This is a genomic window from Nocardia sp. NPDC058176 (assembly GCF_042883805.1).
Classification (GTDB): Bacteria; Actinomycetota; Actinomycetes; order Mycobacteriales; family Mycobacteriaceae; genus Nocardia.
Genome location: NZ_JBHVVA010000002.1, coordinates 377,019 through 432,792, shown reverse-complemented (window position 1 = coordinate 432,792; position 55,774 = coordinate 377,019). Strand labels below are relative to the sequence as shown.

The window sequence follows — 55,774 nt, the reverse complement described above, 5'->3', positions numbered from 1 at the left end:
CAGCGCCCGAACCCAACTCACCACCATCGCAACCCTCCTGCACCGCACCATCCCCCTCACCGAAATCACCCGAGCCCAGGCCCGCCCCACCACCGCCGCCCTCTTCGGCGAAGAAGCCGCCGACGCCGTCCTCGACGTCACCGGAGGCGACCTCAACCCCGAGATCCAGCAGGTTCGCGACACGGTCCCAGACGTCACCGGCAAACCGGGCCGAACCTTTCGGCAGTGGGTGATCGAGAACGCCGACGCCTTCCGGTGATGCCATCGTCGGGCTTGCTGCTGCACCCTGGTCTGTGCGTCAGCGTCGGTGGGTTCGCTTACCGGCTCGGCGGGCGAAGTCGTCGAGGGCGTCGAGAACCTCTCTGGCCTGCCACAGGCGGTTGCGGCGCAGACCGGTGAATTCGGTGAGGACGCCGACCTCGACCAGGGCGCTGATGGTGCGCACCGCGTTGGAGTCGGTGATCCCCAAAGCGTCGGCCGCGGTCGGGGCATCCAGGACCGGTTGGCGCAGGGCGATGTCGATCAAACGCCACGGGGTGGATCCGCGTCTGCTGCGGATCACCGATTCCCATCGTTCGCGGATGGTGTGGATGTCCTCGACGAGCATTCGCGCGTTGCCGAGAGCGGTGAAGGTGGCTTCGGCGACTTGGTGCACGATCGGGGCCGGGTCACCGGCGCGGTAGGCGGTGAGGGCGGCGAAGTAGTCGTCGACACGGGTCAGCAGGCCGGCGGCGATGGGGACCGTCGCCTGCTCGGTGACACCTTTGGACCGCAGCATCGCGTGCATAAGCGCCCGGCCGGTGCGCCCGTTACCGTCGACGAAAGGGTGGATCGTCTCGAACTGGGCATGCGCGATGGCGGTGTGGGCGAGCGCCGGAATGTTGTCGCGCCGGATGAACGCGAGGAGGTCGTCGATCGAACCCTGGACCCGGGTGTGGTGTGGTGCGACGAAAGCTGCCCCGTGGGGGCCGACGGTGTCACCGCCGATCCACACCTGCTCCGATCGCCAACGTCCTGCCGTTTCGGGATCGTGGACCATCAGGGCGGTGTGCATGTCGAGCAGCAGTCGCTCGTCGATGTCGCCATCCAGATTCATCGCGGTCCGCATGGCTCGAACATTGCCGACGATCTCGACCGCATTGCGTTGATCACCACCGCCGATCTCGGCCAGCGCGATGGCCTTCGCCCCCGAGGTCAGGTGTTCGATCTGGGACGAGGACGCGGATTCGGTCCGCAGCAGGATCGCGCCGAACGGCGTGAGGTCGGCGCCGACCATGGTGTCGAATCGAGTGATCTCGAAAGTTGCCTCGTCCGCGATCGCCAAGACGTCGGTGGGTAACCGGACGGCCCGATCAGCGATCGACGGTGCGATCGCTGCCTCGTATGCCCCTCGATGGCGCTCTCGTATCCGACGTGAGAGCAGCTCTGCCGGAATGGTCGAGATCCAGTCGTGGGATTCCCTCGTGACCGCAGGCCACGCGGTATCTGATGACATCCTCTCATTTTATCATCAGATATCACCTAAATGATTACTGCCGGTGATTGGATCCTCGGCTATCGCTGGTGGTCGGCGGCCGGTTGGGTCGTCGCTGGTGGTTCCTCGGTGGCAGCGGGTGTTTCCGGATCGCCGATCGGGATCGGGGTGGGTTCGCCTAGGCGGACGGTGATCACGCCGATGAGGATGAGGGTGCCGCCGAGGAGTTGGATGGGGCGGGGGGCTTCGGCGAGGAGGGCCCAGGCGAACAGGAGGGCGGCGAGGACTTCGGTGAGGGCCACGAAGGAGGCGAGGCGGGCGCCGAGGCGGCGGGTGGCGGCGATGCCGGTGGCGTAGGCGATGGCGGCGGTGACGATGCCGATGGTGAGGATGGGGATCCACCAGGGGGTGGTGAAGTCGGCGAAGACGACCTGTTCGGTGGTGGCGCGCAGGGGGACGATGCCGACGATGCCCGCGAGCAGCAGGGTGATGCCGCCGATCAGCAGTCCGCCCGCGGCGAGCACGGTGCCGGGCAGGTCGACGCCGTGGGCGGACAGGACGAAATAGGCCGCGGCGCCGACCATGGAGCCCAGCGCCCAGGCGATGCCGATCGGGTCGGCGGACAGGCCCGAGACCACGTCGAGGACCAGCAGCAGCCCGGCGATGCCGAGTACGGCGCCCGCGACGGTCGCCGCGCCGGGCCGCTGCCGGTGGCGCACCCACAGCCAGCCGACGACGGCGATCGGCGCGGTGAACTCGATCAGCAGCGCGGAGCCGACCTCCATGTGCGCGACGGCGTTGAAGTAGGCGAGCTGTGTGCCCGCCACGGCGACCAGGCCGTAGGCGATGATGAGAGGTGCGTTGGCGCGCAACAGATTCCAGTTGCCGCGCAGCTGGGAGAGTGCCAGCGGGAGCAGGACCGCAGCGGCGAGCAGGACCCGCACGGCGACGACCGCGGCGGCGCTCCAGCCCGCGTTCATCAGGCCGCGCGCCAGCGGGCCGGACAGGCCGAACGACGAGGCCGAGACCATCGCGAACAGCAGTCCGGCGCGGAGCCGGTTGCCCGCCACCCCGTCATGAGTCAAAGTCGCCATGACTAATGACGGTAGGGAGGGTGCGGTAATATGTCAACGTGGTTTTTGCTCATGACACCGAGGCATCGCTGCTGTCCGCGGTCGAACTGGTCAACTCCGCCGAAGACCCCGACACGTTGACCGGGACCGCCCAGCTCGCCGAGTTCTTCGTCCGGCACGTCTACACCGGCGCGCACGCCGGTGACGCCGCCGAACTCGCCGCCGTGCGAGCTCTGCGCGCGCCCCTGCGCCGCCTGCTCACCAGCGACCGCGACACGGCCGTCACGCTGGTCAACGCCACCCTCGCCGAGCACAACGCCCTTCCGCAGCTCGTGCGCCACGGCGAGGTCGACTACCACGTGCACGCCGTCGCGGCGGACGCCCCGCTGCCGGTCCGCATCGCCGTGGAGACCGCGATGGCCATGATCGACCTGATCCGCGCCGATGACCTGAGCAGGCTCTCGATCTGCGCCGACGACAACTGCGCGGGACTGGTGCTCGACCTGTCGCGCAACCGGTCGCGTCGCTATTGCAGCACCGCGTGCGGCAACCGCAATGCTGTCGCGGCGTACCGCGCGCGGCAGCGCTAGACGGGGAGTCGAGGCCCTCCGCGCGCGGCAGTGCTAGGCGCGGAGTGGAGGCCCTCCGCGCGCGGCAGCGCTAGGCGCGAAGTGGAGGTGCGCCGCGATGGTGAGCGCACACCAGCGGTGTGGGCAGTACACGGCTGCCTCGGAGTCGGGCACCGGGGCGGCACCGTCGGTGCACCTCAGCCGAGCTTGCGCACTTTCGGGCACTTCTTGCCCGCGAGATGGCACTTGTCCTCGAACCCGGCGGGCAGCCAGGTGCCGTTCTGCAGCAGCGGATGATGCGGGAAATGCCGCAACGCGGCGGTGACGAAAAGTAGTGGTGCCCAGGGACTCTGGATGAGCAGTTGCTGCATGGTCCCGTGCTTGTCGGGGAAGCGGCAGCCCACGCGATCCGGCGCGGTGAGATCGATACCCTCCAGCGCCGACCAGTACAGCGAGAACGCGCGGTCCGGCGCGGTCAGGTGCATCCGCCGATCCGAGATCATCGCCGTCCCGGCCCGTTCGGCCACCCAGCGCGGTTGCGCGGCCGCCTCGGCACGCAGGCGCCGGGCTTCGTTGCGTACCGCGTTGGTCAGATGGTGGGCGGCGCCGATGGCCGTTCGACCGTCCGCGCGAACCTGGCCGCGCGTCCAGTGCCCGTCCCCGGCGGCGCGCCAGGTGAACCAGTTGACCGGCCCGTCGGCCAGGCAGACCTCGCCCGGCTCGACCCGCACCCGCGTCGCCTTCGGCGGGATCTGGGCGGTGCGCCCGGTCGAGATCAGTTCGGCGACACCGCAGGTGTAGAGCAGATAGTCGTCGAACCACGTCCACCCGGCCTGTTCGGCCAGGGCGCGGTCGATGTCGGCCAGCGGGTCGAACACGTCTCTCACCACCCACTCACACGTGCGGAGTTCCTCCGTCAAAAATAGCGGAGCGTGGCGACAATGCCGCGGCGGTCAGGGCGCCCCGGTGACGTAGGCGAGCGCGGTGTCGATCGCGGGCTGTCCACCGGCCAGCGCGTACCCGGCGAGCGCGCCGATCGCCGCACCGGCGACGGTGGCGACCGGCACGGTGATGAAGTCGAGCACGAACAGGCCGAGCGGGAAACCGAGCACGAAGCCGATGGCCGCGCCGATCACCGCGCCCTCGATGATCTGCGGCTGCAGTCGCTGGGTCTCGGCGAAGAAGCGCTCCTGGGCGCTGATGTCGCGCAGCGGGGTCTCGGATTCGCCGACCGGGGTGAGGGTGAGCCGGGTGCCGGTCTCGTCGATCTCCGGCGCGAGCGGCACCGCGTGCTCGCCGGCGCGCACGACCATCGGCAGCGCCGCGATCACCGTGCCGTCGCGATCGGCGACGGTGACGACCTTTCCGTCGTGTACGAGCTCGAAGCGGCCCGCGTCGATCGTGGTGACCACCGCGCGCCGGTCCTCGGTCGCGCTCACCTCGTAGGCGAGGTCCTTGTCGATCCCGCGCAGCGACGGCGGCGCGTCGACGGCTTGCTGGGCGAGTACCGGTGTGGGTTCGGCGTGCCCGATCCCCGTCGTCGTCAGGGCGACGCCCACCGCCACCAGCGCCGCGGTCACCACAGTGCCGATCCTCATCCCGCCAAGCCTCCTGCTGTCACGCCCCGGATCGGATTCGCCCGGTCATCGCGGCAAACCTAGCCGCTGCGCGCCGTTTCGGAAAGTCCTGCGCCGTGCGGGAAGTCGTGTGGCGGGGCGTACCGGGTCGGGGCGGTGGGGCTATGAGGTGGTGGCCGGTGCGCGGCGGGCGAAGTCCGGTGCGTGTTCGGGGCGGATGCCCATGCCGCCGAGGTAGGCGGTGAGTCCGGCCAGTGGCGGTAGCGCGTCGACGATGCGGAGCGGCAGGGGAGCGGTGTCGAGGTCGCCGCGCAGGGCGGGCGCGATGAGCATGTCGTGTTCGCCGCGCTGGGAGCGCTGGGTGAAACTCGCGGGCAGCATCCGTCGGCGCTGGACTTTCTCCAGGTCGGCGGTGCGCACGGTGCCGTCGAGCAGGGGCTGTGCCAGGATCCGCGCTGCCGCCACGGCGTCCTGTACGGCCAGATTGACGCCGACCCCGCCGACCGGCGACATCGTGTGCGCGGCATCGCCGATGCACAGCAGCCCCGGCACGTACCAGCGCTCCAGCATGCCCGCGGTGACCTCGAGCAGCTTGACGTCGTCCCAGGTTTGGATCGCGGCCAAGTGCTCGGCGGGCCAGCCGAACAGTTCGCCCACCCGCTCGCGCAGCCAGCTCACCTCGTGGGCCGCCCGCAGTGCCGCGTCGCCGCCCTTCTCGATGATGTAGCCGGTCTGGTAGTAGTCGCCGCGGTCGAGCGCCACGGCGGAGTTTCCACTGGTGAAGCGGGCTTGCACGGCGCCGCCGTCGACGTCGTCCGGCGATTTGGGGATGCGCAGGAACCACATGTCCATCGGCACCTCCTCCATCCGCTGGCGCAGTCCCGCCGACTCGCGCGCCACGGAATCCCGGCCGTCGCAGGCGATTACGAGATCGGCGGCGAGGGTGTGTTCGACGCCGTCGGCATCGCGGTAGCGGACCCCGTTGACGGTGCCCGACTCGGTGGTCACGTCGGTGACGGTGGCCCGCATGCGGAGATCGAACGTCGGTTCCTCGGCCGCGGCGCTGGTCAGCAGGTCGAGGAAGTCCCACTGGGCCACCATGGCGATGTGCCGGTACCGCCCGGGGATCCGGGTCAGATCGGCGGCGACCACCATCCGATCGCCCGCGTACAGGCACATGCGGGTGAGCTCCGACCGCGGCAGCCGGGCGAACTCGGCACCCAGTCCCAGCTCGTCGATCAACCGGACCGTCGACGGATGCACCGTGTCGCCGCGGAAGTCCCGGATGAAGTCGGCGTGCTTCTCCAGTACGACGACCTCGACTCCCGCTCTGGCCAGCAACAGTCCCACCATCGCCCCGGCCGGCCCGCCGCCCACCACGCAGCATGTCGTCTTGTCCATGAGTCCCCCTCGTCGCTCGTGTCTACGACGAAGCGTAGTAGGCAAGACCGGGTCGCGTCCACGGATTCCCGAAAGGTTCTTGACCCGATGGCGATGGCGCGCAATACTGAACTAGATGGTTCAGTATGACTTCCTAGACGCCTCGTTCGGGGCGCTCGCGGACCCCACCAGGCGGGGCATCCTCGAGCGGCTCGGTCGTGGGCCCGCGAGTGTCAGTGAGCTGGCCGAGCAATTCGAGATGACCCTGACCGGCATCAAGAAGCACATCGGACTGCTCGAGGACGCGGGCATGGTGGTCACCGAGAAGCGTGGCCGGGTCCGGTACTGCCGGATCGGCGAGCACGTCTTCGATCGGGAGGTGGCCTGGATGCAGGGGTATCGGCAGATGCTCGAAGCCCGGATGGACCGTCTCGGTGAATTCCTGCAACGAACGGAGCCAGAGCGATGAGTACCAATACCAAGGACGCGGTCGTCACCTCGACCTCGGACCGCGAACTGCACATCGAACGCGAATTCGACGCACCACTGGACCGGGTGTGGGACGCCTACAGCCGGATCGAGCAGCTCTCGCGCTGGTGGGGCCGCGGCCACACGGTCGACATCGAGCGCTGGGAGTTCCGCAAGGGCGGGCACTGGCGTTTCGTCGAGCACGACGGCGACGAGTCCTACGGTTTCGAGGGCCGATTCCGCGAGATCACGCCGAAGGAACGCATCGTGCAGTCCTTCGAATGGGACGGCATGCCCGCCCACATCTCGATCGACGCGACCACCTTCGTCGACCTCGGCGACGGGCGGACCAGGGTCGTCACCGACAGTGTCTTCCACACTGCCGAGGAGTGCGCGGGCATGGTCGGCTCCGGCATGGAGACCGGCCTCAACGACAGCTACCGCGCCCTCGACGCCCTGCTGGCCGCGGGCCGCTGACCGTCACCGGTCCGGCGTCGCCCCGGATGCCGGATCGGTGCGCTCGCCGTGGCTGCAGCCCGTGGCGCGCTTGCGGGGCTTCAACCGCAGCGGCGGCAGCGGTGGTGCGGGGATCCGTTCGTCGGGGCCGTGTCCGGCGACCGAGCCGAACCGGTCGGTATCGCGGGCTTCCCACGCTTCGCGGGCCGCGACGATCTCGTCGTGACTGCGCCCGACGAAGTTCCACCACATCACCAGTTCCTCGGCGAACGGCTCGCCCCCGATCAGCGCGAAGTGCGCGCCCTCGGCACTGGTCAGCCGCAGCTCGGATCGGCTCGTGCCCAGGTAGAGCAGTGGTCCCGCGGACAGGTCGACACCGTCGACCTCGACCGTCCCGCCGATCACCAGGATCGCGTGCTCGAAAGCCCGTTCCAGGGGCAGGCGCACCTCGGCGCCCGCGTCGAGCACGACATCGGCGCCGACGATCGGGGTGTAGGCCCGCGCGGGGGAGACGGCACCGCCGAGCGACCCGATCAGCACGGTGGCCCGCAGGCCGGGCTCCTCGTAGACGGGCAGCTCCCGGTGCTGTTCGAAATGCGGATCGACCCCGGTCGCCTCGCCGGGCAACGCGATCCACAGCTGCAGCCCATTGCCCGCGTTCGCGCCCGGCACGCCGAATTCCGAGTGCACTATGCCGCGACCGGAGGTCATCAGGTTCAGCTGTCCCGGCTCGATCTCCACATCCGAGCCCACCGAATCGCGGTGCCGGATGCGGCCGTCGAACGGCCAGGTCACCGTCTGCAGGCCGATGTGCGGGTGCGGCAGGATGTCGGGGGAGGCGCCGGTCGTCGTCACCGTGGGCGAACCGAACCGGTCGAGGAAGCACCACGCGCCGACGGTCGGCAGATCACGTTGCGGCAGCGTGCGTTCCACGAACACCCCGCGGACGCCCCCGAGCGGCACCTCCCTGGCGGGATACAGCTCGGTGATCGGCCCCGGACTCGGCGAGGGCTCACACAGCGCCTCGACGGGGTCGGCCTCCAGATCGCTCATCGCGGGATGCCCTTGCCCACCACATGCGCGTCGTATTCGGGGTGCTTGTCGAGCCAGCCGCGGATGAACGGGCAGTGCGCGGTGATGGTGCGCCCGCGCGCGATCACGTCTTCGATGGCCTGCTTGGCCAGCACGCTGCCCAGACCCTTGCCCCCGAAGGCGTCGTCGATCTCGGTGTGCACGAAGTCGCTGTCGTTGCCGCGTTCCACGTACTCGGTGAACCCGGCGAGTTCGCCGCCGAAGAACACGTCGTAGCGGTTCTTCTCCTCGTTGCGGACCACCCGGCGCTCGGGCTCGGTCGACGCGGACTGTGCTGGGGTGACCTCGGACATTCCACACGCTCCTTCCGCACCGGAACCGGTGCGCTCCTCGGACCAATGCTCACGTGCGATCGCGTATTCCCGCCGGAACGTTCGCCGCCGGCGGGGTGGTGGCCGCCCTCGCGATGCTAGTGCCGTGCGCCGCGGCCCGCCCGGACCGCGGCGCACGGTGTCTACTCGCGTCCGGCCGAGGTGAACGACATGTCGGCGTACCGGTTGCCCGCCACCTGACCGGCGATCGGTTCCAGCGTGGCCAGCTCGTCGGCGGTGAGCCGCACCGTCGCCGCGGCGACGTTCTCGGCGAGCCTGGTGCGCTTACGGGTGCCCGGGATCGGCACCACCGGCAGGTTGTGCACCGCGGCCCTGGCGTGCACCCAGGCCAGCGCGGCCTGGGCCTGGGTGATGCCGTGCGCCTGCGCGATCGCGGCCAGCGGGGCGAGCAGTTCGGCGTTGTGCTCGGCGTTGCCACCGGTGAAACGCGGCTGGAAGTTGCGGAAGTCCTTGTCGCCCAGCTCGTTCGCGGAGCGGAACGAACCGGTGAGGAAACCGCGGCCCAGCGGCGAGTACGGCACGAACGCCACGCCGAGTTCGGCCGCGGCGGGCACCGCGGTGCGCTCCACATCGCGCGAGAACAGCGACCACTCCGACTGCACGGCCGCGATCGGATGCACCGCGTGCGCGGCGCGCAGTTCCGCGCCGGTCACCTCGGACAGGCCCAGCGCGCGCACCTTGCCCGCGGCGACGAGTTCGGCCAGCGTGCCGACGGTGTCCTCGATCGGGACGCTGGTGTCGCGGCGATGCACGTAGTACAGGTCGACGGTGTCGATGCCGAGCCTGCGCAGGCTGGCGTCGATCGCGGCGCGGATGTAGGCGGGGGAGTTGTCGAAGCCGCGGTAGGACGGGTCCTCGGCCTTGCGCACGATGCCGAACTTGGTGGCGATCACCAGCTCGTCGCGATTGGCCCGGACGAAGTCGGACAGGAATTCCTCGTTGTGGCCGGAGCCGTAGATGTCGGCGGTGTCGAACAGGGTGACGCCGAGTTCGAGCGCGTGGTCGAGGGTGGCGCGCGATTCGGCCGGATCGGTCTCGCCGTAGAACTCGCTGATGCCCATGCAGCCGAGGCCCTGCACGCCGACCAGCGGGCCGTCGGCGCCGAGGGTGGTGGTCGGCAACGTCGCGGTGGTGCTCATGTGTGTCCGGTTCCTTCGCTCGTGTGCGCGGTGGCGGGCCGCACGACCTCGGATCTGCCCTCGTAGACGGCGATCTTGTAGTCGAGTACGGCCACGGTCTTCTGCAGTTCCGCGATCTTGTCGAGCACATCGGCCCTGGTCTGGCGAAACATCGCCAGCCGGGCCGGGTAGGTCTGTTCGCCCGCCCGCACCAGTTCGGCGTAGCGGATCATGTCGGCCACCGGCATGCCGGTCAGCCGCAGGCGGGCGATCAGCTCCAGCCATTCCAGGTCACGGTCGCTGAACCGGCGCTTGCCCGCGTGGTCGCGGCCGATGTAGTTCATCAGCCCGATCCGCTCGTACCAGCGCAGCGTGTCGCGGCTGAGGCCGGAACGGTCGGCGGCCTCGCCGATCGAGTACTTCGGCAGCTCCCTGTCGTCGTAGCTCGATGCGGCCGGTTCGACCTGTGGATCCATGTGTGCTCGTCCCTTCCCGTGGAACCCCGTCGACGCTATCCACCTGGAGTGCACTCCAAGCAAGACTTATTCTCCGGGACGAGCCGAATTCAGTTGTAGTTCGGCAGTTCCTGCACGGCCCACTTGTTGCCGTCGGGGTCTTTGAAGAACGTGAAAAGCCCCCAGCCCATGTCCTGCACCGGGGTAGCCTCGACACCGGCCGCGACGAGCTGTTCGTAGGCCTTCTGGGCGCTCTCGACGACCACCTGCATGCCCTCGACGCTGCCCGGCGCGGCCTCGGTGATGCCGCGCCCGATACAGATCGAACACCCCGAGCCCGGCGGGGTGAGCTGCACGAACCGGATGTCCGGGCTCGGGGTGTGGTCGTGATCGGCGTTGAAGCCGATACTGGTGTAGAAGTCCTTGGCCCGATCGACATCGGTGACCGGGATGGCAACGAGTTCGATTTTCCAATCCATGCCCGACAGCATGGCACCGGGGACCGACAGAAACGTAGTGTGGATCACATGGCTGGTAAGGACATCGACCGCATCAGGGCCCGCTCGGCTTGGGAAACGGTCAAGGAGAGTCCCGTGATCACCGCGATCGCGGTGGCTCCGGTGGTACTCGTACTCGCGGTGGTGTGGTGGCTGACGAACGGATTCGTCGCCTTCCTGCTGCTCGCGCTGCTGGGGGTCGGCATCGTCGTCGGCGGCAAGCTGCTCAAGTAGGCCGCCCCCGCGCTCAGCGCGGGACGTGGAAATACGTGAGTTCGCCCGTTCCCGGGTCGAGCTGTGCCCAAGGCCGGTCGAACTCGAGCACGGCCAGCGCCGAGGTGGGGAACTTGCGGCTCAGTTCGGTCGCCTGATCGGAGTCCCGATTGGCGGCCAGTTCCCAAGCGGTCCACGGGATCCCGGGCACATGGCCGACGACGAGCAGGGTGTCGATCGCGTCGTCGGTGAGCTGGATCAGCTCGATCAGCGTGTGCGGATTCGCCTCGTAGATGTCGTCGGTGTACTCCACCGGCGCGGTGATGCCGGTGGCGGCGAGGGTCTGTCTGGTGCGCTCGGCGGTCGAGCAGCGCACCGCGTCGACCGGCGGCATCGTGGCCCGCAACCAGGCACCGGCCAGGCCGGCTTCGCGCTCGCCACGCGGGGCGAGCGGGCGGGCGTGATCGCCCACGCCGTCGGGGTAGGCCGATTTTCCGTGCCGCATCAGGATCAGGGTCGCCGCCATGAGAACACCGTAATCCCGGGCGCGGGTGAGGTCGCGGTCACACTCGAGGCACACTGAAAGCTACGTCACCATAGATGTGTTCGTGGCCTACCCGCCGCGGGCCCGCTGCGGTGCACGTCTCGAGCCACCGACCACATATTTCGAGGATCTGCACCTATGGCCTACGTCATCACGCAGCGTTGTTGCAACGACGCCAGCTGCGTCACCGAGTGTCCAGTCGACTGCATCCGTCCGACCCCGGATCAGCCGGAGTTCGCCACGGCCGAGATGCTGCACATCGACCCCGACACCTGCATCGACTGCGGAGCCTGTGTCGACGCCTGTCCGGTGGACGCCATCTTCCCCGAGGACGATCTGCTCGCCTCGCTGGCCAGGTATCGCGAGATCAACGCCGCCTACTTCCAGCGCCACCCGCTGGAGTCCAACTTCGACCCGCTGGCCACCCCCACGCGCCCGCCCAAGACCCTCGGCACCCTGCGGGTCGCGATCGTCGGCGCCGGTCCGGCGGCCTGCTACGCCGCCGACGAACTGCTCCGGCGCAGCGATGTCGAGGTCGAGATGTTCGACCGGCTGCCGACCCCGTGGGGCCTGATCCGCGCGGGCGTCGCCCCCGATCACGCGGGCACCAAGGGCGTGGCGAACATGTTCGACTCCGCGTTCCGCCGCGACACCCTGCAGTACTACCTCAACGTCGAGGTGGGCGAGCACATCGATCACCAGGAACTGCTCGACCATCACCACGCGGTGATCTACGCCGTCGGCGCCTCCGCCGACCGCAGGCTCGGCGTGCCCGGCGAGGACCTGCCGGGCAGCCATTCGGCCACCGAGTTCGTCGCCTGGTACAACGGGCACCCCGATTTCGCCGACCGCGAATTCGACCTGTCCGGCGAGCGCGCGGTGATCGTCGGCAACGGCAATGTGGCGCTCGATGTCGCCCGCGTGCTCACCGTCGACCCGGACGAGCTCGCCAAGACCGACATCGCCGACCACGCGCTCGACGCCCTGCGGCGCAGTAGCATCCGCGAGGTCGTCGTCCTCGGCAGGCGCGGCCCGTTGCAGGCGGCCTACTCCTCGCCGGAGTTCCTGGCGCTGACGCACCTGAAGGGCGTCGACGTGATCATCGATCCGGCCGAGCTCGAGCTCGATCCGCACAGTCGCGCGGTCTACGACGACCCGGACACCGAGCCCGCGTTGCGCCTGAAGTACCAGCTCGCGCAGGAGTATTCGACCGCGCCGCGCGATCCGGCCAACAAGCGCATCATCTTCCGCTATCTGGCCACGCCGACCGCGGTGCACGGCACCGAGCGCGCCACCGCGCTCGAGTTCGCGCACAACGAATTGACCGAGGAGAACGGGCAATTGGTGGCCACCGCCACCGACCGCACCGAGACCCTCGACACCGGACTGGTCCTGCGCTCGATCGGCTACCGCGGCGTGCCCGTCGCCGGGCTGCCCTTCGACGAGCGGCGCGGCACGGTGCCCAGCGAGCACGGGCGGGTCATCGACGCGACTGAGCCGGTGCCGGGGGTGTACGTGTCGGGCTGGATCAAGCGCGGCCCGCGCGGGGTGATCGGCTCCAACCGGGTCGACGCCGAGGAGACCGTGGAGGCGGTGATCGCCGACTTCATCGCGGGCAAGCTCACCGCGCCCAGCGGTGACCGGGCCGCGCTGCAGGCACTGCTCGCGCAGCGTCAGCCCGATCTGGTCGACCGGAAGGGCTGGAAGACCATCGACCAGGCCGAGAAGACCGCGGGCAAGGCGGCGGGCAGGCCGCGGGTCAAGTTCGCCACCCGCGCCGACCTGCTCAAAGCCGCGAAGGGATAGCGGGAGGTCCCGGTCTCCGCGGATCCGAAGCGGGGGCCGGGGCTATTCCGGCAGCGGCATGATCCGCACGACGGTCGTGGTGATCCCGCCGACCACGAACCACAGTCGCAGCACCGGGCGCCCGGTCGGGTCGCCCGGTTCGTAGCGGGCGCGCACGGTGATGTGCTCGCGGGCGAGCACCGGGGCCACGTACTCGATCACCGCGCGGTGCGGTCCGGCGACCAGCTTCGGGAAGTCGACCAGATACTGCTCGACCGCCTGCCAGTAGCAGGTGTTGTTGACGTGGTTGAACTGGTCGATATCGGTCGCGCGGACCGGGAACGGCAGGTCGGTGTCGGATTCGCGCGGGGCCGGATCGGTGAGATAGGGCCGCCAGCGCAGTCGGTGCTCGTCGGTGGATCGGGCCAGGTAGGCCAGGCCCTCGTCGCTGATCCGGGAGGGCAGATTGCTCGACTCGCTGAGGTTGATCCAGAAACCCTCGGTCTCGATCAGCCCGCCGCCCTCGCTGGTGATCCGCACCCGCATGTTCGTCCAGCGGGTGGACATCGACGAGCACCAGCGGGTCAGGTGCACCTGGTCGGGCCAGATGACCGGGCGGATCACGTCGATGACGGTGCGGCGCACGATCCAGGTGGGGTCGCTGCGGTGCAGCGCGGTCTGGTGCAGTTCGTCCCAGGCGATGTCTTGCAGGTAGCGCGCCACGGCATCGAAGCGCAGCCGGTGATACGGATCCACGTCGCCAGCCCGGACGGGCCACGCCGTGGCGAAACCCGTGCCCTCCTGGGGAAGCGGGGCCAGTGGCTGATCGAGTGACACTTGTGCTCCTTGCGCGGCTCACCAGGTGTGCCACGACTTCTTGCGTAGTTCCGCACACGACTTTACGGGGCGCAGATCACACCCTCGCGCCGAGTGCGGACCAAGCGGTACCAGGTGCGGGTGACAGCTGGGGCCCCGGCGTCGTTGTCACACATGACAGACCCCACCGGCGGCCGGTAGCCTGCAGGAATGGGCGCCGGGTCGATGGCAGGCTCGATGTTCGGGCGCTATGAATTGCGCAGGCTCCTCGGAGTCGGCGGTATGGGGGAGGTCTACGAGGCCTACGACACCTCCAAGAGTCGTACCGTCGCGCTCAAGATGCTCAATCGGGAGCTGGCCAGGGACCCCGTCTACGTCCAGCGGTTCCGCCGGGAATCGCACGCGATGGCGAGTGTGCAGGAGCCGCACGTCATTCCGGTGCACGACTGGGGCGAGGTCGACGGTGTGCTCTACATCGACATGCGCCTGGTCAAGGGCTCCGATCTCAAGGAGCGACTGCAGCGCCACGGCAGCCTGACCCCCGGTGAGTCGGTGCAGGTCGTCGAGCAGATCGCCGCCGCGCTCGACGCCGCGCACGAGGCCGGGCTGGTCCATCGCGACGTGAAACCGGCCAACATCCTGCTCACCGGCAACCTGTTCGCCTATCTCGTCGATTTCGGCATCGCGCACACCGCCACCGATCCGCAGCTCACCAACACCGGCAGCGCGGTCGGATCGATGGCCTACATGGCGCCCGAGCGATTCGAGAACGCCCCGCTGACCCCGGCGGTGGACACCTACGCGCTCAGCTGCGTGCTCTACGAGAGCCTGGTCGGCCGGGTCCCCTTCCCGGTCAACAGCCTCGCCGGCGCGATCGGCTCCCACCAGATGGCCCCGCCACCCCGGCCGAGCACCGTCGACCCCGCCCTCGCCCCCTTCGACCCGATCATCGAACGCGGCATGGCCAAGCGCCCCGAACAGCGCTACGCCACCCCCGGCGACCTGTCCCGCGCGGCCCGCGGCGCCCTGATCCAGATCGAACGCAACGCCCCCGCCACCGAGCCGGGCCCCCAGATCGACCGCGCGATGATCGCCGCCCGGGGTACTGGTGACCAGCCGCATGGGGTGAGTCAGCCGCATGGCATGAATCGGCCGGACGGCACGAGTCAGCCACATGGGAGAAGTCAGCCGCTCGGCACAAGCCAGGACCACGTCACGGGTCAGCCGTATGGGGCCGTCCAGCCGCACGGGACGGGCGAGCCGATGCCGGGGATCGGTCAGCAGCCGCCGGGTGCGAGCCAGTCTTTGATGAAGGGCCAGCCGCCGACAACAGTGCGGCAGTCAGGCGCGGGTCAGCCGTTGGGTCATGGGCGGACGGGGGACGTGCCGGCTCTGGGTACGGTGCCGCAGACGGGGTTTGGGGGGACCGGGGTGCAGGCCGGTGGGTATTCGAATCCGTCGGTGCCGCTGCCGGTTCCCCCGCAACGTAATTCGTCGACGCCGATTTTGGCGGGGGCGCTCGGGGCGTTGATCGTGGTCGCGGTGGTCGGGGTGGCCGTGTGGATCATGTTGAGCATCAACGGCAGCGAGCAGACCGTGGCCGAACCGCCGTCGACCACGGACGTCGCGCCGCCGTCGCCGGTGATCGAGACGGTCAGTCAGACCGTGCCGACTCCGGACGGCACCGCCGCGCCGCCGCCGTCACCGCCGAAAACTACGGTGCCACCGCTGAACTCGAGCGTCTCCGATGCCGACGACCAGGGCTTCCTCTACGGCGGTCCGCGCTGCAACGACAACGATGCCGCGATGACGATCGCGCGCACGTCCGCTTCCCGCCTCGTCATCTGCCGCACCGGCGCCGGCCGGTACTACTACAAGGGCGCCAGGGACAGCGACGGTGACGGACTCGAACTCGACGATCCGGTGCCCACCGGCGGCGGCGGTTTCACCGCGACCAATCCGGTCGACGGCACCCGGTACCAGATCACCTCGGCCGGGCTGACGATCGTCAGGGACGGCACGGTGCTGGCCAGCGAATCGATGGCCGAATTCGCCTATCGCTGACCCGGCCGCCGGGTTATGTTAACGGGCATGCGCGCAGCACAGGTCGGCAAGTTGGATGGTCCGTCGGCGATCGAGATCGTCGACCTGCCCGAACCCGCGATCTACCCCGGTGGGGTGCTGATCGATGTGCACGCCGCGGGGATCGCCTTCCCCGACGTGCTGATGACGCGCGGCCTCTATCAGATGAAGCCGGGCCTGCCCTTCGTCGTCGGCGGCGAGGTCGCCGGTGTGGTGCGCGAGGTGCCGGAGGGCTCGTCCCTGCGCCCCGGTGCGAGGGTGGCCGCGCTGACCATGCTCGGCAACGGTGTCGCCGAGACGGCTGTCGCGCCCGAGCACGCCGTGTTCGAGCTGCCGGACAATGTCTCGCTCGAGGCGGGCGCGGGCGTGCTGTTCAACGATCTCACCGTGCACTTCTGCCTCACCAAGCGCGGCAGGCTCGCCGAGGGCGAGACGGTGCTGGTCCACGGCGCCGCGGGCGGTATCGGTACCTCCACCCTGCGCATGGCCAAGGCGCTGGGCGCGGGCCGGGTGATCGCGGTGGTGAGCACCGAGTCGAAGGCCCAGGTCGCCAAGGCCAACGGCGCCACCGATGTGGTGCTCACCGAAGGCTGGCTGGCCGCGGTGAAGGAGCTCACCGGCGGTCGCGGCGTCGACATCGTCCTCGATCCGGTCGGCGGTGACCGGTTCACCGACAGCATCCGCTCCCTGGCCGGTGGCGGCAGGCTCCTGGTCGTCGGTTTCACCGCGGGCGAGATCCCGACCGTGAAGGTGAACCGCCTGCTGCTCAAGAACGTCGAGGTCGTCGGCGCCGCCTGGGGCGAATGGGTGATGAGTCACCCCACCTACCTGGCCGAACAGTGGGCCGAGGTCGCGCCCCTGCTGGCCTCGGGTGCGATCCCCGCCCCGGACCCCGTCCTCTACCCCCTCGACCGGACCGCCGACGCCGTCGCGGCGCTGGACGAGCGGACCGCCACCGGCAAGGTGGTGGTACAGCTCCGGTGACGGCGTCCGTGAAGGGGAGCCGCATGCCGCTGTCGAACCGGGTGCTGAACCGGACTCTGCTCGCGCGCCAGCACCTGCTCGAGCGCTCGACGCTGACCACCGCGCAGATGTGCGAGCACCTGATCGGCCTGCAGGCCCAGGACGTGCCACCGCCGTTCGTCGGCCTGTGGAGCCGCATCGAGAACTTCGACCCGGCCACGGTCACGACCGGTCTCGACGACCGCACCCTGGTCCGAATCACCCTGATGCGCGGCACGATTCATCTGGTCACCCCACCCGACGCGCTGCGCATCGCCCCGCACATCCAGCCGGAACTGGAGAAGGTGCCCTTCCGCAAGGGCTTCAACTACGGCGCGATGGTCGGCCTCGACCCCGACGAGGTGCGCGCGCACGGGGAGGCCGTCCTCGGCGACGAGCCGATGTCGACCGCCGACCTGCGCGTCGAGGCCGAAAAGCGCTACCCCGACCGCGATCCCGGCCATGTCGTGTCGACCTGGCTGTACCTGCTCCCGGTCCTGCAGACCCCACCGCGCGGCCGCTGGCGTGACAACAGCAGGCCGGTCTGGTCCCGGGTGGAGCCGTGGTTGGGCGCCCCACTCGACCCGACCTACCCGGTCGCGGAACTCATCCTGCGCTACCTGCGTGCCTTCGGCCCGGCCTCCACCATGGACATGCAGACCTGGTCGCGCCTGCCCGCGATGAAGAAGGCCGTCGCCGAGCTGGGTGATCGCGTCCGCACCTACACCGACGAGCGCGGCCGCACCCTCTACGACGCCGCCGACCTGGAACTCGCCGACCCCGATCGGCCCGCGCCCGTGCGCCTGCTCGGCTGGTACGACAACGCCCTGCTCTCCCACCAGGACCGCTCGCGCATCGTCGCCGAGCTCGACACACCCCCGCCGCGCGCCGCGACCACCATGACCTCGCCGGTGCTCATCGACGGATTCGTCGCCGGTCTGTACAAGGTCTTCGTGAAGTCCGGCGCCGCCCGGCTGCGCATCAGCCCCGGCCGTGCCTGGACGAAAACCGAAGCCGCGCAAGTGGAATCGGAAGCCTCCGCCCTGCTGACCTTCCTGGAACCGGAGTCCGAGCCCCGCGTCGAGATCCTCGCCCCGGGCGCCGACCTGCGCCCGTGACCCGGCGTTCCGTATCGCGCCGAGACCGGCTTTCCGGCGCTGACCTCCCCGTGACACGGCTTTAACGTCGAAGCAACACCGGCTTCCTATCGTCGATCCCACGACGTTCATGGCTGCAACGGACGACGTGCCGCGCTGAATCCGGCGGGCGAACCAGCCGCATCCCGAAAGAGGTGCGCGCATGGGAACCCCCGCGTCCGTCGTCATCACCGATGTCACCATCTACACCGAGCAGGGCTGGGCGCCCGGCGAGGTCGTCGTCCGCGACGGTGTGGTCGTCGCCCTGTCAGCCGGTCCCGAACACGCTGATCTGCCGCGGTTCGACGGCGGCAGCGGCTATCTGCTGCCCGGCTTCGTCAACACCCACACCCACCTGCAGCAGGCCGTGCTGCGGGGCATCGGCGAGGGCCTGCCGCTGCTGGAGTGGTTGCGCTGCGTCGGCGAGCGCACGGTGGCCGCCACCCCGGAGCAGACCTATCTCTCGGCGCTGGCCGGTGGTCTCGAGCTGTTGCGCAGCGGCGTCACCACGGTGGTCGAGCACATGTGGCCCAGCCCGTCCGACGAGGTCCACCAGGCGATGATCCGTGCCCTGGACGAACTCGGCATTCGCGTCGTGCTCGGCCGCGGCATCGCCGACCGCGCCGACATCACCCGCAAATGGGGGCTCGATCCACGCCTCATGCAGCCCCTGGGCGAGGCGCTGGCCCACGTCGACGAGCTCGACAAGCAACTGCTCGGCACCCGCATCACGACCGCCCTCGCGGTTCCGAACCCGCGCTGCCTCACCCCTGAGGGCATGGCGACCACCCGCGAGTACGCGAAGGCCACCGGCAAGACGGTATCGATACATGTACTCGAGACCACCACCGACGACGACATGTGCCGATTGCATGCAGGCGCCTCGGCCGTCGACTACCTCGACGCCAGCGGCTTCCTCTGGGACCGCACCCTGGCGGTGCACTGCGTGAACCTCGACGCACACGGCCGCAAGGTCTTCGCCGAGCGCGGTGTCGCCGTCTCCTACAACCCGGTCTCCAACATGCGCCTCGGCAGCGGCGTCGCCCCGATCCCGGAGATGCTCGCCGCCGGCATCGACGTCACCCTCGGCGTCGACGGCGCGGCCAGCAACGACACCCAGGACATGCTGCTGGCCTTGCGCTTCGGCGCATACCTGCAGCGTGCGGCCAACAAGCAGGCCGACCTGCTCGGCTTCGACGCCATGTTGCGCATGGCCACCGGCGCCGCAGGCCGGGTCCTTGGCCGCCCCGCGCACACCGGCATCGCGATCGGCGACCGCGCCGACCTCACCCTGGTCCGCTTCGACCGCGACTTCGCCTGCCTGCCCGTCCTCGACCCCAGCGCCACCCTGCTCACCGCCGCGTCGCCGCGCGTCATCGACACCGTGTGGGTCGACGGCGAGGCCGTGATCCGTGACGGCGCCAGCACCCGAGTCGACGCCCACGATCTCGCGCAACGCCTGATCCGCATGCGCTGATTGTTAATGCGCCAGAAACGAACAACACATTGCATGTAATCCACTCAGTACAGACTGAACGCAATCAGAAGTTGCACGCAACATCGACATACCGCAGGAGAAGGTGATCACGGTGACGCTCTACGACACGGTGAACGACGCCGACGCGCGGACGCTGCTCTCCGGCCTGGAGGTCTCCTTCGCCGGGGTGAGCAAGCGCTTCGGCGGTCACGGCGATGCCGAGGGCACGCTGGCCCTGACCGACATCGACCTCGACATCCGCGAAGGCGAGTTCGTCGCGGTGGTCGGCCCGTCCGGCTGCGGCAAGTCCACGCTGCTGCGCCTGGCCGCCGGACTCGAGCCGGTGACCGACGGGGCCGTCGCGGTGCGCACGAACTCGATCGGCTTCATCTTCCAGGAGGCCACCCTGCTGCCCTGGCGCAAGGTGCGCCGCAATGTGGAACTCTCGGCCGAACTGGCCGGGGTCGACCGGGCGGTGCGCCGCGCGCGGGTCGACCGGGCCATCGAGGCCGTCGGCCTGGCCGATTTCGCGAACAAACTGCCCAACCAGCTCTCCGGCGGCATGCGCATGCGCGTCTCGCTGGCCAGGGCGCTGTCGCTGGAACCGCGGCTGATGCTGCTCGACGAGCCGTTCGGCGCGCTCGACGAGATGACCAGGCTGAACATGCAGGAAGAGCTGCTTCGCCTCTACCGCGACAACGCCTTCACCGCGCTGTTCATCACCCACTCGGTGTCGGAGGCGGTGTTCCTCGCCTCCCGCGTGGTGGTGATGTCGGCGCGTCCGGGCCGCATCCACGAGGTGATCGACGTCGACCTGCCCTACCCGCGGGAACGGGAGCTGCGCTTCGAACCCGCCTTCACCGAACTCGTCTCGCGAACCTCGCGCTCGTTGAAAGAGGCTGCCTGATGGTCAGTATCGTGGCCCGCCCCGCCGCCCCTGCCTCCGCTCCCGCCGAACCCCGGCCGAAGGCGCCGCTGCCCGTCGCCCAGTTGCGCAAGTTCGGCAGTTCCCTTGTCGCGCCGATTGTTTCGATCACCCTGGCCCTCGCGGCCTGGTACGCGGTGTCGATGCTGGTGCTCAGCGAGAGCCGCCGGTTCCTGTTGCCGCCGCCGCACGTGGTGTTCAGCGAATCGCTGGCCGACCCCGCCAAACTCGGGGTGATGCTCGAAGCGCTCGGCGTCACCGCCAGGGTCGCGATCACCGGCCTGCTGCTCTCGGCCGTGCTCGGTGTCGCCATCGCGGTGCTGATGAGCCAGGCCAAGCCGATCGAGAACGTCGTCTACCCGTATGCCGTGGTGCTGCAGGCGATTCCGGTGCTCGCGGTGGTACCACTCATCGGCCTGTGGCTCGGCTACGGCTTCGCCGCCCGCACCACCGTGTGCGTGCTGATCGCCATCCACCCGATCATCGCGATGACGCTGTTCGGCATCAAATCCGTCGACGCCAATCTGCAGGAACTGTTCACCCTCGGCCGGGCCGGGCGCGTGCGCAGGCTCTGGTCGCTGCAACTGCCCGCCGCGCTGCCCTCGACCCTGACCGGTTTGCGCACCGCCGCCGGGCTCTCGGTCACCGGCGCCATCATCGGCGACATGTTCTTCGCGCAGGGCAAACCCGGTATCGGCACCCTGCTCGACACCTACCGCGCCCGCCTGCAATCGGAGGACCTGATCGGCGCGCTGCTACTGGCCGCGCTGTTCGGCGTGCTCGTGTTCACCGTATTCACCGTGGTGCAGAAGGTCAGCGTCGGTCGCTGGCACAACTCGGCCAACTAGCTCGCCCAGAGGATCACCCATGAAGAAGTCACTTCCCGTGCGCCGCATCGGTATCGCCGCGCTCGCCGTCGTGCTGGCAGGCACCGCCGCGGCCTGTTCCGGCGACAGCACCGAGACCGCCGCCGTCGCCCTCGAACCCGCCCCCGCCGAGCAGCAGCTCGCCGCCGACTGCCCGAGTACCGTTGTCGTGCAGTTGCAGTGGGCGCCCGAAACCGATTCCGGGCCGATCTTCGGCCTGCTCGGCCCCGGCTACCAGGTCGACGCCGACAACAACAAGATCACCGGTCCGCTCGTCGCCGACGGCAAGGACACCGGCGTCAAGCTGGAGATCCGTGCGGGCGGTCCCGCTATCGGCTTCCAGACGGTGCCCTCGCAGATGTACGTCGATCAGTCCATCACCCTCGGCCTGGCCCACTCCGAGCACGCCATCGCCGCGGCCGGGCAGCAGCCGATCGTCGCCGTCACCACCCTGCTGCGCAACAGCCCGCAGATGCTGATGTGGGATCCGGGCACCAATCCCGGCTGGCAGGGCATCGCCGACATCGGCAAGTCGGGCAAGCCGATCGTGGTCTCCAAGGGGCAGCTGTACCCGGATTGGCTGGTTGCCCGCGGGCTGGTGAAGCCCGAGCAGATCGACGCCTCCTACGACAACTCGCCGTCGCGGTTCGTCACCGATCCGTCCTTCGCCCAGCAGGGCTTCGCCAACGCCGAACCGTTCACCTACGAGCACGAAGTGCGCGCCTGGAACAAGCCGGTGAGCTACCAGCTGCTCAAGGACGTCGGCTACGAGGGCTATGCCCGCACGGTCAACGTGCGCGCCGACAAGCTCGACGAACTGCGGCCCTGCCTGCGGAAACTGGTGCCGATGATCCAGGCGGCCACCGCGCAGTTCGAGGCCGATCCGTCCCACGTCAACGACGTGGTCGTGGATGTGGTCTCGCAGAACCCCAAGCTCAACCCCTACAGCGCCGAACTGGCCACCTTCGGCTCGAAGGCCCTCATCGACGGCGGCCTGATCGGCAACGACACCGACGGCGTCCTCGGCAGTTTCGACGAGGCCCGCGTCCAGCGCATCATCGACGAATTCGGACCCATCCTGCGGACCGGCGGCGCCGATGTGCCCGCCGGGCTGACCGCCGGGGACCTGGTCACCAAGGAATTCCTCGATCCCGCCATCTCCGTCACCGGATAAGGAGTCACAACCATGACCGCCAGCTACGACCTGTCGGAAGTCTCGCGTGAGAAGCAGATGGGCGGACTCGGTAGGGAAACCGACGACCGCGAGATCCGCGTCATCGACCTGACCGACTTCGACGCCCGCCGCGCCGAGATCACCGACCAGCTGTGGGCCGCCGCCACCGAGATCGGCTTCTTCCAGCTCTCCGGCCACGGCATCCCGCAGGACCTGATCGACGGAATGTTCGGCACGACAGCCGATTTCTTCGCCCTGCCCGAGGAGGTGAAGGGCCAGTACCCGCTGGTCAAGAAGAACAACGCGGGCTGGGAATCGCTGAGCCAGGTGCGCCCGTCCATCGGCGTGCCGGATCAGAAGGAGTCCTATCAGGTCACCCGGCCGCACATGGACCAGCTCTGGCCCAGCGAGACCGAACTGGCCGGATTCCGTTCCCGTGTCCTCGATTTCGAGCACCGGGCGTGGGAGGTGGCGATGCGGGTGCTGTCCTGCTTCGCCGACCGGCTCGGCCTGCCGCGCGAACACTTCACCGCCGCACACGATCCCGAGTCGCCGAACTACCAGAGCGCACTGCGACTGCTGCACTACTTCGCCGTCCCCGAGGAACTGCGCGGCGTCCCCGGCCGCTGGCGGGCCGGCGCGCACACCGACTTCGACTGCCTGACCCTGCTGTTCCAGCGCGACGGTCAGGGCGGCCTGCAGGTGTGCCCCGGCAAGGAGATGGAAGAACAGGAATGGACCTCCATCACCCCGTCGTCGAGCCTGATCACCTGCAACATCGGTGACATGCTGACCCGCTGGAGCGATGACCTGCTGCCGTCGAACTTCCACCGTGTCCGCAGCCCCGGCGAGGGCGAGTACCAGGGCGAGCGCTACAGCATCGCCTACTTCGCCCAGGCCGACCGCGACGCGATCATTCAGGGACCCGCGGGCAAGTACCCGCCCGTCACCGCGGCGGACTTCCTGACCCAGCGCGTGCAGGCCAACTACCAGCCGCAGGGATAATTACCCCGTCAACCCCGGAAAGGACACTGCGATGACCGTGGACAGCACCTCCTCGCTGCTCGGCCAGTCGGTTCACCGGCAGATCAGGCAGATGGTCCTCTCCGGTGAGCTGACCCCGGGCCAGCCGCTCAGCGTGCCCGCGCTGGCGACCAAGCTCGGGGTCAGCCGCAGTCCCGTCCGCGAGGCGGTGCAGCAGCTGATCTACGAGGGGCTCGCGGTGAGCGCGCCGCACGCGGGCGCCAAGGTGGCTGCCGTCGACGACGACCGGATCCGCGACGTCCTCGCGGTCCGCGCCGCCCTCGACGGCCTGGCCGCCGCCGCGGCCGCCACCCGGCTCACCGAAGCCGACCTCGACAAGCTCGGCGCCATCATCGCCGCCCAGGAAGCCAATCTCGACGACAGCACCGACGCCACCCGCGACGCCCAGCTCGACATCGAGTTCCACACCTTCATCCGCGACGCCTCCGGCAACGCCTGCGTCGTCGACGAACTGGCCCGCCTCGAAGCCCAGGCCCACCTCTACCGCGGCGACCTGTGGTGCTCGGCCCGTAACCGCCGCGTGGCCCTGCGCGAACACCGGCGCATCGTCGAAGCCCTCGAATCCGGACACCCGGAATCGGCACGCGCGGCGGCCGAGGCCCACGTCCAGGGCCTGCTGACCCGCCTCGCGCGGCAGTGACGGCTCAGCGCTGATCCCGGTAGGCGGGCGCCTTGGCCGTGCCCGCCGGGGTCAGCGTGCGCAGCAGCGGCATGGTCCGCCGGGCGACCACCGTCGACAGCACGATCACGCTGTGCGAGCGCACCACCGAGCCGGTCCGATCGATGCTGAGCAGCACGGCCTGGAGTCCGGCGTGCGAATCGGCGCCGATGCGGCACAGCACGTCACCGGAGCCGGTGGTCGCGTACGCCTCCAGCACGCCCGGAATCGCGGCGAGCTCGGCGCTGACGGTGTCCAGCGCGCCCTGCGCGATCTCCAGGGTGACGAACGCCTGCACATCGAAACCGGCCGCGGTGACATCGAGCTGCGGGTCGTAGGAGGCGATCACCCCCGCCTCCTCCATCCGGTTGATCCGCGCCTGCACGGTCGCGCGCGCCACCTTCGTCCGGCGCGAGAGCTCGAGGATTCCGGCCTTCTGGAACTCGTGCATCGCGGTCAGGATCGCCAGATCGAGCTCGTCCAGTTTGGCGGGCGTTCGCATCGACAGACCTCCGTGCTCGGGTGCTATTCAAATTGTCCATCATCAGGCCGGGAAAGGTAGCAACTCGAGGCAGCCTGTCCAGGCTGTGCTGGTGTTGTTGCTCAGGTGCGGCCCGGCGAGATTTCCTTGGTCATGACCATTGAGCAGCAGCTCGTCGGGCTGATCGAGCACGACGACAGTGTGGATCCGTTTCCGGTGACCGGGTGGGACGCGCTGGTGTGGGTCGTCGGCAACGCGACCCAGAGCGCGCACTTCCTGCAGTCCGCGTTCGGGATGCGGCTAGAGGCCTACTCCGGGCCCGAGACCGGCAACCGCGACCACAAGGCGTTCGTGTTGCGCAGCGGGGGAGCGCGGTTCGTCGTCAAGGGCGCGGTCGATCCCGACAGTCCGCTCGTCGCCCATCACGACCGTCACGGCGACGGCATCGTCGACATCGCCCTCGAGGTGCCCGATGTGGATCGCTGCATCGCCTGGGCCCGCACGCACGGCGCGACCGTCCTGACCGAACCCCACGACGAGAGCGACGAATTCGGCACGGTCCGCTCCGCGGCGCTGGCGATCTACGGCGAGACCAGGCACACGCTGATCGACCGCTCGGCCTACGCCGGTCCCTATCTCCCCGGTTACGTCGCGCGCACGTCGACCCGGGAACCGCGCCACGGCAGGCTGTTCCAGGCGATCGACCACGTGGTCGGCAATGTGGAACTCGGCATGATGGACCGCTGGGTCGAGTTCTACCGCAACGTCATGGGATTCACGAACATGGCCGAATTCGTCGGCGACGACATCGCCACCGAGTACTCCGCGCTGATGAGCAAGGTCGTCGCCAACGGCAACCACCGGGTCAAGTTCCCGCTCAACGAACCGGCGGTGGGCCGCAAGCGCTCTCAGATCGACGAGTACCTCGAGTTCTATCGCGGGCCCGGCGTGCAGCACATCGCGCTGGCCACCGGCGACATCATCGCCACCGTCGACGCGCTGCGCGCCGAGGGTGTCGAATTCCTGGCCACCCCCGACACCTATTACGAGGACCCGGAACTGCGCGCGCGAATCGGCCATGTCCGGGCACCAGTCGAGGAACTGCAGCGCCGCGGCATCCTGGTCGACCGCGACGAAGACGGTTACCTGCTGCAGATCTTCACCCGCCCGCTGGCCGATCGCCCCACCGTCTTCTTCGAACTCATCGAGCGGCACGGATCACTCGGCTTCGGAAAAGGCAACTTCAAGGCCCTGTTCCAGGCCATCGAGCGCGAGCAGGAGGCCCGCGGCAATCTGTGAGCGGGTTCGCGCAGCTACTACAGTTCATGGCATGCGGATCCCCTCGGCGATCATCACGGGCATGGCCCTTGCTGTCGTGCTGTCGTCGTGCGGATCGGGGGGGAACTCCGATTCGCCGACCGGCTCGATGCGCCCACCACCGAAGGTCGCCTCGCTCGGCCCGTTCGTCGGCGAATGCGGACACGTCACCGACGACGAAGTACGCGACCTCGCCGGGATCGGCCAGATCGCGCGGGTCTACAAGAACGCCACCGGCTGCAACTGGGAGGCGGCCGGAATGTCTTCGCCCAGTGTCACCTTCGCCTCCTACCGGGGCAGTCCGATCGAGCGGGAGAAGGCCTGGGTGTCCAGCGTCGGGCGCGCACCGGAGTCGATCGACGTCGGCGGGCGCCCCGGTTTCCAGGCGCTCGATCCCCGCGGCACCGTCTGCGATCTCGCCGTGCAGCTCGACGACGACTTCTTCGAATGGTCCATGTCCACCGGCATGTTCGCCATGGGCGGCAACCCGTGCGACCGGACCAGGAAGCTGGCCGAGCTGACCGTGGGACGGCTGGGGTGAGCGCGCGCGCGATCGCGGCCGCCGCGGCGGGCGCACTGCTGCTCACCGCCACGCTGGCGGGCTGCGGTGCCAAGATCGAGGGCAACGCCCAGCCGCTGGGCAGCGGCGGTGGCGAAGAGGCGATCAACACCGACTTCGACAAGCTGCTGCGCGAGTGCGAGGTCGTCGCCGCGGACAAGATCGGCGAGATCGTCGGCGACGCCCAGATGGTGTTCACCTCGTTCAGCGGCGCCATCTGCATGTGGGACATCGAGGATGCCCCCGGTGGGAGCGCCATGGCTACCCTGAACTGGTACGAGATGGGTACGCTGAACAACGAGAAGACCACCAACGACAAGTTGGGGTACCTCACCGGTGACATCACCGTGCAGGGTCGCAGGGCCCTGCAGGTACGCCGCCCGGGTGACGACGACTCCTGTGGAGTCACCGCACCGGCCGCCGATGTCGGGGTCGTCGGCTGGTGGATCAACTACCGACCGGGCTCGGCTCATCCGGACCCGTGTGCCGGGGCGCAGAAATTGGTCGAGCTGACCTTGGATCTGGCCCGCTAGAAGTCTTGACCTCGGACCCCACTTTGACCCCGGTTCGGGCAGGCGCGTATCGTGGATCGCTGTGCCCGGATTGCTACGGGCAAGTTCGCGTGTGAACGTAGGCCAGCGAAAGCGGCCGATACGTTCCAGCGTGCCCAGAAAAAGGGCCCTGAGCTGCGCGCGACACGCCCGACCGCGGGTTAAAGGAAACACGGTCGGACGTGCGGGTGAAAGCTCGATGAACTGAACACACCGCAAATCAAGCCGCCATTACCAATAAGGAAAGCCGGTCTATGCCAACCATCAACCAGCTGGTCCGCAAGGGTCGCCGCGACAAGGTCTCCAAGACCAAGACTGCGGCCCTCAAGGGGAGCCCGCAGCGTCGTGGCGTGTGCACTCGCGTGTACACCACCACCCCCAAGAAGCCGAACTCCGCGCTGCGTAAGGTCGCGCGCGTTCGCCTGACCAGCGCGATCGAGGTCACGGCGTACATCCCCGGTGAAGGCCACAACCTGCAGGAGCACTCGATGGTGCTCGTGCGCGGCGGTCGTGTGAAGGACCTCCCGGGTGTGCGCTACAAGATCATCCGTGGCTCGCTCGACACCCAGGGTGTGAAGAACCGCAAGCAGGCCCGCAGCCGCTACGGCGCCAAGAAGGAGAAGAGCTGATATGCCACGCAAGGGCCCCGCACCCAAGCGTCCGCTGATCAACGACCCGGTCTACGGGTCGCCCCTGGTCACGCAGCTGGTCAACAAGATCCTGCTGGACGGCAAGAAGTCCACCGCCGAGCGCATCGTCTACGGCGCGCTCGAGCAGGCTCGCGAGAAGACCGGCACCGATCCGGTCGTCACCCTCAAGCGTGCGCTCGACAACGTCAAGCCCGCCCTCGAGGTGAAGCCCCGTCGCGTCGGTGGCGCCACCTACCAGGTGCCGGTCGAGGTCCGTCCGGGCCGCGCCAACACCCTGGCGCTGCGCTGGCTGGTCAGCTACTCCCGCGCGCGTCGTGAGAAGACCATGGTGGAGCGTCTCGCTCACGAGCTCCTCGACGCCAGCAACGGCCTCGGTGCCGCGGTGAAGCGCCGCGAGGACACCCACAAGATGGCCGAGTCGAACCGGGCCTTCGCGCACTACCGCTGGTAAGTCCCCGGCCCGTCACTCAAAAGGGAGAATTCCGTGGCACAGGACGTGCTCACCGACCTGAACAAGGTCCGCAACATCGGCATCATGGCCCACATCGATGCGGGCAAGACCACCACAACCGAACGCATCCTCTTCTACACCGGTATCACGTACAAGATCGGTGAGGTTCATGACGGCGCGGCCACCATGGACTGGATGGAGCAGGAGCAGGAGCGTGGCATCACGATCACCTCCGCCGCTACCACCTGTTTCTGGAAAGACAACCAGATCAACATCATCGACACCCCCGGGCACGTCGACTTCACCGTCGAGGTGGAGCGTTCGCTGCGCGTGCTCGATGGCGCGGTCGCGGTGTTCGACGGCAAAGAGGGTGTCGAGCCGCAGTCCGAGCAGGTGTGGCGTCAGGCCGACAAGTACGACGTGCCGCGTATCTGCTTCGTGAACAAGATGGACAAGCTCGGCGCTGATTTCTACTTCACCGTGCAGACCATCAAGGACCGTCTCGGTGCCAAGCCGCTGGTCATCCAGCTGCCGATCGGCGCGGAGAACGACTTCGAAGGCATCGTCGACCTCGTCGAGAACAACGCCAAGGTCTGGAAGGGCGAGACCAAGCTCGGCGAAGAGTACGAGGTCATCGAGATCCCGGCCGACCTCAAGGACAAGGCCGAGCAGTACCGTCAGGAACTGCTCGAGACCGTCGCGGAGTCCGACGAGGCCCTGCTGGAGAAGTTCTTCGGCGGCGAGGAGCTCTCGATCGATGAGATCAAGGGCGCCATCCGCAAGCTGACCGTGAACTCGGAGCTCTACCCCGTGCTCTGTGGTTCGGCGTTCAAGAACAAGGGCGTGCAGCCCATGCTCGACGCGGTCATCGACTACCTGCCCTCCCCCCTGGATGTCGAGGCCACCACCGGCCACATCCCGGGCAAGGAAGAAGAGCTGGTCACCCGCAAGCCGAACGTCGACGAGCCGTTCTCGGCCCTGGCGTTCAAGATCGCGGTGCACCCGTTCTTCGGCGAGCTCACCTACGTGCGCGTGTACTCCGGTGCCGTGGCCTCCGGTGCCCAGGTCGTCAACTCGACCAAGGGCAAGAAGGAGCGTCTGGGCAAGCTGTTCCAGATGCACTCCAACAAGGAGAACCCGGTCGGCACCGCCTCCGCCGGTCACATCTACGCCGTGATCGGTCTGAAGGACACCACCACCGGTGACACCCTGTCGGACCCGCAGAACCAGGTCGTCCTCGAGTCGATGACGTTCCCGGACCCGGTCATCGAGGTCTCGATCGAGCCCAAGACCAAGTCCGACCAGGAGAAGCTCGGCACCGCGATCCAGAAGCTGGCGCGCGAGGATCCGACGTTCTCGGTCAAGCTCGACGCCGAGACCGGCCAGACCGTCATCGGCGGCATGGGCGAGCTCCACCTCGACATCCTCGTGGATCGCATGAAGCGCGAGTTCAAGGTCGAGGCGAACGTCGGCAAGCCGCAGGTGGCCTACCGCGAGACGATCACCAAGACCGTCGAGAAGCTCGAGTTCACCCACAAGAAGCAGACGGGTGGCTCCGGCCAGTTCGCGAAGGTCATCATCGCTGTCGAGCCGTTCGTCGGCGAGGACGGCGCGACCTACGAGTTCGAGAACAAGGTCTCCGGCGGTCGTGTGCCCCGTGAGTACATCCCGTCGGTCGACGCGGGTGCCCAGGACGCCATGCAGTACGGCGTGCTCGCCGGCTACCCGCTGGTGAACCTGAAGGTCACCCTGCTCGACGGCGCGTACCACGACGTCGACTCCTCGGAGATGGCGTTCAAGATCGCGGGTTCGCAGGCCCTCAAGGAAGCGGCCCGTAAGGCCGGTCCGGTGATTCTCGAGCCGCTCATGGCGGTCGAGGTCATCACGCCCGAGGATTACATGGGCGACGTGATCGGCGACCTCAACTCCCGCCGTGGCCAGATCCAGGCCATGGAGGAACGCAGTGGTGCCCGTGTCGTCAAGGCGCTGGTTCCGCTCTCGGAGATGTTCGGCTACATCGGTGACCTGCGGTCCAAGACCCAGGGTCGCGCGAACTACTCCATGGTGTTCGCCCAGTACGCGGAGGTTCCGGCCAACGTGTCCAAGGAGATCATCGCCAAGGCGACCGGCGAGTAATTCGCTTGCCGGGGCCAAGTACGCTTGGCCCCGGCAACCGGGCGTCAGCACGACCCCCCTTAATAACCGCACTGCTGCAAAAAAGCACGCACTAACTAGTCCAGGAGGACAACAGTGGCGAAGGCGAAGTTCGAGCGGACGAAGCCCCACGTCAACATCGGCACCATCGGTCACGTCGACCATGGCAAGACCACGCTGACTGCAGCGATCACCAAGGTGCTGGCTGACAAGTTCCCGGATCTGAACGACGCGTTCGCGTTCGATCAGATCGACAAGGCGCCGGAGGAGAAGGCTCGTGGTATCACGATCAACATCTCCCACGTCGAGTACCAGACCGAGAAGCGCCACTACGCGCACGTCGACGCCCCGGGCCACGCCGACTACATCAAGAACATGATCACCGGTGCCGCCCAGATGGACGGCGCGATCCTGGTCGTGGCGGCCACCGACGGCCCGATGCCGCAGACCCGCGAGCACGTGCTGCTCGCCCGTCAGGTCGGCGTGCCCTACATCCTGGTCGCGCTGAACAAGTCGGACATGGTCGACGACGAGGAAATCCTCGAGCTCGTCGAGATGGAGGTCCGCGAGCTGCTGGCCTCGCAGGAATTCGACGAGGATGCCCCCGTCGTGCGCGTCTCCGGCCTGAAGGCCCTCGAGGGCGACGAGAAGTGGGCCGAGTCCATCGTCGAGCTCATGTCGGCCGTCGACGAGTCGATCCCGGACCCGGTCCGTGAGACCGAGCTCCCGTTCCTGATGCCCGTCGAGGACGTCTTCACGATCACCGGTCGTGGCACCGTCGTCACCGGCCGCATCGAGCGCGGTGTGGTCAACGTGAACGAGGAAGTCGAGATCGTCGGCATCCGTCCGGACAAGACCAAGACCACGGTCACCGGTATCGAGATGTTCCGCAAGCTGCTCGACCAGGGCCAGGCGGGCGACAACGTCGGTCTGCTGGTTCGTGGCATCAAGCGCGAAGATGTCGAGCGTGGCCAGGTTGTCGTCAAGCCCGGCACCACCACCCCGCACACCGAGTTCGAGGGTCAGGCCTACATCCTGTCGAAGGACGAGGGTGGCCGCCACACCCCGTTCTTCAACAACTACCGTCCGCAGTTCTACTTCCGTACGACTGACGTGACGGGCGTTGTGACCCTGCCCGAGGGCACCGAGATGGTCATGCCCGGTGACAACACCGAGATGTCCGTCAAGCTGATCCAGCCGGTCGCCATGGACGAGGGCCTGCGCTTCGCGATCCGTGAGGGTGGCCGCACCGTCGGCGCCGGTCGCGTCACGAAGATCATCAAGTGATTTCGTAATCACTGACACCGCAACGGCGTCGCTCCTTCGGGAGCGGCGCCGTTCGGCGTTTCCGGGACCTGTTGTGCGACAAGGATTTCGCAACCGCTGCTCGCGACAATCGATCCAGCCCTCGCGCCTGACATGGCATCATGAGGGGCGGATCGACGCGACGGGGGTGGTGTCAGTGGATCGCGAGCACGAACGGATCCGGCGCCGGATTCAGGAGGCCGCGGCTCAGGACGAGCGCGACAACACCTTCAAGATGGGTGCGATCGCGATCGTCGGTATCGCGGCGCTGATCGGTGGTTTCTACCTCGTCGACAAGAACAATGATCCCGATCCGGTCGTGGCCTCGTGCTACCGCGAGGACCGTGACGGTACCCGGACGGTCGTGGCGGACAGCAAGTGCGACAGCAGCTCGGCCGGCGTCTCCTATCGCACGAGGTCGCCCACCATGTGGCCGCAGTACCGCTACTACTACGGCGGCACCGCACCGCTCGGCCAGACGCCGTCGGGTGGCACCACGATCAAGCCCAGCAATGTGGAGATCAAGACCAAGAGCGGGACGGTGATCCAGCGCGGCGGTCTCGGGCGCGGTGGTGGCGGCAGTGGTTCGTGACGACGCGGCACCATGACCTGCGGGGTCATCGCGATGGTGCGCGCGGGTCGGTACGGTCCGGGGTAGGTATTCGGACGGATCGGAGAATCGCGTGGGCAGCATCGAGAAGGAACTCGGCGTCGAGGAAGGGGTGCTCGGGCAGGGGATGCCGTATCTGGCCTTCGGGTCGGGGCGGCCGCTGGTATTCCTGCGCTGGTTCACCCCCGACCACACCAATCCGAAGGGCTGGCTGCGCAGCGCCGAGATCAAGACGATGGCGCCGCTGGCCCGGCACTATCGCGTGTACGCGGTCAATCGCGCGCCGGGGATGGCGGCAGGCACCACGATGTCGGACATCGCGCGCGAGCACGCGGTGGGTCTGCGCGCCGAATTCGACGGTCCCGTGGACGTTCTCGGGATTTCCTCGGGTGGTTCGCTGGCGCTGCAGCTCGCCGCGGATCAGCCCTCGGTGGTACGTCGACTGGTGGTGGCGTCCTCGGGATACCGCCTCGAAGAGGCAGCCCGCGCCTCACAGCTGAAGTACGCGACGGCCGCGGCCGAGGGCAAGCGCTCGCTGCACCACATGCTGACCATCGGCATCGAGTCCCCGCTCAAAGCCAAGCTGGTCGGTGCCGCCGCCTGGGTCATCGACCCGTTGGCGCGGCCGAAGAACCCGGCCGACACTCTGGCCTTCGTCCGCGCCGAAGACACCTTCGACGTCTCCGATCAGCTCGGCGACATCACCGCGCCCACCCTGGTGATCGGCGGTGACCGCGACGAGTACTACCAGGTGTCCACCTTCGAGAAGACCGCCGAGGGCATCCCCGGCGCCCGCCTGATCGTCTACCCGGACACCAACCACCTCGGCGCGATCAAGCACCCCCGGTTCGCACCCGACGTGACCGAATTCCTCGACGCGCCGTAGCGGCCGGACTCAGGCGTCGAGGCGGACCCGCACGCTGACCCGGCCGCGTTCGTCCCGGGTCGACACCGCGTGACCCGCGTGGTCGGCACCGTCGATCCGCAGGGTCACCGGTCCGCCTTCGCCGAGGAAGTTGCGCCACCACGACTTCTTGTCCGGCATGGCCACGCCGATGAGGTACTCGTCCCCGCGGCGCCGATAGTTCACGGGCGTGCTGAAGGTGCGTCCCGATTTGCGCCCCACGTAGCTCACCTGAGCGAACGCCTTGCCGAGCACCTTCCCGATGACCGGTGCCTCGGTCAACGCGACCACTCCCGCGTTGAACCCGCGCACGCCCCGGCGCGCCAATGATTCCTGCCCCATCAGAACTCCCTGCCTCGTGGTGAGATTCCGTCCCCAACGAGGCTACTGACACCTGACGGAGCGTGCCGGTTCAGCGAATCCGGGCCCCGTAGACGTGCTCCACGGCCAGCGACATCAGCACCCGCCGATCCGACACCATCACCGCGCGGTACTCGTCCCAATCCGGATGCTCGCCCGCCGCCGCCCGGTAGTAGTCGACGAGCGCCTCGACCTCCGGTCCGTTCGGGTCACCACCCGGCCCGATCAGCGTCGCGGTTCCCTCCGCCGTGGCCCATGCCCATCCGTCGGCGCTGGTCACTTCGAACGCCGCCCGAGGATCGCGTCGCAAGTTCACCGTCTTGGCCCTGCCCTCGGTCATCGACACGTAGATGATCCCCGCCTCGCGATCGAAATACGGTGTCACCGGCGACAACTGGGGCCGACCGTCCTTCTTGATCGTCGCGAGCACCCCCAGCCGGGCCTCGGCGAGCAACACATTCGGATCGAACGCTTCTTCTGACACGGCAGGTCTCCTGTGGGTGCGAAGGCGGTTGTTCGAAAGGAACGGTCGGCGCCGCGGGTTTATGCCCGGGTGAGCGCTCGCGGCGACGTCGTATCGGCCGGTGCGACGCCATTGGCGAGCAGCCGCAGCGCGTCGGCCGAGCTCGCATCGCGCGGGGTGTAGACCTCGAGCCGGTGGTCGGCGCTGTCGGGTTGCAGCCAGACCTGGTAGTCGACATCGGCGCCGCCGACCGTCGGATGATGCAGTCGCATCCTGCCGACGGTGCAGTCGGCCACCTCGCCCTCGGCCCACAGCGTCGCGAATTCGCTACTGCGCATGGCCAGTTCGCCGATCAGTTCGGCCAGTCGCGCGTCGGTGGGGTGGCGGCCCGCGGTGAGCCGCAGGTAAGCGACGTGGATGCGGGCGAGTTCGGCCCAGTTGCGGTGCAGGTCCCTGGTGAGCGGATCGAGGAAGAACTGGCGCGGAATCGAGGGGCGCCGGTCGGGATCGGCGGGTGCGTCGAAGTCGAGGTGCTCGGCGAAGAGCGCGTGGCCGGTCCGGTTCCAGGCGAGCACGTCGCCGCGCCGGCCCAGGACCACCGCGGGCATGGTCTCGCCGAGTGCCTCGAGCAGCGCGAGGACCCGGGGATTGGCCTGTTCCACCTCGGGCGTGACCAGGCGCGGTGTGCTCGGCCGTCCGGCGAGATTGTGCAGGTGGGCCGTCTCGGCCTGATCGAGCCGCAGCACCCGGGCGATGGCGTCGATGACCTGCTCGGAGGCCGTGCCCGCCTGGTCCTGTTCCAGCCGGGTGTAATAGCCGGCGCTTACCCCGGCCAGCTGGGCGAGTTCCTCGCGGCGCAGGCCGGGCACGCGGCGGGTGGCGCCGTAGGTGTGCAGGCCGATCGCGGCCGGGGTGATCCGGTCGCGGCGGGTCTTCAGGAATGCGCCGAGGCTCTCGAGTTCCATGTCCTCGATCGTAGGGAGCGCGGGCGGGCCGTGGGTATCCCTGCCAGGTGTACCCATCGCCGGGGCTGGTTGTCCTCGGCGCGGAGCCGCAGATTCAGTGGCATGAAACAACGACTCGCTCCCACCGAGCTGCGTGCCTGGCTCGGGCTCCTTGTTGTCCTCGGCCCCGTCCTGCTCGTCGCGATGGACGGTTCGATCCTGTTCCTGGCGATGCCGACGCTCACCGACGCGCTGACCCCCACCGCCGACCAATCCCTGTGGATCCTCGACAGTTACGGCTTCGCCGTCGGCTCACTGCTGATCGCGTTCGGCAGCCTCGGCGACCGCTACGGCCGCCTGCGTCTGTTGATGATCGGTGCGGGCGCGTTCGGTATCGCCTCGGCCGCGGCGGCTTTCGCGACCAGCCCCGAAATGCTGATCGCCTTGCGCATCGTGATGGGCGTGGCGGGCGCGACGCTGCTGCCCTCGGCGCTCGCGGTGCTGAGCACCCTGTTCACCGATCCGCGCAAACGGGCGCAGGCCATCGGCATCTTCGCCGCCACCTTCGCCGCCGGATTCGCCATCGGCCCGATCGTCGCGGGACAGCTGCTGAGCCACTTCTGGTGGGGTTCGGTGTTCCTGATCAATCTGCCTGTGCTGCTCGCCTTCCTGGTGTTCGCGCCGATCCTGCTCCGTGAGGTGCGCACCACCCGCACCGGCGGCGTCGACGTGCTGAGCGTGCTGACCTCGGCGGCCGGGCTGCTGCTCACCATGTACGCCGTGAAACACGCTGCCGCCGCGGGCGTGTCGGTGGACGGGCTGGTCATCGGGCTCGTCGGCTTGGTCCTGCTGGCGTGGTTCGTGCGGCGCCAGTTCCGGATCACCTTGCCGCTCATCGACTTCGGCCTGTTCCGCAATCCCGTGTTCGCCATCGCGATCCTCACCGGGTTCCTCCCGCTGGCCGCCTGGTCGGCCACCGCCTACCTGACCGCCACCTACCTCCAGTCGATCCTGGACATGAGCATCGCCCGCGCCGCCCTGCTGGCCGTGCCGGGTGCGCTGGTCCTCACCGCCACCGCCGTGGTGACGCCGATGGTCGTCGAGCGCGTCGGCCGGTCGACCGCGCTGGTCGCCGCGCACGTCTTCATCGCCGTCGGACTGCTCGCGCTGCTCCCGACCGGGACCGCCGACGGCATCGCCTGGTACCTCGCGGCCACCGTCATCGCCGGTGTCGGCTACGGCATCTCGTTCAGCGTCGTCGCCGACATCGCCGTCGCCGCCGTCCCCGCCGAACGCGCGGGCTCCGCCGCCGCCCTCGCCGAAACCAGCAACGAACTGGGCAATGCCCTGGGCATCGCCCTCTTCGGCTCCCTGGCCGCCCTCCTCTTCCGCCTCACCGGCCCCGACCTGGCCCCCACCCTCGGCGAGACACTGGCCCTCCCCACCCTCCTCCCCGCACAACTCACCGCCGCCCACACCGCCTTCGTCGACAGCCTGCACATCGTCGCCCTCACCGCAGCCGCCATCCACACCCTCGTCGCCCTACTCGCCTTCCGCATCCTGCGCCGCACCACACCGGCCGGCTCCGACGCCCACCAGCCGACAACCCTCGCCACCGACCTCCCCGTCGGCCCCCGAGCGTGAGCCCACCACCGAACTGTCCCGTGCCCACCGCGACGACCTGACACCCACCAGGTCGTCACGGTGGGCACTGCCAGGTCGGCGGTGGGACGCGCTATGTCATGACGCCGACCGTGATGTCGGCCTGATAGCCGTTGTCGGGGGTGGGGACGACTGTCAGCAGGGCGTGGGCGGTGCCGCGGCGGAAGAGGAAGTCCTGGTTGTTGTGGGTGCGGGGTTCGGTGCGGGTGGAGTACGGGGTGCGGGCGGCGACCGTTGTGGTGGTCTCGTCGTCGAAATACAGTTGGCCGGTGTGGATTTCGCGGCCGACGAGGTGCACTTTCAGGTGGATGTGGACGGTGCGGTTGTCGTACCAGCCGGGGAAGATCGTCGAGAAGGTCGCGCGGCCGGTGTCGTCGGTGGGCTGGATTCCGCGCAGGTAGCGGCTGTCGTCCGTGAGGGCGGAGTAGGTGCCGCTCGCGTCGGCGTGCCAGATGTCCACGGTGGCGGCGCGCAGTGGTTGACATGAGCTCGCGTCGACCACGGTGATGCGGAGGGTCAGTGGTGTGCCGGGTTTGTTCTCGCTGATGTCGCCGCGGACCAGGTCGGTGTCCACGTAGTAGGGGCCTTCGGTGCCCTGTGGGGTGAGTACGCAGCCGGGCGTGACGTTCTCGCGGTGGGGTGCGGACGTGCTCGGGCGGTCGGTTCCGCACCCCGCGGTCACCAGTCCCAGCCCGAGCGCGGTCAGGACGGTTCGGCGATTCGGGGTCATACCGGAATGCTCCGGCGGGTCTGGGTGGACCGGCGGGCCGCGATCAGCCCGTCGACACCGAACCGCCCCGCGCCCTGTACGGCGAGTACCAGGCAGGCGGCGGCGAGGACGAGAACCAGTTCGACACCACCGTTTTCGACGAAGATGCCGTGCGGCGCGTGGATGAACGCGATCGCGCCGGCCATGACCACCCCCAGTGCCGCGGCGGCCGGGCGGGTGAGCGCGCCGAGTGCCAGCAGGGGGCCGCCGATGAGTTCGGCGAACACGGTGAACGGGCCGGCCAGCTCCGGGAGCGGAATTCCCGACTCGCGCTGGAGGTCGATGGTCCCGGCGATGCCGAGGTTCTGGAGGGTGTCCCAGCCGTGCGCGAAGAAGATCACGCCCAGGGACAGGCGAAGCAGTAGGAGCGTGCCGTCCACGAGAGGTCGGGGAGCGGGGCCGGTCAGCAGTGCGAGGCTCGATTTGTCGGTCATGCGCCAGTCCTTTGTAGTTGCCTGACACAATAGTAGCGAGAGGCAACAGTTTTGGCGACCGTTATAGTCGCCTGATGGCAGTCCACCGGCAGCGCCCGCCATCCTTGCTCGCCCAGCCCTCGTATCTGGCCTCGCAGGTGTCGAAGTTCGGGCGTCAGCAGCTGGAGACCGCACTGGCCGAACGGGGACTCCGGCTGGGCCACCAGGCCGTGCTCAGCGCACTCGACGACTTCGGCCCGCTGTCGCAACAGCAACTGGCCGACGCGCTCGACCTCGACAAGAGCCACCTGGTCGGCCGGATCGACGAGCTACAGCGCCTCGGCCTGGTGACCAGGGCCCAGGATCCGGCCGACCGCCGCCGCAACCGAATCGCCCTCACGGACACGGGCGAGGCCGCGGCGCACGAACTGCATCCGGTGGCGATGGCATCGCAACGCGGTTTCCTCGACGCGCTCTCCACCGCGGAACAGCAGACCCTGACCGACCTCCTGCGTCGTGTCCTCGCCGCCAACGACGCCACCCGCTGGAACGAGTCGTGATCCCCGCGCCCGGTACTCAGCCGAGTTGGGTCATGCCCGCCGCGACGACCTGAGCGACATTCGTCAGATCGTCGACGGTGGGGACGGGAAGGCCGTCGAGGGCGTGCAGCCGATCGGCGCCCGCGATGGCGAACATGGCCGAGACCCAGGCGGCCGCGCAGGCACGCAGGGTGCCGGGGCGGATCGGGGTGGGGGTGCTGGCCTCGAGGACGTGCGCGGTGACGTCGAGGAGTTGATCGCGCAGTAGACGCAGCCTGCGGCGGACGTCGGGATGGGTGTCGGCTTCGCGCCACATGATCACGCGCAGCACCGAGGAGTGGTGGTCGCGCAGGTTGAGCGCGGTGTCGAGATTGATCAGGCTGGCCGCGGGGTCACCGGGGGCGACGACGGAGCCGATGTCGGTGATGGGGTGCTCGGGCACGCGTTCGCGCATGAGCGCGGACAGAATCGCGTTCTTGGTGGGGAAGTAGTAGAAGACCAGCCCCTTGGGCACCCCGGCGGCCGCCGCCAGGGCGGCGGTCGGCGTCGCATCGAATCCCTGTGCGGCGAACAGGTTTTCGGCGGCATCCAGAATGAGTTGCCGGGCGTCGCCATCGCGTTTCGCGTTGCGGCGCCCGACTCGTCGGCCCGGCATCAGTGATGGGGAGCCATATTGTGCAGGCGCTGCGACATCGCGGGCAGCGCGGCGACCGCGACGACCGCCGTCACCACCCCGACCACCCACGCGGTCCAGGACGCACCACTGAACGCGGTGAAGCTCATGGCCCACGGCGAGATGAACAGGAGCACGCCGAACAGGCCCATCGCGTAGTCGGCGCCGGCCATGCTCGCCCTGGCCATCTGGATCAGCCCGGTCGCGGCGATGAGCACGCCGAGCACGATGAGCGTCCAGCGGGCATTGCTGTTGGTGTCGAGCCACAGGGGCGAGAGTGCGGTGAACGCGCCGAGTACGACGGCGAGAAAGTCTTGTGCGCGGCTGTCGTTGAACATTGGAGTGCCTCCTCATCGAGACTGAATCCGAATTGAAAAATACCTCTGACCTCGGTCTACTCCTGATTGACCGCCCGGTCGATACCGGTACCGGCACGGTTGGGTTGCGACGTGGGTGTCACAGGTGTCCTCGCGCACTGGTACAAACATCTGGGGGCCGTAGTGGCCCGCGACACAGCAGAAGGACACATCTATGAGCGCGCCCATCGTGATCGTCGGAGCGGGTCTGGCAGGCCTGCGTACGGCGGAGGAACTGCGCCGGGCCGGGTACGAAGGTGGGGTGCTGCTGCTCGGCGACGAGACGCGCCCGCCCTACGATCGCCCGCCGCTGTCGAAGCAGTTCGTGCGCGGCGAGACCGACGACACCACGCTGCGGCCGCCGGAGTTCTTCGCGGACAAGAACATCGAGCTGCGCCTTGGCACCGCCGTCACCGGCGTCGACACCGCCGCGCGCACGATCACCCTCGCCGACGGCACCGCGATCGCCTACGACCAGCTGATCATCGCGACCGGTCTGCGCCCGCGCCGCCTGCCCGGCCTGTCCGCGGCGGCCGGTGTGCACGTCCTGCGGGCCCACGAGGATGCCGAAACCCTGCGCGCCGAACTCGACGGCGCGAGCCGGGCGCTGATCATCGGCGCCGGGTTCATCGGCTGCGAACTCGCTGCCAGCTTCCGCGCCGCCGGGGTCGAGGTCAGCCTCGTCGAGCCGCAGCCGACCCCGCTGGCCTCGGTGCTCGGCGAGCAGATCGGCACGCTGGTGGCCAGGATGCACCAGGCCGAGGGAGTGGACCTGCGCTGCGGCACCGGCGTCGACACGCTGCGCGCCGACGAGTCCGGGCGGGTGCGTGGCGCGCTGCTCACCGACGGCACCGAACTCGACGCGGACCTGGTCGTCATCGGGGTCGGTTCGGTTCCGGTCACCGACTGGCTCGCCGATTCCGGCATCGAGCTGGCCGAGCCTGCCGCGGGTGGTGGCGTGCTCGCCGACGAGGTCGGCCGCACCTCCGCCGAGGCCGTCTGGGCCGTCGGCGACGTGGCCGCCTGGCAGCACGACACCGGCGTCCGCAAGCGCGTCGAGCACTGGACCAGCGCGGGTGAACAGGCCAAACTCCTGGTCACCGCACTCCTCGGTGGACCGGCCCCCACCGCGGCTCGCGTGCCGTACTTCTGGAGCGACCAGTACGACGTCAAGATCCAGGCCCTCGGCACCCCCGCCGCCACCGACGACGTCACCATCGTCACCGACGACGGCCGCAAATTCCTCGCCTACTACTCCCGCGACGGCATCCTCACCGCCGTCCTCGGCGCAGGCCTCACCTCCCAGGTAATGAAACTCCGCGCCAAACTCGCCACCCCCACCCCGGTCGCCGATCTCTTGGCGCCCACCTCGTAGCGCAACCCGACAGCGGGGCCAGGGGTTCGATTCTCCTGGCCCCGACCCACGGTCGAGAATCGCCGAGGAGCGCGGTCCGGACACGGTCGCGACGGGCCGAACACCGCGCTGTAATACGGTGGACCAGTGATCGTCGCGCTCATCGATTCCGGCCTTGGCCTGTTGCCTACGGCTGCTTGGTTGCGCAAATTGCGGCCTGATGTGGATCTGTTGCTGCTGCTCGACCCCGAGGGCGCGCCGTGGGGGCCCAAGCCGGAGGAGTGGGTGGTCGACCGGGTGCTCGACACCGCGCGGCAGGCGCTCGAGCTGGGGGCCGAGGTGATCGTGCTGCCGTGCAATACCGCGAGCGTGACGGCGCTGGATCATGTGCGGGCCGCGGTGGGGGAGTCGGTGCCGGTGATCGGGACGGTGCCCGCGATCAAGCCTGCGGCGGCGCAGTGCCGGTCGGTGGCGGTGTGGGCGACCGCGGCGACGACCGCCAGCCGCTATCAGGCCGATCTGATCGCCCGGTTCGGCGGCGAGGCGAAGGTGGTCGGGGTGGCCTGTCACGGGCTGGCCGACGCGATCGACCGCGGTGACCTGCCCGCCATCGGTGAGTCCATCGCCGACGCCGCGGCGCGCACCCCCGCCGATGTGGAGGGTGTTGTCCTCGGCTGCACGCACTATCCCCTGGTCATCGACGCCATCGTGGCTGCGCTGCCGGACGGCGTACGCCTGTTCGACAGCGCCCAGGCCGTGGCCGCCCAGACGATCCGCAAGATGGATGAACTCGGCCGCCCCACCACCGGCAACGGCACCGTCACGGTCCGCACCAGCGGGCAGCCGGGCGAATTGCCCGCCGGCGCGGCGACATTCGAGTCCGGGCGACTGCTCGGAGCGCTTCCGGACTGAGCGGTGTCGGCCGCAGGCGGATTCCGCGGCCGTCGACGTGGCCGATTGCCGTGACACCTACGCCGGATTGTCGGTCCCCCGGAGTTGAATGCGGATGGAACCCGTCGACTCCGGAGGTGCGCAGTGTCCGAGCTCCCCACCGCTACACAGGTGCGCAAGGCTCTCACCGAGCTGGCGGATCCCGAGGACGCCGGGAACCTGCAACGCTTCTTCAAGACCGCTCCCGGCGAATACGGCGAGGGTGACGTCTTCCTCGGCGTCCGCGTCCCCGCGAGCCGGAAAGTGGCGAAACAGTTCGCCACCCTGCCACTCGAGCAGATCGACGAACTCCTCGACAGCCCCGTCCACGAGGAACGCCTCACGGCCCTGTTCGTCCTGAACCTCCGCTTCGCCGCCGCGTCGAAGCCGCGCACCCGGGACGACAGCGCCCGCGCGGAGATGGTCGAGCTCTATCTCGCGGCCGTGCGCCGGGGCAGGGTGAACAACTGGGACCTGGTCGACGCCTCCGCCGAACACATCATCGGTCCCTGGCTGCTCGACCAGGATCGCGCCCTGCTGTTCCAGCTCGCCGGGCAGGATTCACTGTGGGAGCGGCGAGTGGCCCTGCTGTCCACCTTCGCCTTCATCAAGGCGGGTGATCCGAGCACCACGCTGGAACTCGCCGAAATCCTGCTCACCGACCGCCGCGATCTCATCCAGAAGGCCCTCGGCTGGATGCTGCGCGAGGTCGGCAAACGCGTCGACCGAGCGGTGCTCACCGGGTTCCTCGACGCACACGCCGCCGAGATGGGCCGCACCGCACTGAGTTACGCGGCCGAACACCTCACTCCGGAACAGCGCACCGCCTACCGGGCGATGCGCTGAAGCTCAGAACTGGATCTTCAACCGATCCGTCACCGGCCGCGCCTGGCAGCCGAGGATGTACCCGTTCTCGATGTCCTCGGGATCGAGGATCTCGGCGTTGTCCATCTCCACCTTGCCCTCGAGCACCGTGCAGGCACACGACCCGCACTCGCCCTCCTGGCAGGAGTAGGGCACGTCGAGCCCCTTGCTCAGCATGATGTCGACCAGCGTCTGCTTGCGCGGCCAGGACAGCTCGTGCACCTGCCCGTCGAGTTCGACCTCGACGGTCGCGGCATCGGCCGCCTCGTCCTCGCTCACCTCGGCGGGCGCGTGGTCGGCGAACGGATCACCGGCCAGGGAGTTGAACACCTCGGCGTGGGTGCGCGCACGCGGCACCTCGAGGGCGGCCAGCGCGTCGTGCACCAGGTCCATGAACGGCTTGGGCCCGCACATGAACGCCTCGTAGGCGGTGTAGGGCGCGACCAACCCGGCCAGCATGTCGGCGGTCGGCAGCCCGAGCAGCGGTTCGAGCCAGTGGATGACGGTGAGTCGCTGCGGATGCTTGCCGACGAGTTCGCGCAGCTCGTCGGCGAAGATCACCGAGCCCGCGTCGCGGTTGGCGTAGACCAGCACGATCTTGCCGGAGCCCTCCGACAGCGCCGACTTCAGGATCGACATGACCGGGGTGATGCCACTGCCCGCGCCGAACAGCAGCAGGTCCTCGTCGAGGTTCTTGGGGGTGAACACCCCAGAGGGCGGCAGCACCTCGAGCTCGTCGCCCGCGGAGATGTTGTCGCACAGCCAGTTCGAGCCGTAACCGCCCTCGGTACGCTTGACCGTCACCTTGGGCAGATCGTCGGTGAACGGCGAGCTGGCCAGCGAGTAGCAGCGGGCGACCGAACCGGTCTGCTCGCTGGGGATGCGCACGGTCAGGAACTGGCCCGGCTGATAACGGAAACGTTCGCGGAGTTCGTCGGGCACCTCGAAGACCACGGAGTGGGTGTCGGCCGTCTCGGCGATCACCGCGGCCACCCGCAGCACCACCGAGCGCGAACCGTGCGGAACCTCGACTGTGGTCATGTCGTCCTCTCGAACAAAACTAGAACGTGTTTCAGTTTCATGCTAGGTCGGGACGCGCCTGCAGGGCAAGCTGTGCCTCGAGACCGGCGACCAACACCTCCATCCCGAAGTCGTAGGAGTACTTGCCGCGCAGGTCGGGCATGTACTTGGTGGCGCGGGCCACGGCCTCGGGTAACAGCACGTCAGCGGGGGCGGAACGGTCGCGCGGATTCACCCGGCTGCGGCCGAACAGGTAGGTGTGGATGGTCGCGTAGGCGGCCAGCACGTTGCGGTCGCTGAAGCCCGCGTCGAACAGGATCTCCATCACCGCGTCGATCAGGTCGAGCTGCTTGCCGAGCATCTGCTCGAGCAGGATGTCGCCCAGGCCGGGATGCCTGCGCAGTTTATCGTCTATCTGATCGATCAGATCGCGCAGGCGCACCTGCCACGGGCCGGACTCGGGCGCGGGCTTGCGCACGCCGAGCAGCGCCGCGCTGGCCACCAGATCGAGCAGCTCACGCTTGTCGGCCACGTAGTAGTACGGCGCCATCGGCGAGACGCCGAGCTCGCGCGAGAGTCTGCGCATCGACAGCTTCTCCACGCCGTCCTCGCGCACGACCCGCAACGCCGCTTCGACGATCTCCGACTCCGACAGCGTGGAATTCGCCCCGCTCCCAGCCCCACCGTGGTTACGCAAGCTTTTGCCTCACCTCTACTGACACCGGGCCGTCCGACCCGTTCCCGTCTGCTCTCGGAAGTCTAAAGGGGTGCGCACATCGCGGGGGCGGCTGTGCGGATCGGTGGTCGGCGGGCAGCGAGATTTTCGATTCCGCTCCTTTATGGCAGTGACTGACGTTAAGGTCCGAGGTGACCGGCAACACAATGGAGGTAGTCATGTCAGAGAACGCGACGCGTGCGACCGTCGAAACCGACGAGGACCTGGTCACCGAGACGCTGATCGAAGAGGTCAGCATCGACGGCATGTGCGGCGTGTACTGATCATGGAGGCAGGCGTGCTCGATCTCGACACCCGCTGGGCGCTGCATCCGCGGGTCTCCCTGCGGCCGGAATCCTTCGGAGCGCTGCTGTATCACTTCGGCACCCGCAAGCTCTCGTTCCTCAAGAGCCGCGATCTGGTCGACGTGGTGCAGTCGCTGCCCGCGCATCCTTCGATGCGGGCGGCGCTGCGCGCCAAGGGGGTCGGTGGCTCCGACGCTCACATCAAGGCGCTCGCCCAGCTCGCCGACACCGACATGATCGTGCCCGCGCCGGGCCCGGTCACCCCGGTGACGGCGGTGAGCATGCCTGCCCCGACCGGCGCCCCGCAGGGCGGCCGGCTGATCGATCGCTTCGAATCGGGTCTGGCGGCACCGATCTGCCTGACCTGGGAACTCACCTACGCCTGCAACCTGTCGTGCGTGCACTGCCTGTCCTCCTCCGGACGGCGTGACCCGAACGAACTGAGCACCGAGCAATGCAAGGCGCTGATCGACGAGTTCGAGCGCATGCAGATCTTCTACGTCAACATCGGCGGCGGCGAGCCGACCGTGCGCCCGGACTTCTGGGAGCTGGTCGACTACGCCACCGCCCACCACGTGGGAGTCAAGTTCTCCACCAACGGCGTTCGGATCAACGAGGAGGTCGCCGCGCGGCTGGCCGCCAGCGACTACGTCGACGTGCAGATCTCCCTCGACGGCGCGACCGCCGAGGTCAACGACCACGTGCGCGGTCCCGGCTCCTACGACACCGCCATCAAGGCCCTGTCGAACCTGGCCGCTGCCGGCTTCACCGACGCCAAGCTCTCGGTCGTGGCCACCCGCCACAACATCGGCCAGCTCGACGAATTCAAGGCCATCGCCGACCGTTACGGCGCCACCCTGCGCCTGACCCGGCTTCGCCCGTCCGGCCGCGGCGCCGACGTGTGGGACGAACTGCACCCGCTGCCCGAACAGCAGCGCGAGCTCTACGACTGGCTGGTCCGCAACGGCGACGGCGTGCTCACCGGCGACTCCTTCTTCCACCTGTCCGCCTTCGGCTCGGCGCTGCCCGGGCTGAACATGTGCGGCGCGGGTCGCGTGGTGTGCCTGGTCGACCCGGTCGGTGACGTCTACGCCTGCCCGTTCGCCATCCACGACCGGTTCAAGGCCGGAAACATCGTCACCGAGGGCGGATTCGACTCGGTGTGGACCAACTCGTCGCTGTTCGCCGAACTGCGCGAGCCGGTCGACGGTGGCGCCTGCACCAAGTGCGCGCACTACGACGCGTGCCGCGGCGGCTGCATGGCGGCCAAGTTCTTCACCGGCCTGCCCGCCAACGGACCCGATCCGGAATGCGTGCAGGGCTACGGCGAAGCGGCACTGTCCCTGCCGGGACGCACCATTCCGCGACCCGCGGTCGACCATTCGCGCCCGGTACGGACCCGTGGTCGGGTGTCGCTGCCGCTGACCGTCAAGCGCCCGCCTGCCAAGGCGTGCAACGAGAGTCCGCTCGGCTGAGCCGAACCCGGTTGCCAGAAGTGCGCTGCCGATCTTGTTCATGGGGCTGGCTATCGGTCACGGCGGCATTTCGGGCGGACTTTCCTCCTTTTTTGTGGGGTGATGATGTCTGGAAGGCCAATTGCGCATAGCATGCGAGGAATGCGCCATGATCGTCTGCCCGACGGCTTCGGGGTACGGATCGATCCACGGGTACGCGCATTTTCCGGGGGGCGGATCCTGATCGGCGGATCCCCCGCGCGGATGCTGCGCCTGGCCCCGGAGGCCGCCGAGTTGATCGGCGACGGGTACCTGGAGGTGACCGATACCAAGTCCGCGATCGTCGCTCGCCGCCTGCTCGATTCCGGTGTGGCGAACCCGCGTCCGCGACTGCTGCCCTCCCTCGACGACATCACCATCGTCATCCCGCTCTACAACAACGCCGACGGGCTGTTGCGGTTACTCGCCACCCTGCGCGGCCACAATGTGATCGTCGTCGACGACGGTTCCGACGAGCCGGTGCGCATCCCGCCGCGCCAGGGCCGCGGCCAGGTGACGGTGCTTCGTCACGAGCGCCCGCTCGGCCCCGCCGCTGCCCGGAATGCCGGATTACAGGCGGCGACAACGGGCTTCGTCGCCTTCCTCGACTCCGATGTGGTGCCGCGCAGCGGGTGGCTCGAGGTGATGCTCGGGCACTTCAGTGATCCGCAGGTCGCGCTGGTCGCCCCGCGAATCGTCGCGCTGGACAAGGAGTCCAACGCGCTGGCCCGCTACGAGCACACCCGGTCCTCGCTCGACCTCGGTCGGCGTGAGTCGGCGGTGCACGCGCGCGGGGTCGTGTCGTATGTGCCGAGCGCGGCGCTGCTGGCGCGCCGGGCCGCGCTGCTCGGTGAGGGCGGCTTCGACGAGTCGATGCAGGTGGCCGAGGACGTCGACCTGTGCTGGCGGCTGGAACGGGCGGGCTGGCGGCTGCGCTACGAGCCCGCCGCGCACGTCGCCCACGATCACCGGGTCGGCTTCCGCGCCTGGTTCGGGCGCCGGATGTTCTACGGCACCGGTGCCGCGCCGCTGGGCAAGCGGCACGCGGGCATGGTCTCGCCGCTGTCGGTGCCCACCTGGACCGTGCTGGCCAGCCTGCTGTTCGCGACCCTGTCCAAGTGGGGGCTGCTCGGCGGACTGGTCACCCTCGGCACCGCCCTGATCCGGCTGCGGCGCGTCTTCGCCGAACTGGACAACCCGACCCGTATCGCGGCGGTCTATCTGGCCCGCGGCTTCTTCGCCGGACTGTGGCGGCTGGCCTCGGCGATGTGCCGGGACTATTGGCCGGTGACGCTGCTGGCGGTGCTGCTGTCGAGCCGGATCAGGAAGATCGCCGTCACCATGGCGCTCGCCGACGGGCTGGCCGACTGGTTCACCCATCGCGATTCCGGTGGCCTCGATCCGGTGCGGTACGTGGCCTACAAGCGCATCGATGATGTGGCCTACGGCAGTGGCCTGTGGCTCGGCGTCATCCGGGCCCGCAGCTTCGAGGCGCTCAAGCCGCACGTTCCGCCCAGCTGAGTTCGGCCGCGTGGCGAGCACTCTCATCGTCGGCGCCGGGTCGGCGGGCTGCGTGCTCGCCGCCCGGCTCAGCGCCGATCCGGAACACACCGTGCGAGTGCTCGAGGCCGGTCCGGTCTGGCCGGCACTCACCGACCTGCCCGCCGAACTCCGCGATCCCGGCCACCTCCCGGTCGGCCCGGACTCCTCCGTGGTGTGGCGATACCCGGGAAACCTGGTGCGCGGCAAATTGATCGGCGGCTCCGGCGCGATCAACGGCAGCTACTTCGTTCGCCCACCCGTCACCGACTTCGCCGCGTGGAGCGCCGAGGCCCGCAGTCCCCGGTGGTCCTTCGACGCGGTCGTGCCGATCTTCCGCGCCCTGGAACACGACCTCGACTTCGGCACCGCGCCCGGCCACGGAGACAGCGGCCCGATCCCGGTGCAGCGCACGACCGACCCCACACCGTTCAGCGCCGAGTTCGCCGCGGCCTGTGCGGCGGCGGGATTCCCGGAGCGAGCAGACCTCAACGCTCTCCCCGAACCCACGGACACGCGACCCGGGGCGGGATACGGCCGGGTGCCCTTGGCGGTGTCAGCGGGGCGCCGGGCCGGACCCGCTGTCACTCATCTGTATCCGGCTCTCGGTCGAGCCAACCTGACGGTCACCGGCGAGACGATGGTGACGCGGCTGCTCCTGCGCGGCACGCGGGTGATCGGGGTGAAGTGGGCGCGTGGTCGTGAGCGAGGCAGAACCTGTGCCGATCGGGTGGTGGTGTGCGCGGGGGCGGTGGAGTCGGCGGCGCTGCTGATCCGGTCCGGGATCGGGCCCGAACCACAGCTGCGGTCGCTGGGCGTGCCGGTCGTCCAGCCCGCCCCGGTGGGCGCCTGGTGTACCGATCATCCCGAGATCGGCATCGAATTCGCCGGGCCCGCGCCGGCCACCTCGGCGGTCGCCCTCGAATACGTCCTCGAATTCGGCGATCTCGAACTGCGTCCTTACACCCCGATGTTCACGCCGGGTCTGCGCAGATTGGGGGTGGCGCTCATGCGCCCGGAATCGACCGGGAACCTGACCCTGGTCTCCGCCGACCCGGCCGTGCCGCCGCGCATCGACCAGGGCTACCTGCGCGCCGCGCGGGACCGTTCCGCCCTGCGCGCAGGCGTCGAGTTGGCCACCCAGCTACTCGGCCTGAACCCCGATACGGTCGACGAGAACTGGCTGCGCGCCCACCTGGGCACTTCCCAGCATCTCTCGGGCACCTGCCGAATGGGACCCGCCGGCGACGAGCGCGCCGTGGTCGACGAGCTCGGTGGAGTGCACGGCATCGACGCGCTGACGGTCGCCGATCTGTCGATCGTGCCGGTCCCGCTGGGCCGTGGTCCGCAGGCCACGGTGGTGATGCAGGCCGCGGCCATAGCCGAATGCATGGCAGTGTGACGAAGTGACGGCTGATACCACGATGTGACCTGCCGGACAAACCCACACTTCTGGCGATTGGGCCGATAACTCACCGGTACAGTTTGTATCGGGAAAGAAAGGCAAATGGTCAGCAATCTTGCAGGTGGGCGGCCCCCACGGCAGGCAGCGGAGGCGGGCGCTCAGCTCGGAGCTCTGGAAGCCTATGCCGCACAGGCCCATGGATATCTCAGTGCCGGTGGTGAACAGCTGACCCAGCTGGCCGGCCTGCTGCGTCCGCTCGTCCTCGAATCCTGGCTGCGCAGTGTGCGCGGCGGAGTCGATCCAACGGACGTGCTGGACGGTCGGGGTCTGCGTGGTGCGGACCTGGCGCGCTATCGCGATGCCCATCCCATCGCCGCCCTCATGCCGCTGATCGACAAACTGCTGGTCCAGGACGCGGCGCACGCCGGATTGATCGTGACCGTGGCCGACCAGTTCGGCCGCGTGCTCTCGGTGCACGGCCATCCCGACCAGGTCGCCGCCGTCGCCGAGATCGGCGTGCGCGAGGGCGACGATCTCAGCGAACGCCGCGTCGGCACCAATGCCGTCGGTCTCGTCGTGCGCACGGGCCGCGCGACCTGGATCCACGGACCCGAACATTTCCTGCATCGCATGCACCAGATCACCGGCGCCGCGGCCCCCGTGCACGAGCCGGACGGCCGCCTGATCGGTGTGCTGATGATTGCGGGCGGTATGCGGGTGGCCAAGCCCGAGATCCTCGCGCTGGTCAAGGCCGCCGCGACCGCCGCCGAGATGGACCTGGTGCTGCGCGCGATGCGCGCCGGTCGTGGCGACGTGACGGCCGTGCCCGCGCACCAGCCCGACGACCCCGATCGTGCCCGCCTCGGGCTCGAGGTCCTCGGACTCGGCCAGCCGCAATTGAGTACCGCGGGGGAGCGGGTGCCGCTCTCGCAACGGCACGCCGAGATCCTGCTGTTGCTCACCGAGCATCCCGAAGGGCTCGGCGCCGATCATCTGGCGCTGCTGCTCGACGACACGGATCTGGACAACGGCACGATCCGCGCGGCGATGTCGCGATTGCGGTCGGTGATCGGTGCCTCCGTGGTCGGATCGCGCCCTTACCGTCTGCGCGTGCATGTCGCAACCGATGTGGAGGCGTTGCGGGCGGCACTCGACTCCGGTGATATCGAAACCGCATTGCGGTTCTACGCCGGTCCGGTGCTGCCGCGCTCCTCCGCGCCGGGCATCTGCGACATCCGCGACGAGTTGCGGGTGCGATTGCGCACCGCCGTGCTCGCTTCCGGCGATCCGGGCGTGCTGCGCCGGTGGACCGCGGGCGCCGACGGCCGTGACGACGCCGCCGCGTGGGCCGCCTACCGGGCGACGGTCGACCGTGACTCACCGCTGTATGCGCAGATCGAGGCCAAGATCCGGGTGTTGGACCGGCGCCTCGGTGCCGATGCAACGCAGATGCAACGTTTCGGCTCATAGTCTCCCCATCGAGCAGTGTGCTAGATCACAAAGCCGACCACGGTGTGGTCGAGCACACACTGCTGCCCAGGTCGTGGGGACACCTCGGAGCAGACTGGACGCTCGTCCGATATTTTTAGCGGAAAAAGTTTCTTTTTATTAACCGACGGCATAGTGTCTGCAAGGCATGGACAGGCGCCATGTGATGTAACAGACAACAAAGCCGGGGCATCGGCAGTACGCCTCGGCCGCGACGTTGGAGGAACGATCATCAGTTAGACACCTCGCGACGGACGGAACGTCTGTCGCGCCGACGGCCGATCGAGCCGTCGATCTCGTCCACATGATCTGTCGGGGATCCTGCGCTGGTGCGGCGTCGCGCCCACCGCGCTCACACCGAATCTCTCGGTCTCACGGAGTACTCAGGTGTCTTCGTGCTGCCCGAAAAGTGTTCGGTCTGCTGTTTTTTCGCGATTGAGGAGGCTCTGGTGCACGGTACGGAGTTGGGTGGGTACAGCGCGCGACCACAGGAAGCGGAGGCCGCCGCGGGTGCGTCGGCACCGTTCCCGCTGACACCGGCCCAGCTCGGGGTCTGGTACGCGCAGCTGCTCGATCCCGAAGTGCCGATCACCATCGCCCAGTATGTCGACATCACCGGTGCGCTCGACCCGGCGGTTTTGCAGGAGGTCACCGCCGAGGCGGCGCACGCCTTCGGTTCCCCGCTGGTGCGCATCGGCGAATCCGACGGTGTTCCGTACCAGGTCGTCGACCACACCATCCCGATCGAGGACGAACTGCCGCTGATCGACCTGCGCCACCACGACGATCCCGTCGCCGCCGCGCACGAGTGGATGCGCGCGGAGTTCGGTGCCCCGGTCGAGCTGCTCACCGACCGCCTGGTGGCGGGCGCGGTGCTGCGCGTCGCCGATCAGCGCTGGTTCTGGTACCTGCGCGGCCACCACATCGTGCTCGACGGCTACGGCGCGTTCACCCTCTCCCAGCGCATCGCCGACCTCTACACCGCGCGCATTCTCGGCACCGAGGCTCGCCCGATCGTGCCCGGCGGCCTGGCCGAGCTGGTCGAGGGCGAACAGCGCTACCGCGAGAGCACCCGCTTCGCGAACGACCGCGAACACTGGGCCGAGCGGATCGCCGGACTGGACAGCCCGACCGGGCTCGACAGCCGCACCGCGCCGCGCGCGGCGATCAACCTGGTGACCGGCGGACGGCTGTCCGAGCGCCTGGTCGACCGGCTGGAAACCATTGCCGCCAGCGATGATTCGACCCTCTCCGCGGTGCTGCTCGCCGCCTTCGCCGCCTACCTCGGCCGGCTCACCGACCGCCCCGACGCGGTGCTGAGCCTGCCCGTCACCGCCCGCACCACCGCGGTCATGCGCCGCTCGGCGGGCATGCTGTCCAACATCGTGCCGCTGCGCCTGCCGACGGGCGCGGCCGGTGCCGCGACCACCTGGGGCGAGCTGCTGCGGTCTGCACGGGTCGAGGTGGCGGGCGCGCTGCGGCATCAGCGCTACCGCGCCGAGGACATCCGCCGCGACGCCGAGGACGACGGTCGTCCGGCCCGGCGCGCGCTGTTCGGCCCGCTGGCCAACTTCATGCTCTTCCGCAGCGACCTCACCTTGGGCACCACCACCGGCCGCTACCGGGTGCTCTCCACCGGACCGATCGAGGACCTGAGCCTCAACGTCTACTACGGCGATCGCGACCGCGTGCACGCCGACTTCGAGGCCAACCCCAACCTCTACGATGCCGACACCCTGGCCAGGCACCACTCCCGGTTCCTGCGCTTCCTCGAGCGGCTGGCCGCCGTCGACCTGGACACCCCGCTGGGCGCGGTCGAGGTGGCGACCGAGCTGGAACTGCACGTCAGCACCCAGATCTGGAACGCCACCCGCTTCGATGTCGAGGCCGCGCTGGCCGAGCGTTCGGTGGCGGCGGCGACGCTGCCCGCGCTGTTCGCGGCGCAGGTCGCGCGCACCCCCGACGACGTGGCCGTGCGCATGGCGGGCGACGAGTCCGCGACCATGACCTACCGCGAGCTGGCCCAGCGCGCCCACCGTCTGGCCCGGCGGCTGCGCGCCGACGGCATCGGCCCGGAATCGCTGGTGGCGCTGAGCATTCGGCGTTCGCCGGAACTCGTCGTCGCGATGTACGCGGTGCTCGCCGCGGGCGCCGCGTATGTGCCGATCGACCCTGATCATCCGGTCGAACGCACCGCGCACATCCTGCGCACCGCCGCTCCGGCTGCCGTGCTCACCACCACCCGCGACGGTGCGCCCGGCGTGGACGGGGTGCCGGTGCTGGCCGTGGACGCACTCGACCTGGGCGAATACGCCGACGACCCGCTGACCGATGCCGAGCGCACCGCGCCGCTGCGTCCCGGACACCCGGCCTACGTCATCTTCACCTCCGGCTCGACCGGTCTGCCCAAGGGCGTCGCGGTCGAGCACGCCGCGATCGTCAACCGGCTGGTGTGGATGCAGCAGGCCTACCGGCTGCACGGTGTGGATGTCGTCCTGCAGAAGACGCCGATGACCTTCGATGTCTCGGTGTGGGAGTTCTTCTGGCCCTTGCAGATCGGCGCCACCCTGCTGCTGGCCGAACCGGACGGGCATCGCGATCCGCGGTATCTGCGTCGGGTGATCGCCGAATACGGCGTCACCGTCGCGCATTTCGTGCCCTCCATGCTCGAAGCCTTTCTCGCCCAGCAGGAGATCGCCGAGCGCACCTCGTTGCGGCTGGTCTTCGCCTCCGGTGAGGCGCTGCCCGCGGCACTGGCCCAGCGGCTGCGGCTGCTCACCGGCGCGCGGCTGCACAATCTCTACGGCCCGACCGAGGCCGCCGTCGACGTCACCTTCCACGAGGTGAACGACAGCGACCGGGTCACGGTGCCGATCGGCGCGCCGGTGTTCAACACCCGGCTCCATGTTCTCGACTCGCGGCTGCGGCCGGTTCCGGTCGGGGCTTCGGGTGAGCTGTATCTGTCGGGGGTACAGCTCGCCCGTGGCTATGTCGGACGTCCCGAGCTCACCTCGGGACGCTTCGTCGCCGACCTGAACGCGCCGGGTGAGCGGATGTACCGCACCGGTGACCTGGTCCGCTGGACCACCCACGGCGAACTGGAATACCTGGGCCGCACCGACTTCCAGGTGAAGCTGCGCGGCCTGCGGATCGAGCTCGGCGAGATCGAGGCCGTGCTGGAGAGTGTCGAGGCGGCGGTGCGCGCGGTCGTGATCGTGCGCGACGAGGCCGGAATCGGTGAGCAGCTGGTGGCCTATGTGGTGGCGGCCGAGCCGGGCGCCGTCGCGGTCGACGACCTGCGCGCGGCGGCCCTGCGCGCCCTGCCCGCCTACATGGTGCCCGGCGCGTACGTGCTGCTCGACGCGCTGCCGGTGAACGCCTCCGGCAAGCTCGATCGCAAGGCGCTGCCCGCCCCCGAGCGCACCGTCGTCACCTACGCCGAGCCCGTCGGGCCGGTCGAGGAGGCGGTGGCGCGGGTCTTCGGTGAGGTGCTCGGACTCGACCGGATCGGCCGCGACGACGACTTCTTCGCCCTCGGCGGCAACAGCCTGGTCGCCACCCAGGTGGCGGCCCGGCTCGGCGCCGACCTCGGCTGCCGGCTCGGCGTGCGCGACCTGTTCGGCGCGACCACGGTCACCCGGCTGGCCGCCGCGATCACCGAACGCGCCGAGGACGGCGTGTCGGCCGAACTGCCGGTGCTCGCCGCGCGTCCGCGTCCGGCGCTGATCCCGCTTTCGCCTGCCCAGCAACGGATCTGGTTCCTCAACCGGTTCGATCCGTCGGCGCCGGGCTACAACATGCCGTTCGTGGTCCGGCTGCGTGGCGCCACCGAGCTGCCCGCGCTCGTCGTCGCGCTGACCGCCGTCGTCGACCGGCACGAGGCGCTGCGCACCGTGTTCCCCGCGGTCGACGCCCCGGGCGGTGAAGTCGCCGAGCAGGTGGTGCGCGCGCCCGGCTCGGTGCGGATCGCCGAGCCCACCACCATCGCCGCCACCGACCTCGACGCCGAGCTGACCCGTTTCGCCCGCGCCGGTTTCGACCTCGAGTGCGAGGTGCCGTTCCGCGCGCGAATCTACAGGGTGTCGGGTGCCCAGGGACTGGCAGTGGGTTCGGCATCGGATGGTCGATCCGGCTTGGACACAGCGTATTCGGGCGCTCCGGTGTCGTCGGCGTCGGGTGCGTTGGATTCGGCCGTGCCGCCAGCGGGTGACACGGGCGAATGCGTGCTCGCTGTGGTCCTGCACCACATTGCGGCGGACGGTGTTTCGCTGCAGGTCCTCGTGCGTGATGTGCTCACTGCCTATCGTGCCGCCGTGGACGGTGCCGAGGCCGGCTGGGCGCCACTGGCTGTGCACTATGCCGACTACGCGCTGTGGCAGCGCGAACTGCTCGGTGCCGAAGCCGATCCGCAGTCGCTGGCCGCACGCGAGATCGCCTTCTGGGAGCGCACTCTCGCGAGCCTGCCCGATCAGCTCGAGTTGCCCTCCGCGCGGCAGCGCCCGGTGGAGCCGAGCATGCGCGGCGCGCGGACCGCGTTCACCATCGACGCCGAGCTGCACCGGCGACTGGCCGAGCTGGCCCAGCAGTCGGGTGCCTCGCTGTTCATGGTCGTGCACACCGCCCTCGCGGTGCTGCTCGCCCGGCTCTCCGGCAGCACCGACATCGCCATCGGTACCGGTGTCGCCGGTCGTGGCGATCGTGCCATCGACGAACTGATCGGCATGTTCGTCAACACCCTCGTGTTGCGCACCGAGATCGATCCCGCGATCAGCTTCGCCGCCGCGCTCGAGCACACCCGCGAGACCGACCTGGCCGCCTTCGCCCACGCCACCGTGCCCTTCGACCGCCTGGTCGACGTGGTCAACCCGGCCCGCTCGCAGTCGCGCCACCCGCTGTTCCAGGTGGCCTTGAACTTCCAGGCCGTGCTGGACACCACCTTCGAGCTGGCCGGTTCGCCGGTCGCGGTGCACGAGATCGAACTCGACATCACCAAGTTCGATCTGCAGCTCACGCTGTCCGAACGTCGCGGTGACACGGGGGAGCCCGCGGGTATCGAGGTGGTCGCCCTCTACGCCACCGATCTTTTCGATGATGCCGAGATCTCTGTTCTCGGTGCGCGTTTCGTGCGTCTGCTGGCGGCGGCCGTCGCCGCGCCAGGGACCCCGGTCGGCGATCTGCCGCTGTTGTCGGTGTCGGAGCACGCCCGCCTCACCGACATGTGTGGCGCGCCCGTCACCGCCACCGGTCTCCTACCCGATCTGCTCGCCACGGCCGTCGCCGCCGGCCC

General features: G+C 68.9%; 57 protein-coding genes (2 of these 57 only partly in view). 35 read left to right on the top strand and 22 right to left on the bottom strand.

Annotated elements, in window-relative coordinates; genetic code table 11:
* Window positions 1-259 carry the end of an SDR family oxidoreductase gene (locus ACFVVM_RS14435; RefSeq protein WP_387617545.1) on the top strand. 575 nt of this gene lie to the left of the window's left edge, so only the last 259 of its 834 coding nucleotides appear in the window; the start codon falls outside the window, past its left edge; it ends in the stop codon at window positions 257-259.
* Between the two features lie 39 nt (window positions 260-298).
* Here ACFVVM_RS14435 and ACFVVM_RS14430 read toward each other — a convergent pair whose 3' ends face one another.
* Together ACFVVM_RS14430 and ACFVVM_RS14425 are read right to left on the bottom strand one after the other, a co-directional pair.
* Complete coding sequence (locus ACFVVM_RS14430; protein ID WP_387617543.1) at window positions 299-1,495, bottom strand: Fic family protein; 1,197 nt, start codon at window positions 1,493-1,495, stop codon at window positions 299-301.
* A gap of 59 nt (window positions 1,496-1,554) precedes the next feature.
* Window positions 1,555-2,568 (bottom strand): DMT family transporter, encoded by a 1,014-nt coding sequence (locus tag ACFVVM_RS14425; RefSeq protein WP_387617541.1) that lies wholly within the window; start codon window positions 2,566-2,568, stop codon window positions 1,555-1,557.
* 38 nt (window positions 2,569-2,606) lie between these two features.
* Here ACFVVM_RS14425 and ACFVVM_RS14420 point away from each other — a divergent pair, with 38 nt between their 5' ends.
* Entirely contained in the window at window positions 2,607-3,137 is a 531-nt protein-coding gene (locus ACFVVM_RS14420) for a CGNR zinc finger domain-containing protein (RefSeq protein WP_387617539.1), read from the top strand.
* A gap of 176 nt (window positions 3,138-3,313) precedes the next feature.
* Here ACFVVM_RS14420 and ACFVVM_RS14415 read toward each other — a convergent pair whose 3' ends face one another.
* The 3 genes from ACFVVM_RS14415 to ACFVVM_RS14405 form a co-directional block, all read right to left on the bottom strand.
* Window positions 3,314-4,003 (bottom strand): hypothetical protein, encoded by a 690-nt coding sequence (locus ACFVVM_RS14415; protein ID WP_387617537.1) that lies wholly within the window; start codon window positions 4,001-4,003, stop codon window positions 3,314-3,316.
* Between the two features lie 66 nt (window positions 4,004-4,069).
* The gene (locus tag ACFVVM_RS14410; protein ID WP_387617535.1) at window positions 4,070-4,714 is read right to left on the bottom strand and encodes a hypothetical protein; all 645 of its coding nucleotides are present in this window, start codon (window positions 4,712-4,714) and stop codon (window positions 4,070-4,072) included.
* Window positions 4,715-4,855: 141 nt separating this feature from the next.
* Window positions 4,856-6,094, bottom strand: coding sequence for an FAD-dependent oxidoreductase (locus ACFVVM_RS14405; RefSeq protein WP_387617533.1), 1,239 nt, complete (start codon window positions 6,092-6,094; stop codon window positions 4,856-4,858).
* Window positions 6,095-6,209: 115 nt separating this feature from the next.
* Here ACFVVM_RS14405 and ACFVVM_RS14400 point away from each other — a divergent pair, with 115 nt between their 5' ends.
* The gene (locus ACFVVM_RS14400; RefSeq protein ID WP_387617531.1) at window positions 6,210-6,542 is read left to right on the top strand and encodes an ArsR/SmtB family transcription factor; all 333 of its coding nucleotides are present in this window, start codon (window positions 6,210-6,212) and stop codon (window positions 6,540-6,542) included.
* Window positions 6,539-7,018 carry an SRPBCC family protein gene (locus tag ACFVVM_RS14395; RefSeq protein ID WP_387617529.1) on the top strand — a complete coding sequence of 160 codons (480 nt, stop codon included), beginning with the start codon at window positions 6,539-6,541 and terminating at the stop codon, window positions 7,016-7,018. The genes ACFVVM_RS14400 and ACFVVM_RS14395 overlap by 4 nt, the downstream gene beginning before the upstream one ends.
* Before the next feature lie 3 nt (window positions 7,019-7,021).
* Here ACFVVM_RS14395 and ACFVVM_RS14390 read toward each other — a convergent pair whose 3' ends face one another.
* The 5 genes from ACFVVM_RS14390 to ACFVVM_RS14370 form a co-directional block, all read right to left on the bottom strand.
* Window positions 7,022-8,050: a pirin family protein gene (locus tag ACFVVM_RS14390; protein ID WP_387617527.1), complete on the bottom strand. Its 1,029-nt coding sequence runs from the start codon at window positions 8,048-8,050 to the stop codon at window positions 7,022-7,024.
* The gene (locus tag ACFVVM_RS14385; protein ID WP_387617525.1) at window positions 8,047-8,382 is read right to left on the bottom strand and encodes a GNAT family N-acetyltransferase; all 336 of its coding nucleotides are present in this window, start codon (window positions 8,380-8,382) and stop codon (window positions 8,047-8,049) included. Before ACFVVM_RS14385 ends, ACFVVM_RS14390 begins: the two co-directional genes overlap by 4 nt.
* A gap of 161 nt (window positions 8,383-8,543) precedes the next feature.
* Entirely contained in the window at window positions 8,544-9,560 is a 1,017-nt protein-coding gene (locus ACFVVM_RS14380; protein WP_387617523.1) for an aldo/keto reductase, read from the bottom strand.
* Entirely contained in the window at window positions 9,557-10,015 is a 459-nt protein-coding gene (locus tag ACFVVM_RS14375; RefSeq protein ID WP_387617521.1) for a MerR family transcriptional regulator, read from the bottom strand. The genes ACFVVM_RS14380 and ACFVVM_RS14375 overlap by 4 nt, the downstream gene beginning before the upstream one ends.
* A gap of 89 nt (window positions 10,016-10,104) precedes the next feature.
* Window positions 10,105-10,473: a VOC family protein gene (locus ACFVVM_RS14370; RefSeq protein ID WP_387617519.1), complete on the bottom strand. Its 369-nt coding sequence runs from the start codon at window positions 10,471-10,473 to the stop codon at window positions 10,105-10,107.
* 48 nt (window positions 10,474-10,521) lie between these two features.
* On the opposite strand from ACFVVM_RS14370, the gene ACFVVM_RS14365 reads away from it, so the two are divergent.
* The gene (locus ACFVVM_RS14365) at window positions 10,522-10,725 is read left to right on the top strand and encodes a hypothetical protein (protein ID WP_071930502.1); all 204 of its coding nucleotides are present in this window, start codon (window positions 10,522-10,524) and stop codon (window positions 10,723-10,725) included.
* 13 nt (window positions 10,726-10,738) lie between these two features.
* Here the strand turns inward: ACFVVM_RS14365 and ACFVVM_RS14360 are convergent, their stop codons facing one another.
* Window positions 10,739-11,230, bottom strand: coding sequence for a SixA phosphatase family protein (locus ACFVVM_RS14360; RefSeq protein ID WP_387617517.1), 492 nt, complete (start codon window positions 11,228-11,230; stop codon window positions 10,739-10,741).
* Window positions 11,231-11,386: 156 nt separating this feature from the next.
* Between ACFVVM_RS14360 and ACFVVM_RS14355 the strand changes: the two genes are divergently transcribed.
* Entirely contained in the window at window positions 11,387-13,054 is a 1,668-nt protein-coding gene (locus ACFVVM_RS14355) for an FAD-dependent oxidoreductase (protein WP_387617515.1), read from the top strand.
* Between the two features lie 42 nt (window positions 13,055-13,096).
* Here the strand turns inward: ACFVVM_RS14355 and ACFVVM_RS14350 are convergent, their stop codons facing one another.
* Window positions 13,097-13,870, bottom strand: a complete 774-nt coding sequence (locus ACFVVM_RS14350) for an acyl-[acyl-carrier-protein] thioesterase (RefSeq protein WP_387617513.1) — start codon at window positions 13,868-13,870, stop codon at window positions 13,097-13,099.
* Between the two features lie 189 nt (window positions 13,871-14,059).
* On the opposite strand from ACFVVM_RS14350, the gene ACFVVM_RS14345 reads away from it, so the two are divergent.
* The 9 genes from ACFVVM_RS14345 to ACFVVM_RS14305 all read left to right on the top strand — a co-directional run bounded on the left by ACFVVM_RS14345 (window position 14,060) and on the right by ACFVVM_RS14305 (window position 24,195).
* Window positions 14,060-15,913: a protein kinase gene (locus ACFVVM_RS14345; protein WP_387617511.1), complete on the top strand. Its 1,854-nt coding sequence runs from the start codon at window positions 14,060-14,062 to the stop codon at window positions 15,911-15,913.
* Window positions 15,914-15,940: 27 nt separating this feature from the next.
* Window positions 15,941-16,915: an NADPH:quinone oxidoreductase family protein gene (locus ACFVVM_RS14340; RefSeq protein ID WP_387617509.1), complete on the top strand. Its 975-nt coding sequence runs from the start codon at window positions 15,941-15,943 to the stop codon at window positions 16,913-16,915.
* A 23-nt stretch (window positions 16,916-16,938) separates the two neighbouring features.
* Window positions 16,939-18,051 carry a winged helix DNA-binding domain-containing protein gene (locus ACFVVM_RS14335; RefSeq protein WP_387617507.1) on the top strand — a complete coding sequence of 371 codons (1,113 nt, stop codon included), beginning with the start codon at window positions 16,939-16,941 and terminating at the stop codon, window positions 18,049-18,051.
* Window positions 18,052-18,232: 181 nt separating this feature from the next.
* Window positions 18,233-19,546 (top strand): amidohydrolase family protein, encoded by a 1,314-nt coding sequence (locus ACFVVM_RS14330; protein WP_387617505.1) that lies wholly within the window; start codon window positions 18,233-18,235, stop codon window positions 19,544-19,546.
* 112 nt (window positions 19,547-19,658) lie between these two features.
* Window positions 19,659-20,453, top strand: coding sequence for an ABC transporter ATP-binding protein (locus ACFVVM_RS14325; protein ID WP_387617503.1), 795 nt, complete (start codon window positions 19,659-19,661; stop codon window positions 20,451-20,453).
* Window positions 20,453-21,319 carry an ABC transporter permease gene (locus ACFVVM_RS14320; protein WP_387617501.1) on the top strand — a complete coding sequence of 289 codons (867 nt, stop codon included), beginning with the start codon at window positions 20,453-20,455 and terminating at the stop codon, window positions 21,317-21,319. The genes ACFVVM_RS14325 and ACFVVM_RS14320 overlap by 1 nt, the downstream gene beginning before the upstream one ends.
* A gap of 19 nt (window positions 21,320-21,338) precedes the next feature.
* Window positions 21,339-22,511: a nitrate ABC transporter substrate-binding protein gene (locus tag ACFVVM_RS14315; protein WP_387617499.1), complete on the top strand. Its 1,173-nt coding sequence runs from the start codon at window positions 21,339-21,341 to the stop codon at window positions 22,509-22,511.
* Between the two features lie 12 nt (window positions 22,512-22,523).
* Entirely contained in the window at window positions 22,524-23,516 is a 993-nt protein-coding gene (locus ACFVVM_RS14310) for an isopenicillin N synthase family dioxygenase (protein WP_387617497.1), read from the top strand.
* Window positions 23,517-23,547: 31 nt separating this feature from the next.
* Complete coding sequence (locus tag ACFVVM_RS14305) at window positions 23,548-24,195, top strand: GntR family transcriptional regulator (RefSeq protein WP_387617495.1); 648 nt, start codon at window positions 23,548-23,550, stop codon at window positions 24,193-24,195.
* A gap of 4 nt (window positions 24,196-24,199) precedes the next feature.
* Here the strand turns inward: ACFVVM_RS14305 and ACFVVM_RS14300 are convergent, their stop codons facing one another.
* Window positions 24,200-24,715 (bottom strand): Lrp/AsnC family transcriptional regulator, encoded by a 516-nt coding sequence (locus tag ACFVVM_RS14300; RefSeq protein ID WP_071930493.1) that lies wholly within the window; start codon window positions 24,713-24,715, stop codon window positions 24,200-24,202.
* 132 nt (window positions 24,716-24,847) lie between these two features.
* Between ACFVVM_RS14300 and hppD the strand changes: the two genes are divergently transcribed.
* From hppD to ACFVVM_RS14255, 9 genes are all read left to right on the top strand, one after another.
* Window positions 24,848-25,993 (top strand): 4-hydroxyphenylpyruvate dioxygenase, encoded by a 1,146-nt coding sequence (hppD, locus tag ACFVVM_RS14295; protein ID WP_387617493.1) that lies wholly within the window; start codon window positions 24,848-24,850, stop codon window positions 25,991-25,993.
* A gap of 31 nt (window positions 25,994-26,024) precedes the next feature.
* Window positions 26,025-26,552: a DUF3558 domain-containing protein gene (locus ACFVVM_RS14290; protein WP_387617491.1), complete on the top strand. Its 528-nt coding sequence runs from the start codon at window positions 26,025-26,027 to the stop codon at window positions 26,550-26,552.
* A complete protein-coding gene (locus ACFVVM_RS14285; protein WP_387617489.1) occupies window positions 26,549-27,103 on the top strand; it encodes a DUF3558 domain-containing protein in 555 nt (184 codons plus the stop codon). Before ACFVVM_RS14290 ends, ACFVVM_RS14285 begins: the two co-directional genes overlap by 4 nt.
* A gap of 272 nt (window positions 27,104-27,375) precedes the next feature.
* Window positions 27,376-27,750, top strand: coding sequence for a 30S ribosomal protein S12 (rpsL, locus tag ACFVVM_RS14280; RefSeq protein ID WP_387617487.1), 375 nt, complete (start codon window positions 27,376-27,378; stop codon window positions 27,748-27,750).
* Between the two features lies 1 nt (window position 27,751).
* Complete coding sequence (rpsG, locus tag ACFVVM_RS14275) at window positions 27,752-28,222, top strand: 30S ribosomal protein S7 (RefSeq protein ID WP_071930488.1); 471 nt, start codon at window positions 27,752-27,754, stop codon at window positions 28,220-28,222.
* Window positions 28,223-28,255: 33 nt separating this feature from the next.
* The gene (gene fusA, locus ACFVVM_RS14270; protein WP_387617484.1) at window positions 28,256-30,358 is read left to right on the top strand and encodes an elongation factor G; all 2,103 of its coding nucleotides are present in this window, start codon (window positions 28,256-28,258) and stop codon (window positions 30,356-30,358) included.
* 114 nt (window positions 30,359-30,472) lie between these two features.
* Complete coding sequence (tuf, locus tag ACFVVM_RS14265) at window positions 30,473-31,663, top strand: elongation factor Tu (protein ID WP_387617482.1); 1,191 nt, start codon at window positions 30,473-30,475, stop codon at window positions 31,661-31,663.
* Between the two features lie 175 nt (window positions 31,664-31,838).
* Window positions 31,839-32,273 carry a hypothetical protein gene (locus ACFVVM_RS14260; RefSeq protein ID WP_387617480.1) on the top strand — a complete coding sequence of 145 codons (435 nt, stop codon included), beginning with the start codon at window positions 31,839-31,841 and terminating at the stop codon, window positions 32,271-32,273.
* A 91-nt stretch (window positions 32,274-32,364) separates the two neighbouring features.
* Entirely contained in the window at window positions 32,365-33,177 is an 813-nt protein-coding gene (locus ACFVVM_RS14255) for an alpha/beta fold hydrolase (RefSeq protein ID WP_387617478.1), read from the top strand.
* Between the two features lie 9 nt (window positions 33,178-33,186).
* On the opposite strand, the gene ACFVVM_RS14250 is transcribed toward ACFVVM_RS14255, so the two are convergent.
* The 3 genes from ACFVVM_RS14250 to ACFVVM_RS14240 all read right to left on the bottom strand — a co-directional run bounded on the left by ACFVVM_RS14250 (window position 33,187) and on the right by ACFVVM_RS14240 (window position 34,983).
* Window positions 33,187-33,537 carry a nitroreductase/quinone reductase family protein gene (locus tag ACFVVM_RS14250; protein ID WP_387617476.1) on the bottom strand — a complete coding sequence of 117 codons (351 nt, stop codon included), beginning with the start codon at window positions 33,535-33,537 and terminating at the stop codon, window positions 33,187-33,189.
* Between the two features lie 70 nt (window positions 33,538-33,607).
* The gene (locus tag ACFVVM_RS14245; protein ID WP_387617474.1) at window positions 33,608-34,039 is read right to left on the bottom strand and encodes a PPOX class F420-dependent oxidoreductase; all 432 of its coding nucleotides are present in this window, start codon (window positions 34,037-34,039) and stop codon (window positions 33,608-33,610) included.
* A gap of 59 nt (window positions 34,040-34,098) precedes the next feature.
* Entirely contained in the window at window positions 34,099-34,983 is an 885-nt protein-coding gene (locus tag ACFVVM_RS14240; RefSeq protein WP_387617472.1) for a helix-turn-helix transcriptional regulator, read from the bottom strand.
* A 102-nt stretch (window positions 34,984-35,085) separates the two neighbouring features.
* On the opposite strand from ACFVVM_RS14240, the gene ACFVVM_RS14235 reads away from it, so the two are divergent.
* Complete coding sequence (locus ACFVVM_RS14235; RefSeq protein ID WP_387617470.1) at window positions 35,086-36,606, top strand: MFS transporter; 1,521 nt, start codon at window positions 35,086-35,088, stop codon at window positions 36,604-36,606.
* A 91-nt stretch (window positions 36,607-36,697) separates the two neighbouring features.
* On the opposite strand, the gene ACFVVM_RS14230 is transcribed toward ACFVVM_RS14235, so the two are convergent.
* Together ACFVVM_RS14230 and ACFVVM_RS14225 are read right to left on the bottom strand one after the other, a co-directional pair.
* Window positions 36,698-37,354, bottom strand: a complete 657-nt coding sequence (locus ACFVVM_RS14230) for an intradiol ring-cleavage dioxygenase (protein WP_387617468.1) — start codon at window positions 37,352-37,354, stop codon at window positions 36,698-36,700.
* Window positions 37,351-37,827: a DoxX family protein gene (locus ACFVVM_RS14225; protein WP_387617466.1), complete on the bottom strand. Its 477-nt coding sequence runs from the start codon at window positions 37,825-37,827 to the stop codon at window positions 37,351-37,353. Before ACFVVM_RS14225 ends, ACFVVM_RS14230 begins: the two co-directional genes overlap by 4 nt.
* A gap of 74 nt (window positions 37,828-37,901) precedes the next feature.
* On the opposite strand from ACFVVM_RS14225, the gene ACFVVM_RS14220 reads away from it, so the two are divergent.
* Entirely contained in the window at window positions 37,902-38,366 is a 465-nt protein-coding gene (locus tag ACFVVM_RS14220) for a MarR family winged helix-turn-helix transcriptional regulator (RefSeq protein ID WP_387617464.1), read from the top strand.
* A gap of 16 nt (window positions 38,367-38,382) precedes the next feature.
* Here ACFVVM_RS14220 and ACFVVM_RS14215 read toward each other — a convergent pair whose 3' ends face one another.
* Together ACFVVM_RS14215 and ACFVVM_RS14210 are read right to left on the bottom strand one after the other, a co-directional pair.
* Window positions 38,383-39,000 carry a TetR/AcrR family transcriptional regulator gene (locus tag ACFVVM_RS14215; protein ID WP_387617462.1) on the bottom strand — a complete coding sequence of 206 codons (618 nt, stop codon included), beginning with the start codon at window positions 38,998-39,000 and terminating at the stop codon, window positions 38,383-38,385.
* The gene (locus ACFVVM_RS14210; RefSeq protein WP_387617460.1) at window positions 39,000-39,356 is read right to left on the bottom strand and encodes an SPW repeat protein; all 357 of its coding nucleotides are present in this window, start codon (window positions 39,354-39,356) and stop codon (window positions 39,000-39,002) included. Before ACFVVM_RS14210 ends, ACFVVM_RS14215 begins: the two co-directional genes overlap by 1 nt.
* A 193-nt stretch (window positions 39,357-39,549) precedes the next feature.
* Here ACFVVM_RS14210 and ACFVVM_RS14205 point away from each other — a divergent pair, with 193 nt between their 5' ends.
* The 3 genes from ACFVVM_RS14205 (at window position 39,550) to ACFVVM_RS14195 (ending at window position 42,504) form a co-directional block, all read left to right on the top strand.
* Window positions 39,550-40,749, top strand: a complete 1,200-nt coding sequence (locus ACFVVM_RS14205; protein ID WP_387617458.1) for an NAD(P)/FAD-dependent oxidoreductase — start codon at window positions 39,550-39,552, stop codon at window positions 40,747-40,749.
* 126 nt (window positions 40,750-40,875) lie between these two features.
* On the top strand, window positions 40,876-41,640 hold the full coding sequence (locus tag ACFVVM_RS14200; RefSeq protein ID WP_387617456.1) for a glutamate racemase: 765 nt from the start codon (window positions 40,876-40,878) through the stop codon (window positions 41,638-41,640).
* Window positions 41,641-41,763: 123 nt separating this feature from the next.
* The gene (locus tag ACFVVM_RS14195) at window positions 41,764-42,504 is read left to right on the top strand and encodes a DNA alkylation repair protein (protein WP_387617454.1); all 741 of its coding nucleotides are present in this window, start codon (window positions 41,764-41,766) and stop codon (window positions 42,502-42,504) included.
* A gap of 3 nt (window positions 42,505-42,507) precedes the next feature.
* On the opposite strand, the gene ACFVVM_RS14190 is transcribed toward ACFVVM_RS14195, so the two are convergent.
* Both ACFVVM_RS14190 and mftR2 read right to left on the bottom strand, forming a co-directional pair.
* Complete coding sequence (locus tag ACFVVM_RS14190) at window positions 42,508-43,563, bottom strand: 2Fe-2S iron-sulfur cluster-binding protein (protein WP_387617452.1); 1,056 nt, start codon at window positions 43,561-43,563, stop codon at window positions 42,508-42,510.
* 37 nt (window positions 43,564-43,600) lie between these two features.
* The gene (gene mftR2, locus ACFVVM_RS14185; RefSeq protein ID WP_387617450.1) at window positions 43,601-44,239 is read right to left on the bottom strand and encodes a mycofactocin system transcriptional regulator MftR2; all 639 of its coding nucleotides are present in this window, start codon (window positions 44,237-44,239) and stop codon (window positions 43,601-43,603) included.
* Window positions 44,240-44,436: 197 nt separating this feature from the next.
* Between mftR2 and mftA the strand changes: the two genes are divergently transcribed.
* The 6 genes from mftA to ACFVVM_RS14155 form a co-directional block, all read left to right on the top strand.
* Window positions 44,437-44,541 (top strand): mycofactocin precursor MftA, encoded by a 105-nt coding sequence (gene mftA, locus ACFVVM_RS14180; RefSeq protein WP_156910620.1) that lies wholly within the window; start codon window positions 44,437-44,439, stop codon window positions 44,539-44,541.
* Between the two features lie 2 nt (window positions 44,542-44,543).
* Entirely contained in the window at window positions 44,544-46,037 is a 1,494-nt protein-coding gene (gene mftC / locus ACFVVM_RS14175) for a mycofactocin radical SAM maturase (protein ID WP_387619200.1), read from the top strand.
* 141 nt (window positions 46,038-46,178) lie between these two features.
* A complete protein-coding gene (mftF, locus tag ACFVVM_RS14170; protein ID WP_387617447.1) occupies window positions 46,179-47,576 on the top strand; it encodes a mycofactocin biosynthesis glycosyltransferase MftF in 1,398 nt (465 codons plus the stop codon).
* A 10-nt stretch (window positions 47,577-47,586) separates the two neighbouring features.
* Window positions 47,587-48,996: a mycofactocin system GMC family oxidoreductase MftG gene (mftG, locus tag ACFVVM_RS14165; RefSeq protein WP_387617446.1), complete on the top strand. Its 1,410-nt coding sequence runs from the start codon at window positions 47,587-47,589 to the stop codon at window positions 48,994-48,996.
* A gap of 105 nt (window positions 48,997-49,101) precedes the next feature.
* On the top strand, window positions 49,102-50,469 hold the full coding sequence (locus tag ACFVVM_RS14160; protein WP_387617444.1) for a GAF domain-containing protein: 1,368 nt from the start codon (window positions 49,102-49,104) through the stop codon (window positions 50,467-50,469).
* 467 nt (window positions 50,470-50,936) lie between these two features.
* Window positions 50,937-55,774: the 5' end (the start) of a non-ribosomal peptide synthase/polyketide synthase gene (locus tag ACFVVM_RS14155; RefSeq protein WP_387617442.1), read on the top strand. 13,528 nt of this gene lie beyond the right edge of the window; 4,838 of the gene's 18,366 nt are visible here — the first part of the coding sequence; it begins with the start codon at window positions 50,937-50,939; its stop codon lies off the right edge, out of view.

Coding starts and splice junctions, on each gene's coding strand:
- ACFVVM_RS14430 (WP_387617543.1), bottom strand. CDS start 1,495: ATGTCATCAGATACCGCGTGGCCTGCGGTCACGAGGGAATCCCACGAC.
- ACFVVM_RS14425 (WP_387617541.1), bottom strand. CDS start 2,568: ATGGCGACTTTGACTCATGACGGGGTGGCGGGCAACCGGCTCCGCGCC.
- ACFVVM_RS14410 (WP_387617535.1), bottom strand. CDS start 4,714: ATGAGGATCGGCACTGTGGTGACCGCGGCGCTGGTGGCGGTGGGCGTC.
- ACFVVM_RS14405 (WP_387617533.1), bottom strand. CDS start 6,094: ATGGACAAGACGACATGCTGCGTGGTGGGCGGCGGGCCGGCCGGGGCG.
- ACFVVM_RS14400 (WP_387617531.1), top strand. CDS start 6,210: ATGGTTCAGTATGACTTCCTAGACGCCTCGTTCGGGGCGCTCGCGGAC.
- ACFVVM_RS14395 (WP_387617529.1), top strand. CDS start 6,539: ATGAGTACCAATACCAAGGACGCGGTCGTCACCTCGACCTCGGACCGC.
- ACFVVM_RS14390 (WP_387617527.1), bottom strand. CDS start 8,050: ATGAGCGATCTGGAGGCCGACCCCGTCGAGGCGCTGTGTGAGCCCTCG.
- ACFVVM_RS14385 (WP_387617525.1), bottom strand. CDS start 8,382: ATGTCCGAGGTCACCCCAGCACAGTCCGCGTCGACCGAGCCCGAGCGC.
- ACFVVM_RS14380 (WP_387617523.1), bottom strand. CDS start 9,560: ATGAGCACCACCGCGACGTTGCCGACCACCACCCTCGGCGCCGACGGC.
- ACFVVM_RS14375 (WP_387617521.1), bottom strand. CDS start 10,015: ATGGATCCACAGGTCGAACCGGCCGCATCGAGCTACGACGACAGGGAG.
- ACFVVM_RS14370 (WP_387617519.1), bottom strand. CDS start 10,473: ATGGATTGGAAAATCGAACTCGTTGCCATCCCGGTCACCGATGTCGAT.
- ACFVVM_RS14365 (WP_071930502.1), top strand. CDS start 10,522: ATGGCTGGTAAGGACATCGACCGCATCAGGGCCCGCTCGGCTTGGGAA.
- ACFVVM_RS14360 (WP_387617517.1), bottom strand. CDS start 11,230: ATGGCGGCGACCCTGATCCTGATGCGGCACGGAAAATCGGCCTACCCC.
- ACFVVM_RS14355 (WP_387617515.1), top strand. CDS start 11,387: ATGGCCTACGTCATCACGCAGCGTTGTTGCAACGACGCCAGCTGCGTC.
- ACFVVM_RS14345 (WP_387617511.1), top strand. CDS start 14,060: ATGGGCGCCGGGTCGATGGCAGGCTCGATGTTCGGGCGCTATGAATTG.
- ACFVVM_RS14340 (WP_387617509.1), top strand. CDS start 15,941: ATGCGCGCAGCACAGGTCGGCAAGTTGGATGGTCCGTCGGCGATCGAG.
- ACFVVM_RS14335 (WP_387617507.1), top strand. CDS start 16,939: ATGCCGCTGTCGAACCGGGTGCTGAACCGGACTCTGCTCGCGCGCCAG.
- ACFVVM_RS14330 (WP_387617505.1), top strand. CDS start 18,233: ATGGGAACCCCCGCGTCCGTCGTCATCACCGATGTCACCATCTACACC.
- ACFVVM_RS14320 (WP_387617501.1), top strand. CDS start 20,453: ATGGTCAGTATCGTGGCCCGCCCCGCCGCCCCTGCCTCCGCTCCCGCC.
- ACFVVM_RS14315 (WP_387617499.1), top strand. CDS start 21,339: ATGAAGAAGTCACTTCCCGTGCGCCGCATCGGTATCGCCGCGCTCGCC.
- ACFVVM_RS14310 (WP_387617497.1), top strand. CDS start 22,524: ATGACCGCCAGCTACGACCTGTCGGAAGTCTCGCGTGAGAAGCAGATG.
- ACFVVM_RS14305 (WP_387617495.1), top strand. CDS start 23,548: ATGACCGTGGACAGCACCTCCTCGCTGCTCGGCCAGTCGGTTCACCGG.
- ACFVVM_RS14300 (WP_071930493.1), bottom strand. CDS start 24,715: ATGCGAACGCCCGCCAAACTGGACGAGCTCGATCTGGCGATCCTGACC.
- hppD (WP_387617493.1), top strand. CDS start 24,848: ATGACCATTGAGCAGCAGCTCGTCGGGCTGATCGAGCACGACGACAGT.
- ACFVVM_RS14290 (WP_387617491.1), top strand. CDS start 26,025: ATGCGGATCCCCTCGGCGATCATCACGGGCATGGCCCTTGCTGTCGTG.
- rpsL (WP_387617487.1), top strand. CDS start 27,376: ATGCCAACCATCAACCAGCTGGTCCGCAAGGGTCGCCGCGACAAGGTC.
- rpsG (WP_071930488.1), top strand. CDS start 27,752: ATGCCACGCAAGGGCCCCGCACCCAAGCGTCCGCTGATCAACGACCCG.
- ACFVVM_RS14250 (WP_387617476.1), bottom strand. CDS start 33,537: ATGGGGCAGGAATCATTGGCGCGCCGGGGCGTGCGCGGGTTCAACGCG.
- ACFVVM_RS14240 (WP_387617472.1), bottom strand. CDS start 34,983: ATGGAACTCGAGAGCCTCGGCGCATTCCTGAAGACCCGCCGCGACCGG.
- ACFVVM_RS14235 (WP_387617470.1), top strand. CDS start 35,086: ATGAAACAACGACTCGCTCCCACCGAGCTGCGTGCCTGGCTCGGGCTC.
- ACFVVM_RS14230 (WP_387617468.1), bottom strand. CDS start 37,354: ATGACCCCGAATCGCCGAACCGTCCTGACCGCGCTCGGGCTGGGACTG.
- ACFVVM_RS14225 (WP_387617466.1), bottom strand. CDS start 37,827: ATGACCGACAAATCGAGCCTCGCACTGCTGACCGGCCCCGCTCCCCGA.
- ACFVVM_RS14220 (WP_387617464.1), top strand. CDS start 37,902: ATGGCAGTCCACCGGCAGCGCCCGCCATCCTTGCTCGCCCAGCCCTCG.
- ACFVVM_RS14215 (WP_387617462.1), bottom strand. CDS start 39,000: ATGCCGGGCCGACGAGTCGGGCGCCGCAACGCGAAACGCGATGGCGAC.
- ACFVVM_RS14210 (WP_387617460.1), bottom strand. CDS start 39,356: ATGTTCAACGACAGCCGCGCACAAGACTTTCTCGCCGTCGTACTCGGC.
- ACFVVM_RS14205 (WP_387617458.1), top strand. CDS start 39,550: ATGAGCGCGCCCATCGTGATCGTCGGAGCGGGTCTGGCAGGCCTGCGT.
- ACFVVM_RS14190 (WP_387617452.1), bottom strand. CDS start 43,563: ATGACCACAGTCGAGGTTCCGCACGGTTCGCGCTCGGTGGTGCTGCGG.
- mftA (WP_156910620.1), top strand. CDS start 44,437: ATGTCAGAGAACGCGACGCGTGCGACCGTCGAAACCGACGAGGACCTG.
- mftC (WP_387619200.1), top strand. CDS start 44,544: ATGGAGGCAGGCGTGCTCGATCTCGACACCCGCTGGGCGCTGCATCCG.
- mftF (WP_387617447.1), top strand. CDS start 46,179: ATGCGCCATGATCGTCTGCCCGACGGCTTCGGGGTACGGATCGATCCA.
- ACFVVM_RS14160 (WP_387617444.1), top strand. CDS start 49,102: ATGGTCAGCAATCTTGCAGGTGGGCGGCCCCCACGGCAGGCAGCGGAG.